Annotated in this window: 55 protein-coding genes, 4 tRNA genes and 3 rRNA genes (1 of these 62 running past the window's edge); 45 read left to right on the plus strand and 17 right to left on the minus strand. The window is 56.8% G+C overall.

Annotation, left to right across the window (positions count from 1 at the left end):
* Positions 1-121: 121 nt before the first annotated feature.
* The 7 genes from DWV16_RS04160 (at position 122) to rrf (DWV16_RS04190) (ending at position 4,140) form a co-directional block, all read left to right on the plus strand.
* Positions 122-197: transfer RNA gene (locus DWV16_RS04160), tRNA-Ala, on the plus strand.
* Positions 198-338: 141 nt separating this feature from the next.
* Positions 339-3,169: ribosomal RNA gene (locus DWV16_RS04165) — 23S ribosomal RNA — on the plus strand.
* Between the two features lie 213 nt (positions 3,170-3,382).
* Positions 3,383-3,458 (plus strand) — tRNA-Lys (locus tag DWV16_RS04170).
* 241 nt (positions 3,459-3,699) lie between these two features.
* Positions 3,700-3,774 (plus strand) — tRNA-Glu (locus tag DWV16_RS04175).
* 16 nt (positions 3,775-3,790) lie between these two features.
* Positions 3,791-3,907: ribosomal RNA gene (gene rrf / locus DWV16_RS04180) — 5S ribosomal RNA — on the plus strand.
* A gap of 37 nt (positions 3,908-3,944) precedes the next feature.
* A tRNA-Asn gene (locus DWV16_RS04185) sits at positions 3,945-4,020 on the plus strand.
* Positions 4,021-4,023: 3 nt separating this feature from the next.
* A 5S ribosomal RNA gene (gene rrf, locus DWV16_RS04190) occupies positions 4,024-4,140 on the plus strand.
* A 36-nt stretch (positions 4,141-4,176) separates the two neighbouring features.
* Here rrf (DWV16_RS04190) and lexA read toward each other — a convergent pair.
* The 6 genes from lexA to DWV16_RS04220 form a co-directional block, all read right to left on the minus strand.
* Positions 4,177-4,758, minus strand: a complete 582-nt coding sequence (gene lexA / locus DWV16_RS04195) for a transcriptional repressor LexA (protein WP_118477890.1) — start codon at positions 4,756-4,758, stop codon at positions 4,177-4,179.
* A 268-nt stretch (positions 4,759-5,026) separates the two neighbouring features.
* Complete coding sequence (locus tag DWV16_RS04200; RefSeq protein WP_066455565.1) at positions 5,027-5,785, minus strand: hypothetical protein; 759 nt, start codon at positions 5,783-5,785, stop codon at positions 5,027-5,029.
* A 50-nt stretch (positions 5,786-5,835) separates the two neighbouring features.
* Positions 5,836-6,597 carry a heparan-alpha-glucosaminide N-acetyltransferase domain-containing protein gene (locus DWV16_RS04205; protein WP_118477891.1) on the minus strand — a complete coding sequence of 254 codons (762 nt, stop codon included), beginning with the start codon at positions 6,595-6,597 and terminating at the stop codon, positions 5,836-5,838.
* A 292-nt stretch (positions 6,598-6,889) separates the two neighbouring features.
* Positions 6,890-7,399: a DUF4358 domain-containing protein gene (locus DWV16_RS04210; RefSeq protein WP_066455539.1), complete on the minus strand. Its 510-nt coding sequence runs from the start codon at positions 7,397-7,399 to the stop codon at positions 6,890-6,892.
* Between the two features lie 224 nt (positions 7,400-7,623).
* Positions 7,624-7,854, minus strand: a complete 231-nt coding sequence (locus DWV16_RS04215; protein WP_118477892.1) for a hypothetical protein — start codon at positions 7,852-7,854, stop codon at positions 7,624-7,626.
* Between the two features lie 298 nt (positions 7,855-8,152).
* Complete coding sequence (locus tag DWV16_RS04220) at positions 8,153-8,983, minus strand: sialate O-acetylesterase (RefSeq protein WP_118477893.1); 831 nt, start codon at positions 8,981-8,983, stop codon at positions 8,153-8,155.
* 259 nt (positions 8,984-9,242) lie between these two features.
* Between DWV16_RS04220 and DWV16_RS04225 the strand changes: the two genes are divergently transcribed.
* The 8 genes from DWV16_RS04225 (at position 9,243) to DWV16_RS04260 (ending at position 17,869) form a co-directional block, all read left to right on the plus strand.
* A complete protein-coding gene (locus DWV16_RS04225) occupies positions 9,243-9,911 on the plus strand; it encodes a nuclease-related domain-containing protein (protein WP_118477894.1) in 669 nt (222 codons plus the stop codon).
* A gap of 264 nt (positions 9,912-10,175) precedes the next feature.
* Complete coding sequence (gene serC, locus DWV16_RS04230; protein WP_066460237.1) at positions 10,176-11,261, plus strand: 3-phosphoserine/phosphohydroxythreonine transaminase; 1,086 nt, start codon at positions 10,176-10,178, stop codon at positions 11,259-11,261.
* Complete coding sequence (locus tag DWV16_RS04235; protein ID WP_066455515.1) at positions 11,261-12,427, plus strand: phosphoglycerate dehydrogenase; 1,167 nt, start codon at positions 11,261-11,263, stop codon at positions 12,425-12,427. Before serC ends, DWV16_RS04235 begins: the two co-directional genes overlap by 1 nt.
* 182 nt (positions 12,428-12,609) lie before the next feature.
* Positions 12,610-13,569 carry a MoxR family ATPase gene (locus tag DWV16_RS04240; RefSeq protein WP_066455511.1) on the plus strand — a complete coding sequence of 320 codons (960 nt, stop codon included), beginning with the start codon at positions 12,610-12,612 and terminating at the stop codon, positions 13,567-13,569.
* Positions 13,569-14,867, plus strand: coding sequence for a DUF58 domain-containing protein (locus tag DWV16_RS04245; protein WP_066455509.1), 1,299 nt, complete (start codon positions 13,569-13,571; stop codon positions 14,865-14,867). Before DWV16_RS04240 ends, DWV16_RS04245 begins: the two co-directional genes overlap by 1 nt.
* Positions 14,860-16,233, plus strand: coding sequence for a hypothetical protein (locus DWV16_RS04250; protein ID WP_066455507.1), 1,374 nt, complete (start codon positions 14,860-14,862; stop codon positions 16,231-16,233). Before DWV16_RS04245 ends, DWV16_RS04250 begins: the two co-directional genes overlap by 8 nt.
* 208 nt (positions 16,234-16,441) lie before the next feature.
* Positions 16,442-16,909, plus strand: coding sequence for an NfeD family protein (locus DWV16_RS04255; protein WP_066455504.1), 468 nt, complete (start codon positions 16,442-16,444; stop codon positions 16,907-16,909).
* Positions 16,910-16,927: 18 nt separating this feature from the next.
* On the plus strand, positions 16,928-17,869 hold the full coding sequence (locus tag DWV16_RS04260) for an SPFH domain-containing protein (protein WP_066455502.1): 942 nt from the start codon (positions 16,928-16,930) through the stop codon (positions 17,867-17,869).
* 57 nt (positions 17,870-17,926) lie between these two features.
* Here DWV16_RS04260 and DWV16_RS04265 read toward each other — a convergent pair whose 3' ends face one another.
* On the minus strand, positions 17,927-18,526 hold the full coding sequence (locus tag DWV16_RS04265; RefSeq protein ID WP_066455499.1) for a DUF1638 domain-containing protein: 600 nt from the start codon (positions 18,524-18,526) through the stop codon (positions 17,927-17,929).
* A 163-nt stretch (positions 18,527-18,689) separates the two neighbouring features.
* Here DWV16_RS04265 and hflX point away from each other — a divergent pair, with 163 nt between their 5' ends.
* The gene (gene hflX / locus DWV16_RS04270) at positions 18,690-19,931 is read left to right on the plus strand and encodes a GTPase HflX (RefSeq protein ID WP_118477895.1); all 1,242 of its coding nucleotides are present in this window, start codon (positions 18,690-18,692) and stop codon (positions 19,929-19,931) included.
* 38 nt (positions 19,932-19,969) lie between these two features.
* On the opposite strand, the gene DWV16_RS04275 is transcribed toward hflX, so the two are convergent.
* Both DWV16_RS04275 and DWV16_RS04280 read right to left on the minus strand, forming a co-directional pair.
* Positions 19,970-20,686 (minus strand): class I SAM-dependent methyltransferase, encoded by a 717-nt coding sequence (locus tag DWV16_RS04275; RefSeq protein ID WP_066455494.1) that lies wholly within the window; start codon positions 20,684-20,686, stop codon positions 19,970-19,972.
* 178 nt (positions 20,687-20,864) lie between these two features.
* Entirely contained in the window at positions 20,865-21,362 is a 498-nt protein-coding gene (locus DWV16_RS04280; RefSeq protein WP_066455492.1) for a flavin reductase family protein, read from the minus strand.
* Positions 21,363-21,567: 205 nt separating this feature from the next.
* Between DWV16_RS04280 and DWV16_RS04285 the strand changes: the two genes are divergently transcribed.
* From DWV16_RS04285 to ilvN, 10 genes are all read left to right on the plus strand, one after another.
* Positions 21,568-22,791, plus strand: a complete 1,224-nt coding sequence (locus DWV16_RS04285) for an argininosuccinate synthase (protein ID WP_066455490.1) — start codon at positions 21,568-21,570, stop codon at positions 22,789-22,791.
* A gap of 91 nt (positions 22,792-22,882) precedes the next feature.
* Positions 22,883-24,265 (plus strand): argininosuccinate lyase, encoded by a 1,383-nt coding sequence (argH, locus tag DWV16_RS04290; RefSeq protein ID WP_118477896.1) that lies wholly within the window; start codon positions 22,883-22,885, stop codon positions 24,263-24,265.
* Between the two features lie 105 nt (positions 24,266-24,370).
* Entirely contained in the window at positions 24,371-25,411 is a 1,041-nt protein-coding gene (gene argC / locus DWV16_RS04295; RefSeq protein ID WP_118477897.1) for an N-acetyl-gamma-glutamyl-phosphate reductase, read from the plus strand.
* A gap of 21 nt (positions 25,412-25,432) precedes the next feature.
* Positions 25,433-26,653 (plus strand): bifunctional glutamate N-acetyltransferase/amino-acid acetyltransferase ArgJ, encoded by a 1,221-nt coding sequence (gene argJ, locus DWV16_RS04300; protein ID WP_066455481.1) that lies wholly within the window; start codon positions 25,433-25,435, stop codon positions 26,651-26,653.
* 261 nt (positions 26,654-26,914) lie between these two features.
* On the plus strand, positions 26,915-27,775 hold the full coding sequence (gene argB, locus DWV16_RS04305) for an acetylglutamate kinase (RefSeq protein WP_118477978.1): 861 nt from the start codon (positions 26,915-26,917) through the stop codon (positions 27,773-27,775).
* A gap of 18 nt (positions 27,776-27,793) precedes the next feature.
* Positions 27,794-28,960 (plus strand): aspartate aminotransferase family protein, encoded by a 1,167-nt coding sequence (locus tag DWV16_RS04310; protein WP_066455468.1) that lies wholly within the window; start codon positions 27,794-27,796, stop codon positions 28,958-28,960.
* The gene (gene argF, locus DWV16_RS04315) at positions 28,957-29,862 is read left to right on the plus strand and encodes an ornithine carbamoyltransferase (protein ID WP_066455467.1); all 906 of its coding nucleotides are present in this window, start codon (positions 28,957-28,959) and stop codon (positions 29,860-29,862) included. Before DWV16_RS04310 ends, argF begins: the two co-directional genes overlap by 4 nt.
* Positions 29,863-30,600: 738 nt before the next feature.
* Positions 30,601-31,647, plus strand: a complete 1,047-nt coding sequence (locus tag DWV16_RS04320; protein ID WP_118477898.1) for an ABC transporter substrate-binding protein — start codon at positions 30,601-30,603, stop codon at positions 31,645-31,647.
* A gap of 32 nt (positions 31,648-31,679) precedes the next feature.
* Entirely contained in the window at positions 31,680-33,296 is a 1,617-nt protein-coding gene (gene ilvB / locus DWV16_RS04325) for a biosynthetic-type acetolactate synthase large subunit (RefSeq protein ID WP_118477980.1), read from the plus strand.
* Positions 33,296-33,796, plus strand: a complete 501-nt coding sequence (gene ilvN / locus DWV16_RS04330) for an acetolactate synthase small subunit (protein WP_066455462.1) — start codon at positions 33,296-33,298, stop codon at positions 33,794-33,796. The genes ilvB and ilvN overlap by 1 nt, the downstream gene beginning before the upstream one ends.
* A 52-nt stretch (positions 33,797-33,848) precedes the next feature.
* Here ilvN and rimI read toward each other — a convergent pair whose 3' ends face one another.
* Positions 33,849-34,283: a ribosomal protein S18-alanine N-acetyltransferase gene (gene rimI, locus DWV16_RS04335; RefSeq protein ID WP_242863590.1), complete on the minus strand. Its 435-nt coding sequence runs from the start codon at positions 34,281-34,283 to the stop codon at positions 33,849-33,851.
* 18 nt (positions 34,284-34,301) lie between these two features.
* Complete coding sequence (gene polA / locus DWV16_RS04340; RefSeq protein WP_118477899.1) at positions 34,302-36,887, minus strand: DNA polymerase I; 2,586 nt, start codon at positions 36,885-36,887, stop codon at positions 34,302-34,304.
* A 135-nt stretch (positions 36,888-37,022) separates the two neighbouring features.
* On the opposite strand from polA, the gene dusB reads away from it, so the two are divergent.
* The 6 genes from dusB to DWV16_RS19760 all read left to right on the plus strand — a co-directional run bounded on the left by dusB (position 37,023) and on the right by DWV16_RS19760 (position 42,694).
* Positions 37,023-38,033 (plus strand): tRNA dihydrouridine synthase DusB, encoded by a 1,011-nt coding sequence (gene dusB, locus DWV16_RS04345; RefSeq protein WP_066455458.1) that lies wholly within the window; start codon positions 37,023-37,025, stop codon positions 38,031-38,033.
* Positions 38,030-38,704 (plus strand): tRNA (guanosine(46)-N7)-methyltransferase TrmB, encoded by a 675-nt coding sequence (gene trmB, locus DWV16_RS04350; RefSeq protein WP_118477900.1) that lies wholly within the window; start codon positions 38,030-38,032, stop codon positions 38,702-38,704. The genes dusB and trmB overlap by 4 nt, the downstream gene beginning before the upstream one ends.
* On the plus strand, positions 38,701-39,498 hold the full coding sequence (locus DWV16_RS04355; RefSeq protein WP_118477901.1) for a hypothetical protein: 798 nt from the start codon (positions 38,701-38,703) through the stop codon (positions 39,496-39,498). The genes trmB and DWV16_RS04355 overlap by 4 nt, the downstream gene beginning before the upstream one ends.
* A gap of 22 nt (positions 39,499-39,520) precedes the next feature.
* A complete protein-coding gene (gene tsaD / locus DWV16_RS04360) occupies positions 39,521-40,570 on the plus strand; it encodes a tRNA (adenosine(37)-N6)-threonylcarbamoyltransferase complex transferase subunit TsaD (RefSeq protein ID WP_066455448.1) in 1,050 nt (349 codons plus the stop codon).
* Positions 40,571-40,787: 217 nt separating this feature from the next.
* A complete protein-coding gene (locus DWV16_RS04365) occupies positions 40,788-42,557 on the plus strand; it encodes a phosphoenolpyruvate carboxykinase (GTP) (RefSeq protein ID WP_118477902.1) in 1,770 nt (589 codons plus the stop codon).
* Positions 42,558-42,565: 8 nt separating this feature from the next.
* Positions 42,566-42,694 carry a hypothetical protein gene (locus DWV16_RS19760; protein ID WP_255420047.1) on the plus strand — a complete coding sequence of 43 codons (129 nt, stop codon included), beginning with the start codon at positions 42,566-42,568 and terminating at the stop codon, positions 42,692-42,694.
* 409 nt (positions 42,695-43,103) lie between these two features.
* Here the strand turns inward: DWV16_RS19760 and DWV16_RS04370 are convergent, their stop codons facing one another.
* Positions 43,104-43,289 carry a hypothetical protein gene (locus DWV16_RS04370; RefSeq protein ID WP_066455442.1) on the minus strand — a complete coding sequence of 62 codons (186 nt, stop codon included), beginning with the start codon at positions 43,287-43,289 and terminating at the stop codon, positions 43,104-43,106.
* Between the two features lie 96 nt (positions 43,290-43,385).
* Between DWV16_RS04370 and DWV16_RS04375 the strand changes: the two genes are divergently transcribed.
* Positions 43,386-43,574, plus strand: coding sequence for a ribbon-helix-helix protein, CopG family (locus DWV16_RS04375; protein WP_207734300.1), 189 nt, complete (start codon positions 43,386-43,388; stop codon positions 43,572-43,574).
* Between the two features lie 431 nt (positions 43,575-44,005).
* On the opposite strand, the gene DWV16_RS04380 is transcribed toward DWV16_RS04375, so the two are convergent.
* Genes DWV16_RS04380 through DWV16_RS04390 form a run of 3 tightly spaced genes read right to left on the minus strand, consistent with a single transcriptional unit; the run spans position 44,006 to position 46,298 of the window.
* On the minus strand, positions 44,006-44,527 hold the full coding sequence (locus DWV16_RS04380) for a shikimate kinase (RefSeq protein WP_118477903.1): 522 nt from the start codon (positions 44,525-44,527) through the stop codon (positions 44,006-44,008).
* Positions 44,524-45,369, minus strand: coding sequence for a shikimate dehydrogenase (aroE, locus tag DWV16_RS04385; RefSeq protein WP_118477982.1), 846 nt, complete (start codon positions 45,367-45,369; stop codon positions 44,524-44,526). The genes DWV16_RS04380 and aroE overlap by 4 nt, the downstream gene beginning before the upstream one ends.
* Before the next feature lie 11 nt (positions 45,370-45,380).
* Complete coding sequence (locus tag DWV16_RS04390; protein ID WP_118477904.1) at positions 45,381-46,298, minus strand: ACP S-malonyltransferase; 918 nt, start codon at positions 46,296-46,298, stop codon at positions 45,381-45,383.
* Between the two features lie 269 nt (positions 46,299-46,567).
* Between DWV16_RS04390 and DWV16_RS04395 the strand changes: the two genes are divergently transcribed.
* The 10 genes from DWV16_RS04395 (at position 46,568) to DWV16_RS04440 (ending at position 55,062) form a co-directional block, all read left to right on the plus strand.
* Positions 46,568-47,569 carry a beta-ketoacyl-ACP synthase III gene (locus DWV16_RS04395; RefSeq protein ID WP_066455434.1) on the plus strand — a complete coding sequence of 334 codons (1,002 nt, stop codon included), beginning with the start codon at positions 46,568-46,570 and terminating at the stop codon, positions 47,567-47,569.
* A gap of 22 nt (positions 47,570-47,591) precedes the next feature.
* Complete coding sequence (fabK, locus tag DWV16_RS04400; protein WP_199719765.1) at positions 47,592-48,545, plus strand: enoyl-[acyl-carrier-protein] reductase FabK; 954 nt, start codon at positions 47,592-47,594, stop codon at positions 48,543-48,545.
* Positions 48,538-49,278, plus strand: coding sequence for a 3-oxoacyl-[acyl-carrier-protein] reductase (gene fabG, locus DWV16_RS04405; protein WP_118477905.1), 741 nt, complete (start codon positions 48,538-48,540; stop codon positions 49,276-49,278). Before fabK ends, fabG begins: the two co-directional genes overlap by 8 nt.
* Positions 49,279-49,299: 21 nt before the next feature.
* Positions 49,300-50,535, plus strand: coding sequence for a beta-ketoacyl-ACP synthase II (gene fabF, locus DWV16_RS04410; RefSeq protein WP_118477906.1), 1,236 nt, complete (start codon positions 49,300-49,302; stop codon positions 50,533-50,535).
* A gap of 4 nt (positions 50,536-50,539) precedes the next feature.
* On the plus strand, positions 50,540-51,016 hold the full coding sequence (accB, locus tag DWV16_RS04415) for an acetyl-CoA carboxylase biotin carboxyl carrier protein (RefSeq protein ID WP_158572775.1): 477 nt from the start codon (positions 50,540-50,542) through the stop codon (positions 51,014-51,016).
* Between the two features lie 13 nt (positions 51,017-51,029).
* On the plus strand, positions 51,030-51,461 hold the full coding sequence (gene fabZ, locus DWV16_RS04420; protein WP_118477908.1) for a 3-hydroxyacyl-ACP dehydratase FabZ: 432 nt from the start codon (positions 51,030-51,032) through the stop codon (positions 51,459-51,461).
* 263 nt (positions 51,462-51,724) lie between these two features.
* The gene (locus DWV16_RS04425) at positions 51,725-53,077 is read left to right on the plus strand and encodes an acetyl-CoA carboxylase biotin carboxylase subunit (RefSeq protein WP_066455417.1); all 1,353 of its coding nucleotides are present in this window, start codon (positions 51,725-51,727) and stop codon (positions 53,075-53,077) included.
* Between the two features lie 21 nt (positions 53,078-53,098).
* Entirely contained in the window at positions 53,099-53,971 is an 873-nt protein-coding gene (gene accD, locus DWV16_RS04430; protein ID WP_066455416.1) for an acetyl-CoA carboxylase, carboxyltransferase subunit beta, read from the plus strand.
* A complete protein-coding gene (locus DWV16_RS04435; RefSeq protein WP_066455415.1) occupies positions 53,964-54,788 on the plus strand; it encodes an acetyl-CoA carboxylase carboxyltransferase subunit alpha in 825 nt (274 codons plus the stop codon). Before accD ends, DWV16_RS04435 begins: the two co-directional genes overlap by 8 nt.
* A 43-nt stretch (positions 54,789-54,831) precedes the next feature.
* Positions 54,832-55,062, plus strand: a complete 231-nt coding sequence (locus DWV16_RS04440; RefSeq protein WP_066455408.1) for an acyl carrier protein — start codon at positions 54,832-54,834, stop codon at positions 55,060-55,062.
* Positions 55,063-55,413: 351 nt separating this feature from the next.
* Here DWV16_RS04440 and DWV16_RS04445 read toward each other — a convergent pair whose 3' ends face one another.
* A complete protein-coding gene (locus DWV16_RS04445) occupies positions 55,414-55,680 on the minus strand; it encodes a DUF6809 family protein (protein WP_118477909.1) in 267 nt (88 codons plus the stop codon).
* Between the two features lie 63 nt (positions 55,681-55,743).
* Positions 55,744-55,980, minus strand: a complete 237-nt coding sequence (locus tag DWV16_RS04450; RefSeq protein ID WP_118477911.1) for a hypothetical protein — start codon at positions 55,978-55,980, stop codon at positions 55,744-55,746.
* Between the two features lie 112 nt (positions 55,981-56,092).
* Between DWV16_RS04450 and DWV16_RS04455 the strand changes: the two genes are divergently transcribed.
* The gene (locus tag DWV16_RS04455) at positions 56,093-56,311 is read left to right on the plus strand and encodes a helix-turn-helix domain-containing protein (RefSeq protein WP_118477913.1); all 219 of its coding nucleotides are present in this window, start codon (positions 56,093-56,095) and stop codon (positions 56,309-56,311) included.
* A 413-nt stretch (positions 56,312-56,724) separates the two neighbouring features.
* On the plus strand, positions 56,725-56,729 hold the start of the coding sequence (gene proS, locus DWV16_RS04460) for a proline--tRNA ligase (RefSeq protein ID WP_066455402.1). Its footprint extends 1,432 nt past the window's final position; 5 of the gene's 1,437 nt are visible here — the first part of the coding sequence; it begins with the start codon at positions 56,725-56,727; its stop codon lies off the right edge, out of view.

Below are 56,729 nucleotides of genomic sequence, written 5' to 3' on the forward strand. Positions count from 1 at the left end.
TCAGGCAAGGAAAGTTACAGTCGTTCGACTCGTTGTTCATTTTTGAAGGCGCTGCCTTCAAATGGTAGATAAGAGAAGCGAAAGCTGACCTGACTGCCAGCAGCGCACTTTCATAATAAGTGGGGGTGTAGCTCAGCTGGGAGAGCACCTGCCTTGCACGCAGGGGGTCAGGAGTTCGATCCTCCTCATCTCCACCACCGCACCTTGAAAATTGAACAATGAAAACAAATATCTGCAGAAGTTTTATGAAAAGATTTTTTACTTTAGGGTAAAGAAACTACAATAAAGCCGAGCGATTATAGAAATCGCAAAAACAGCGAGAACCAAGATTCAAGCATGGTCAAGCTACAAAGGGCACAGAGTGAATGCCTTGGCACCAGGAGCCGAAGAAAGACGTGATAAGCTGCGAAAAGCCACGGGGAGCCGCAAATAGGCTTTGATCCGTGGATGTCTGAATGGAGCAATCCGGCGGATGTAACGATCCGTCATGGTATGGTGAATCCATAGCCATATCAGGGGAACCGCCTGAACTGAAACATCTAAGTAGGGCGAGGAAGAGAAATCAACCGAGATACCGCAAGTAGTGGCGAGCGAACGCGGCAGAGGCCAAACCGGGGGCAGCAATGTCTCCGGGGTTGTGGACTGCATTTAGCATTGCTGAGCGTTAGGAGAACTGCATGGGAAGGCAGACCGGAGAAGGTGAGAGTCCTGTATCCGAAAACGCGAGGCAGCGAGCAGTATCCAGAGTACCGCAGGACACGTGAAACCCTGTGGGAAGCCGGGGGGACCACCCTCCAAGCCTAAATACTCCCTGGTGACCGATAGTGTATAGTACTGTGAAGGAAAGGTGAAAAGCACCCCGGGAGGGGAGTGAAATAGTACCTGAAACTTTGCGCCTACAAGCACATAGAGCGCGTCAACGCGTGATATGGTACCTTTTGTAGAATGGTCCGGCGAGCGTATGCATGTAGCAAGGTTAAGTCCTTAAGGGATGGAGCCGAAGGGAAACCGAGTCTGAATAGGGCGAAGAGTTTCATGCATAGGGCCCGAAACCGGGTGACCTATCCATGTCCAGGTTGAAGTGGGAGTAAAATCCCATGGAGGACCGAACCGACCTCCGTTGAAAAGGCGGCGGATGAGGTGTGGATAGCGGAGAAATTCCAATCGAACCCGGAGATAGCTGGTTCTCCCCGAAATAGCTTTAGGGCTAGCGTCACGTTAGATTACCGGAGGTAAAGCACTGAATAGGCTAGGGGCCGAGAGGTTACTGAACCTTATCAAACTCAGAATGCCGGAGAATTGATGCGTGGCAGTCAGACTACGTGAGATAAGTCTCGTGGTCGAAAGGGAAAAAGCCCAGACCCACAGCTAAGGTCCCGAATACACGTTAAGTGGAGAAGGATGTGGAGTTGCACAGACAACCAGGATGTTGGCTTAGAAGCAGCCACTCATTTAAAGAGTGCGTAATAGCTCACTGGTCGAGTGACTCTGCGCCGAAAATGTAACGGGGCTAAACGTGTAACCGAAGCTTGGGATGATGTAAATCATGGTAGGGGAGCGTCGTATAAGGGGTGAAGTCGTAGCGAAAGCGGCGGTGGACTTTATACGAGTGAGAATGCCGGAATGAGTAGCGAGAATTATGTGAGAATCATAATGGCCGAAAGTCTAAGGTTTTTGGAGGAAGGTTCGTCCGCTCCAAGTAAGCCGGGAGCTAAGGTGAGGCCGAAAGGCGTAGCCGATGCACATACGGTAGAAATTCCGTAGCTGTCGAAAGATTTAAGCAAGGGGACACTGTCAAAGGGCATAACCCAGGCGTTGGTAGACCTGGGCGAAAGGGACCGAAATTTAGTAGGGAAGTATGCTTAGCGGCAGGCGAGAAAAGCCTTGTGTATATCTGAGATACCCGTACCGCAAACCGACACAGGTAGACAGGAAGAGAATTCTAAGGCCAACGGGAGAAGGGTTGTTAAGGAACTCGGCAAGTTGACCCCGTAACTTAGGGAGAAGGGGTGCTCCTGAAAGGGAGCCGCAGAGAATAGGTCCAGGCGACTGTTTAGCAAAAACACAGCTCTATGCTAAATCGAAAGATGACGTATATGGGGTGACACCTGCCCGGTGCCGGAAGGTTAAGAGGAGGAGTGAGAGCTCTGAATTGAAGCCCCGGTAAACGGCGGCCGTAACTATAACGGTCCTAAGGTAGCGAAATTCCTTGTCAGGTAAGTTCTGACCCGCACGAATGGTGTAACGATCTGGACACTGTCTCAACAGCCCGCCCGGCGAAATTGTAGTACCGGTGAAGATGCCGGTTACCCGCGACAAGACGGAAAGACCCCATGGAGCTTTACTGTAGCTTAATATTGGATTTCGGTATTTCATGTACAGGATAGGTGGGAGACTGAGAAACCTGGACGCCAGTTCAGGTGGAGTCACCGTTGGGATACCACTCTTGAGGTACTGAAATTCTAACCTGCGGCCGTGAATCCGGTCGGGGGACATTGTTAGGTGGGCAGTTTGACTGGGGCGGTCGCCTCCTAAAGAGTAACGGAGGCGCTCAAAGGTTGGCTCAGCATGGACGGAAACCATGCTTTTGAGTGTAAACGCGTAAGCCAGCCTAACTGCGAGAGAGACATCTCGAGCAGTAACGAAAGTTGGAGTTAGTGATCCGGTGGTATGTGAGTGGAAATGCCATCGCTCAACGGATAAAAGCTACCCTGGGGATAACAGGCTGATCTCCCCCAAGAGTCCACATCGTCGGGGAGGTTTGGCACCTCGATGTCGGCTCATCGCATCCTGGGGCTGTATTCGGTCCCAAGGGTTTGGCTGTTCGCCAATTAAAGCGGTACGCGAGCTGGGTTCAGAACGTCGTGAGACAGTTCGGTCCCTATCTGTCGTGGGCGCAGGATATTTGAAAGGAGCTGTCCCTAGTACGAGAGGACCGGGATGGACGCACCTCTGGTGCACCAGTTGTCGTGCCAACGGCACAGCTGGGCAGCTAAGTGCGGATCGGATAAACGCTGAAGGCATCTAAGCGTGAAGCCGGCCTTAAGATAAGATATCCCACTGGATAACCAGGTAAGACCCCTTGAAGACTACAAGGTTGATAGGTCACATGTGGAAGCGTGGCGACACGTGCAGCAAGGTGATACTAATCGGTCGAGGGCTTGACCAAGCGGATTTTGGTCTCGCAGGGTATGAAGTTTTCATTGTTCGATTTTGAGGGTGCGGGGCGCACGAAGGATGTGCGCAGCACACCGAATTCCAAATCCATGGCCAAAGGCCATGGGTCGTCGCAGACGACACAAGCCAGGATCCAAAGGGTGGAACCCTTTGAGCGGCCGTCGGCGAAGCCGCTCCGGACAGAGTCCGGGAAGGCCGCCAATATGCGCCATTAGCTCAGTTGGTAGAGCAGCTGACTCTTAATCAGCGGGTCCCGGGTTCGAGTCCCTGATGGCGCACCAGAAAGTGAGAGGTGTGACCGGAGGGCAGAAAGCCCGGAAGGGGAAAGCACCGCATAGATAGAGGAAGCTTTTAGAAGGCATTCTGTGCCGCAGGCACACCTTATCCCGAATCCGCGGCTGAAGGCGGCGGGTCGTCGCAGACGACACCCAACGGGGGATCCAAAGGGGGGTATGTAACCCCTTTTGAACAGCCGTCGCCCGAAGGGCGCTCCGGTCCAGCAGGGCTGGGAAGGCTGTCCATGGCCCGTTGGTCAAGCGGTTAAGACACCGGCCTCTCACGCCGGTAACGCGGGTTCGATTCCCGCACGGGTCACCATTTTAATTGCATATTGGCTGGTGTTTATGACGCTGAGGTCCCACCTGTTCCCATTCCGAACACAGTAGTTAAGCTCAGCGGTGCCGAAGATACTTGGGTGGTGACGCCCTGGAAAAATAGGTCGATGCCAGCTCTGACCACAGCAGGGGCGACTCTGCTGTGGTTTATATTCCTCCTTAGCTCAGTCGGTAGAGCATGCGGCTGTTAACCGCAGGGTCGTCTGTTCGAGCCAGACAGGGGGAGCCAATTACTGGTGTTTATGACGCTGAGGTCCCACCTGTTCCCATTCCGAACACAGTAGTTAAGCTCAGCGGTGCCGAAGATACTTGGATGGTGACGTCCCGGGAAAATAGGTCGATGCCAGTATAAAAAGATCCCATCCGTAAGGATGGGATCTTTTTTTCAGTACTCCCGCTGCAGAGCCACTACGCGCCCCAGAATCGCAACATGGTCGGTCAGGATCGGCTGCATGGTGTCATTTTCCGGCTGCAGGCGATAACCGCCATTCTCCTTGTAAAACCGTTTGACGGTCGCTTCATCATCGATCAGCGCAATCACAATTTCTCCGTTATGTGCGGTGGTACACCGGCGGGCAATCACAAGATCGCCGTCCAGGATGCCCGCGTTGATCATGCTTTCCCCGCGCACCCGAAGCGCAAAGAGCTCTTTCGCATCGCCCGGCAGCGAAACAGGGATATAATCTTCAATTGCTTCGACGGCAAGAATCGGCTGCCCGGCGGTGACCACCCCAACGACCGGGACGCGCGCCACCTGGGCATTCGACAACCGGATTGACCGGTTGAGGTTGTGGTCACGCAGAATATAGCCCTTTTCCTCCAGGCTGTTCAGGTAGCGGTGGACGGTGGAAGTGGATTTAATCCCGAGGCGCGTGCAAATTTCCCGCACGCTTGGGACTACGCCGCAGTCGATCGACTGGCGTATCAGATCAAATATAGAGGCTTCTTTTTCGGTCAGTTCCCGCATGGGACGCCCTCCTTTATGTGGTGCTCCAAATGTCTCTGAGAATAGTATATCATTTTTCGAAGAGAATGACAAACAAACGTTCGCAAAAGCGTCGGAAGGAAAAGACAAATTTCTCCACTATCAATAGTTTATTCAGAGAAAATAGCACAATTTTTTAAAATTAGGACACAAGTCATTCACAACTTTTGGAAAAGAAGGGGTATAATAAAACTGTACTCAAGATAAGCCGCAAACATTTTGAGTATCTCTACCCTCCTCAAAACACACCTCAAACAGATTGGACCGGATGTGCCGCATCCGGTCCTTTTCCTTTTTCCAAATTTTCTTTCAGCAGCTCCAGTCCCGCCTTATCCAAATCTGGAGGCGGCGTAATTTTCAGCTCTGCATTGACATCGCTGTAGACGATCCGATAATAATGCTGGTAATGGGTTTCACCATTCTGGTCAAGCTCCGAAATTGTAATCCCGATCGATTCGAAGTCTCCGTCCAAGCTAATCTTTGCGGTTAGCGTATACCGCCGGTTAGAACCAGGCGCCTGTGTGGTCAGATAGCCAAAGAAGGAAAAGTCCTGATAAAACACCTCGTCACGCACGATGGGATAATCCTCCAGGATGAAAGTAGGAATACCCATGAAATCCTGACGCAGATGCTCGGTGAACCGGTTGTGCAGATCGATGAACCAATCGCCGTTGTAGGAATAATAATAGTTGTTGCCATCATAATAATCCGCTTGCGGATAGTGCCAGAATACAAACGGCTGCCGGGACCGATAGGTCAATTCCAACTTGCCGTTATCGTTATTATGAAAGGAGATTTCCTCCTGGGTGTAACTTACAAAGTCATAAAGGGAATCAAACCCAATTTCGGTGCGAATGATCTGTCCGCTTGCCAAGCGGCTTGAAAAATCTTCATAGAGCGCGAGACAGGACATTCCGGGCATCAAAACCGGTTCCGCGGCGGCAATCCGACCGCTGGCACTTGTGGAAAGCAAGAGGATGGATAAGCAGATCAGAAGGACTTTACGCACAGCCGGTCATCATCCTTTCAAAAACTGGATTTTACCGCGGAACCGCATGGCTAGGCCGCTGGGAACAGACGGAAATAAATCCATAAAAACGCATACACAATCGGCTGATGCAGCATATAGACCCAGATCGTGTGCCGTCCAACCCATGCCAACCAGGAAAATCGGGTCCGATAGCAAAATTCTGGAATCTGACCGTTTTTGGCGTAGACACCAAGGTAAGTAGCGCCAAAGAAAAGGAATAGATTTGGGATAAGCGGGAAATAGTCGGAGGAGAAAAATCCGTTCGACGGGAATCCCAGCGGAAAGAGAAAGCCAGTTTGATAGAGCATGTCCGGAAGCGGGGTCCAGAACGGCGGATACCCGAGCATCCCACGCGGAACATAAAGAGTCAGGATGAAGATGGCCACAAACAGCGGCGCGCCGAGGACGGTGGGGATTTTATCGAGCTGCTTTTCAAAGAGCGCGAACAGGATCATCGCGCTTCCGAGAAAATGCAGGATACCGAACATCACCCGCTGATCCGGCATCACAAAAAGAGTCGCGGCGGTCAGCAGGAGCCCAAGTCCCAGCACCTGCACACCACGGCGCAGGTTGTTGCGGGAAAAACGGGCGGACATCCCGGAGATAATAATGAACCCACAAGAGATAAAAGTTTGCAGCCACTGCATTGGCCTGGAGAAGAAGAACGGGAAATCCGCCCCAAAGATTACGGCCGCATCATAGGCGCCGTGATAATAGACCATCAGCAGGATCAGCAGGCCGCGCAGCTCGTCGAGCGCGCCGACACGGCGGCTCGGGCGTTTTTCATACATTGGCGTTTGACTCCTTTATCTTGCCTGGATATGGATCTGCCTGTCCGGAAACTTACGGGATTATGGCAGGAAAGAGGCGGCAGCGCCAAAGGCGCGGATCGTCCTGCGTAGAAGCTGGGAGAATAGGCCATCGGGCAGGGAGTCGGCTTTGCCGACGCATCTGCCTGGCCATAAACCCGGTATAATAGCCGCTCTGCGGCTATTATACCACAGGATGCCGTCCGGCAAAAGTAATTTTATGGAATTTTACATTGGTAAAAAAAGGACGGCCAACGGCCGTCCTTTTTTCCATTCAACTTTTGGGGATATATTTGTCAATGATCCCGCGTGCTTTTTCGGTGTCCTCGAGCATAAGCATGATCACATAATCCCCTTGTTCAAAGATCTGCGCGTCCTGCGCGATCTGATAGGAATTATAGATGTCGTAATTTTCAAACTCCTTGACACGGCTGAGCTTCACCTTTTCGAGCGCTTCGCGCACAGTGAGCACCTCGTCCTCGACAGGTTTCAGGATGAACACATCGGCCACGCCGAACCGGCCGCTTGAATACTTGACCACGTAATCCTCCAGCATGTCCGGATCAATCAGAAACTTGTCCTGCAGCACCCTGTCGTCAGCATCGGATATTCCGGCCATCGTGATCTCCGCGTAGATTTCACGGATCGCCTGTTCCGGGTCGGCGACCTCCACGACCGAAATGGAGGAGATGGGCAGCTCGGTCACGTCCGCTGCCGGTTTTCCGCAGCCGGACAGAGCGGATAGGAGCGTCAGCGCGCACAGCAGCGCCAAAAGCTTCTTCATGGCAGCACCTCTTTCCCTTGCAACATTAGGTACAGGTATCCCGTACCTAACTAAGTATAACGGATTTTGCCGGTTAGTCAAGCAGACGGGCGGAAGCTTCAAACAATGTTTACTTTTCGGGGTGCCTGCGGCCGCGCCGCCTCGTTACGGGAAAAGCGCGGATATTTGGCTGTCCGCGTTTGGCGAAAATAGGAAAATGAAGGCAGCTGCCCGACAAAAGAAAGTCAGTTTTCTTTTTTGAAATACTCAATTGCCATTAAAACAATGCCTAAAAGCAGGAATACAATTGAAATCATAAAGTAAGGCATTATGCCAAATTGAGATATCGTAGTTAAAAATCTTCCCGGTGGTGTTGGCCATTCAGAAGTTAAATTATTGGCTGCCAGCAAAGTGATGGCCAACGTCCAAATGCTCCCAATCAATGAAATAAAACCACCAATTAAAACCTTTTTCATAGTGCTTAGCTCCCAACAACTTCCGATTTATCATTTTCATCTTACCATATTCATAAATGATCCACAACAAGGACTGCCGGCGAAATTGACAGGGTTTTGCCGGCCTGCCAGTCTGCAACAGGGAGGGATGTGTCTCCCTGTTGTAGTTAAGTGTTGATATCAGATCTGGTAAACCAGCCTTCGTCAAAATTGCCAAAAATAATTCCTGCACTTTTTCGATGCAGGGACTCTTCGACTTGAAACACATGACATCAATAAAGCGAAGCAAAATCAACCCGACAAACTGGAATTTATACACCTACTTCAAAATTTTCATCACTTCTTCCAAAGAACGTTTTCCTAAGGTAAATTGCTCTAATGTTATGTATCTTTTTTCTACAATAGTGTGTTCTTTTTCACAGCATACCTTTACAATTTCCGCCTCACCGTCTAATGGCTTGTTCACGTTTGATTTTGTCTGATAAGCCTCAAAATATCTTACGCCAAATCTTCTTTGAGACTCTGCATTGATGTGAATACCATCTGGATTTGAATACAATTTTTCTCCAGTTACAAAATAACAATTACTATTATTTTCTGCATATCTGAGTAATTCTTGATTAACCAACTCATACTCTGTACAACTCCGCCCAAAGGCAGATTTCCCCAAATAATCACCCAAACCGCCAACAATAAACGGAACTTCTGAAACGCCCAGTTCTTTTCTGAATGAATTAACTAAGACATTAAGTTTTTGATAATAGTCTTTATATTTCCCATTATGGCTATCACTTTCTCCTTGATGCCATAAAATTGCAATTAATTCGCTGGTCTCCCTGGCAAACTTCACCTCACTAATTGCATGGCGAAATAAAGAGCCTTCAACATTCCATTCATCAATAGAACTACCACCTTCCGCGCAGGGAATGAGTCCAACTTGTTCATTTTTATTTGCATTACACCATGCTTGTGCAAATGACGCCGCCGGTCCAATGCCAGCAACCGATCTGTCAAAGTGGATCGGTTCTGCCATCATCTGCCATCTACCGTTTCTTAGCATAAGAATGTTTTCGTTATAAATTGGCGTAACCTCATGTAAAAATCCACGCCCGGCCATATTTGATTGGCCTATAAGTAAAACTGATTTCATTTTTAAGCTCCTTTAAAATCCGATTTGGCAAGCACGCCTTATCCGCCGAAGGCGACCTGCCATCTTTTTATATAGTATCATATCGACTTGTTCTCCTCAATGCTATCTGGTAAAATCGACGGAGTTCTTTCAATCGACACTTATCTTAAAAAGGGACGGATGCGTCAGGTCCTTGCAAAAAGAAGTCGAATTTGGTATCATGATAACAATATTCTTTTAAGGCCGGTGCGGCTTTATTTTCGGAAAGAGGTTCGATAGCATGACGACTATGGATAAGGTGATCGTCGGGATCAGCATAGCATGCCTGATTGGAGCAGTTCTGTACCAGTGCATGCTGGCGATGCGGGTTAAAGCCGGGCTCGCTGGTGAACATAAACGGGTTTCCAAAATCCTGCGCAGCTACGCCAAGCTGCGCGGCGCACAGGTCATTGATGACGCGGTTCTGGTAAACGATGGGCTTTCCGGCTGGGCGGACCACATCTTGATTGGTTATTTCGGGGTGCTGCTGGTCTATGACCTGACTTACCCCGGCATCTATTCCGGCAAGGCGGACGACGAGAGCTGGACGGTTGCCTTGGACGATTCGGTCGGCAGGATCAAAAATCCTTTCCCGATTGCGGGACAGTGTGCCGGAAGGGTCAATACCCTGCTCAAAAAGGAAGGGATCAAGGTAACTGTGGAACGCGCCGCGGTGCTCACCGGACGCGGGCGTAAGCGTACCCAGACCTATGTCATGAGTGAGGATGTAGTCCTGCTGCGCAATCTGCGCGGTTATCTGAACAAGACGAAGTTCGACGAGGACCGCGACGTGGACATTGAAAAGGTTGCCGCGGCGCTCAAGGCGGGGCTGAAGCAGCCGGAACCGGTACCGGAGAAACAGCTGGAGACAAAACCGGAGCAGGAAAAACAACCGGAACAGAAAGCGTGAATCCTGCGGGGCGGCCATCCGGCCGCCCCGTATCTGCCGCTCCCGAATATGAAAAAACGCGGGAGAAGGGCTGCTTTCCGTGGAACTGTTACAGGCGGTTCAACCAATTTGTGCGGCAGGGCTGCAATTTGGACTGTGCGATCATGCAAAATTTGATGGTTTTATCGAATTAAATCGTCAATTGCGTTGACTATCCCGCGGGATGGAAATATAATGAGAATAATGCGTCATTGACCGTTATTTTCAATTGGGAGGAAATGAATGATGGCAAGGGTTTATAACTTCTCGGCCGGCCCGTCGATGCTCGCGGAAAGCGTTCTGAAACGTGCCGCCGCCGAGATGCTTGATTACAACGGATGCGGACAGTCGGTCATGGAGATGAGCCACCGCTCCAAAGAATTTGAAACGATCATCGCTGAATGCGAAGCGCTCCTGCGGGAGGTCATGGGGATTCCCGACAATTACAAAGTGCTGTTTTTGCAGGGTGGCGCCTCCACCCAGTTCGCCATGGTTCCGCTCAACCTTATGAACGGTTCCGGAAAGGCGGATTATGTCGTCACTGGCCAGTTTTCGAACAAGGCGTATCAGGAAGCCTGCCGGTTCGGTCAGGTCAATCTGGTCGCGTCCTCAAAGGACAAGAATTTCAGCTATATCCCGAAACTTGATCCCGCGGCCTTTACCAAGGATGCGGACTATTTCCACATCTGCATGAATAACACCATCTACGGCAGCGTCTACCATGACCTGCCCGAAACCGGGGATGTGCCGTTGGTGGCGGATATGTCCTCCTGCATCCTGTCGCAGCCGGTGGATATCTCCAAGTTTGGCCTTATCTACGCGGGCGCACAGAAGAATATGGCCCCGGCCGGACTCACCGTCGTGATCATCCGGGAGGATCTCATCGGGCATGCGCGGGAAAGCTGCCCGACCATGCTCAACTACAAGTCCCATGCGGACAACGGCTCGATGTACAATACCCCGCCCTGTTACCCGATCTATATCTGCAAGCTGGTTCTGGAATGGATTCGTGACGAGATCGGCGGACTGGCGAAGATGGAGGAACGCAACCGGAAAAAGGCAAAACTCCTCTATGATTACCTTGACGCTTCCGGACTCTTCAAGGCGCCGGTTGAGAAAGCGGACCGTTCGCTGATGAACGCGACGTTTGTCACCGGGGACGTCGAGCTTGACAAGAAATTTGTGGCCGAAGCGGCAAAAGCCGGGTTTGTCAATCTCAAGGGCCACCGTTCGGTCGGTGGCATGCGCGCGTCCATCTATAACGCCATGCCCATCGAAGGCGTGGAGAAGCTGGTCGGGTTTATGAAAAAGTTTGAAGAGGAGAACGCCTGATGTATAATATTCAGATCCTCAACAAGATCAGCCCCAACGGGCTGGATGTCTTTGACAAGAACAAATACCGCATCAGCGATGACGTCGGCAATCCGGACGGGATACTGGTGCGTTCCGCTTCGATGCACGAGATGGAGCTTCCGGAATCGCTTGAGGCGGTCGCGCGCGCGGGCGCCGGCGTCAACAACATCCCGGTGGACAAATGCAGCGAGCGAGGCATCGTCGTATTCAACACCCCCGGCGCGAACGCGAACGCCGTCAAGGAAATGGTCATCTGCGGCCTGCTCATCTCGGCGCGCAAGATCTATCCGGGCATGGTCTGGGTGCAGACGCTGAAGGGCGAGGGAGAAAATGTCCCGAAGCTGGTGGAAAAGGGCAAATCGAAGTTTGTCGGGCCGGAGCTCTACCGCAAAAAGCTCGGCGTCATCGGTCTGGGCGCGATCGGCGTCATGGTTGCGAACTTCGCACGACATCTCGGGATGGAGGTCTACGGCTACGACCCGTATATGTCGGTCGATACGGCGTGGAATGTCTCCCGCGACATCAAGCACGCGACCAGCCTGCGCGAAATTTATGAAAACTGCGACTTCATCACCCTGCATGTTCCGGCGACCTCCGAAACAAAAGGGATGATCAATTCCGAATCGATCGCCATGATGAAACACGGCGTGCGCATCCTCAACTTTGCGCGCGGTGAGCTGGTGGTCAATGAGGATCTGCTTGAAGGCCTCGAGGAAAAGCAGATTCGCTGCTATGTCACAGATTTCCCGAGCGAGGAACTGCTTGGCCAGCCCGGTGTGCTCGTCATCCCGCACCTGGGCGCGTCCACGCCCGAGAGCGAGGACAACTGTGCCAAAATGGCCGCCCAGCAGATGGTCGATTACCTCGAAAACGGAAACATCCAGAATTCGGTGAACATGCCGAGCATCCATATGGATCGCAGCGGAGATATCCGGGTGGCGATCATCCACCGCAATATCCCGGCAATGCTCACCAAGATCACTACCATCCTTTCGGACGAAGGGCTCAACGTCGAAAACCTCACCAACAAATCCCGGAGGGACTTCGCCTATACGATGGTCGACATCAACGGCGTTATCACCGATGATATCGTTGCCAAGCTGCGCGCGATTGAAGGTGTGATCCGGGTGAATATTTTCCACTAAACAGCAAATCAGAACCCAACCGCGCGGCCGGCCGGCCGCGCGGTTTTTTTATTTCATGGGGCAATATCCGGATGGGGAATTCACAGAATAGCCATGATTCGTGCAAAAAAACATGCTATAATGTACCATATTCGCGACATCATTAAACGTTTAATTAATTTTGGGAAAAGGGATGAGGAACTATGGCGGGCGTATCGATTCCTGCGCTCACAGGGGAAATGGTTGCGGAAACCGAAAAAATTATTGTGGGGAAAACAGCGCAGATCAAACTGATGATCATGACCATTCTGGCGGAAGGGCATATCCTGCTGGACGATATGCCGGGCGTCGGCAAGACGACGCTCGTCAAGACCCTTTCCAAGGTGCTCGGCTGCGATTCGCGCCGGGTGCAGTTTACCCCCGACCTGCTGCCGTCAGACATCGTGGGCATGAACATCTACAACCAGAAAAAGGGCGAATTCCAGCTGATGAAGGGCCCGGTCATGACAAATATCCTGCTCGCGGACGAGATCAACCGCGCGATTCCGCGCACACAGTCCGCGCTGCTTGAGTCGATGGAGGAAAAACAGGTCACGATCGACGGCGAAACCTTTCCGCTTCCCGTTCCGTTCGTGGTGATGGCCACCCAGAACCCGGTCGAATCCGAGAGCACCTTCCGGCTCCCGGCGGCGCAGATGGACCGGTTCATGATACGGCTGTCGCTCGGCTATCCGCAGCACGCGGAGGAACGAGCCATGCTCGACAATCTGGGCGACGCTGTCCCGCTCGAAGCGGTGCGGACCGTGACCTGTGCGGAAGAGCTGGCCGCAATGCAGCGGCAGGCGCGGGAAATCGCCATCGCGGGCGATGTGGCCGACTATATTGTTGCAATCGCACAGGCGACCCGTGTACATCCGCTGGTGAAGCTCGGCGTGAGCCCGCGCGGGTCGCGCGCTCTCTATAAAGCCGCCAAGGTCAGAGCCGCGATGGAAGGCCGGAATTTTGTCACGCCGGATGATGTGCAGGAAATTGCCGTCCCGGTGCTGGCGCACCGTATGATGCTCTCAAATGAGGCGCGTCTCTCCCATACCGGCAACGCGCAGATTATCGAAAAGATTCTGGAGGAGGTGCCGGTCCCGCCGGCCCGGAAGGACCGTTTCTGATGGCTGAGGAGCTGAGAAAGGAAAAGAAGCAGCGGATTGCGGGGCTTTCCAGTGTGATGGTCAGCGCCGGGTTTCTTGCTGGGGTACTGGTGGCCATCTGTCTGGCGGTGCTGGGAGGGCAGATGCTGCTGGCGGCGTTTCTGCTTTTCGTGCTGGCGATCTGCCTGATGTCCCGATTTTGGGGACAGAAGGCGCTTAAAAACGTAATTGTCGAAATTGGGGCTGAATCGGCCAATATCTTTGCCGGGCAGGAAGTCGTGATCCGGTACCGGATCACGAACGGCAAGCTGCTGCCGCTTGTCTGGCTGGAGCTTTTGCAGCAGACCCCGCCGAACAACTGCCTTACCCCGGGCGACGACTTCGAGGTGTACGAGCTCACCGTGCAGGAAAAGGAGCTGGAGGACCGCGAGGTTGTCCGCACATTGCTCAAAAAGAAATTTGCTTTTATCATGTGGCACCAGACACTCGAATGGGACAGTTGCTGGACGGCGCGCCGCCGCGGTATTTATCCGCTTGACCATGTGCTTTTGCGCTCTGGGGACGGGTTTGGGCTCACCCAGATTGAAAAACCATATCCGGTGGAGCGCAGCCCGGTCTTTGTGGTCTATCCAAGGATTGTGCCGGTGCGCACCGACCTCTTTTTGCAGAACCTCTGGGATGCGAAATCGGGCGCGAAGGGATACTTTGAGGATCCGACCGTCATCCGCGGAGAACGCGCTTACCAGAGCACTGATCCGTGGAAACGGATCAACTGGCGGATGGCGGCGCGTAAGGAGGAGCTTGAGGTCAAGTTATATGAAACGATCATGCCGAAATCGGTGCATTTCATCCTGGACGGCGGATCCTTTTTAAACAGGAGCCCGGACAATGAGGAGCTGGAGCAGGCCATCAGCCTGTTGGCTTCGGCCGCGCTGCGGCTGGAGGAAGCGCAGGTGCGGTGCGGGCTTTCTCTGCCCGCGAGCAGGTCGATGGGCGCGGTAAACCTCTTTTCGGCGGATCAGAGCGCCGCGGTTTCCGACCTGCTGTTCAATCTGGCGGGCTACGATCCCGAAAGCCCGGCATCGGCCTTTGAGGAGGCGGAGCTTGCCCGTGCCAAGGAAGGCATCGGGCAGGTTTACTTCTTTACCTATGATGTGGCGGAAATCTCCTGCAAGGGGCTGCTGGACGAGCTGGGCATCTACAGTGTGACACTGGTTCCATACCGCGAATATCTGCCGTCCAGGGAGTCGGGAGCGGAATTTTTGGATTATAAAGTGGTCCCGCTGCATACGCTGGAAGGGGGCGGCGCGCATGGGTGAACGACGGGCATCGGTTGCGGATTTTACCGCGATCTTTACTGAGCTGAGCTTTATGGCCAGCCTTTTCTTCCAGTTTTCCTTTCTGCAGACCGACGTGGCAATGGAGATTGAGATCCTGCCATGGGCCTGCATGGCGTTTTTGACCTACCTGTTGAATCTGTGGGTCACAAGGCGGGGATGCACCATCCCGCAGCTGGCTGCGATGGGTGCGGCGATCTATGCGGTGCAGCTGGCCCTGGTGTTTCTGTTTTTTTCCTCACTGCAGGGCATTGGGCCGCATCTCTTTGCCGTTTTGTTTGTGGGGATCGCTGTTTTCCGCTGTGCCTATATCTGTGTGGTGCCGATTCCCAGGGACCGGTATCTCGGCTACACCGAATGCGCGATTATCGGTACGGCTCTGCTCATTTTTACCCAGATCGGCGTGGTGGCCTTCCCGCCGCTTTATAATGTCTGCCTCTTTGCGTCGGTGGTACTCAGTTTTCTTTCAACCGTGCGCGCCCGGGTCACCAGCGATAAAAGCGAAACTCTTTCGCTTTCAAAAGGCCAGGGGATTGTGGCGCTCTGCGCAATTGCAGCGGTGGCTGCCGCACTGCTTTTTGCAGCGGGCTCGATGTTCGCGCTGCCGGTGCGGCAAGGGCTGCAAACAGCCGTGGTCACCGGCGTTTCGGCCATAAAGGCGATTCTGGGCGCGGTTGGCGCGTTTATCCTGTGGCTCTTTTCGCTGCTGCCCGCACCGGACCAGCAAGCCTATGATATGGGCGAGCCGCTGCCCGGGATGGGGATGGCGGGCGAACCGGAGATGGATCTGCAGATGCTGCCCGGATGGGTGCTGGTGCTGCTTGTGGTGGCGGCGCTGGCCGCGGCCTGTATCTTGGCGGTTATCCTGCTGCGTAAGATGCGGCTTTTGCGGGTGCAGGCCGCGCCGCGTGGGAAAACGGCGGTCAAACGCCGCAAATCCCCGCTGTCCGGCGCGTTTGGGCGTTGGTTTGCGGCAAAATGGCTTGCGGTAAAATTTTTCTGGTGCAGCCTGTGGTACAAAAATACGCCGCAGGGCCTGATGGTGTTTCTGGAAAACTGGGGCCGTGCGCATAAAATCCCGCGCGGCCAGGGCGAAACCTGCCGGTGTTACTTGAAGCGGCTGACGGATGCGGCCGGTATGCAGGACGAAACATTGCGCGCGCGGCTTTCGGAGTTGTGCATCCAGCTCGACCGCTTTTATTTCGGCCCCGAAGACCGGGACAGCCTGCGCCATGCCATGCCGGGAAAGGAAATTTCCACGCTGCGCCGCGCATGCAGGAAATATTTGCTGGCAAATATCAAAATTAAGATTGAGCGAGAAAAAAAGAGTATGGAAGAGAATACGTGAGATTGGGAGACTACACTTTAGCGGGCGAAATTGAGCGCTCCCCGGATATGCCAACCGGACGCAGGCCGGCATTGTGAATTTTCATAGAAATATGGTACAATGTAATCACAGACGGCGAAGCAAACAGCTGAGAAAAGGCAAAACGGCGTCTGCGGCGAAGATGCGCATTGGATACCGATTTATGATTCTGGGAAAGTGAGGGCTTTTTATGGGTACATGGGCACAGCTCGCGCCGGTCTTTTGGCTGGTGTTGGGAATTATTCTAGCGGTCGTGGAGGGCGTGAGCGTCCAGCTGACCGCAATCTGGTTTGCCCTTGGCGCAGCCGCGGCGGCTGTGGCGGCATTGCTCGATGCGTCCATCGGCGTGCAGGCGGCGGTATTCCTCGTGGTATCCACGCTGCTGCTGCTCTGCACCCGCCCGTTTGCCAAAAAGGTTCTGCGGGTCAAAAAGCAGAGCACCAATGCCGACCGTGTGATCGGCCAGATCGGTGTCGTCCAGGAAACGATCGACAACGATCTCGGCGCGGGCAGGGTTGCGGTAATGGGGCTCGGCTGGGCCGCGCGCACCATGGACAACCGCGATATCCCAGCTGGGGAAAAGGTTCGGGTTTTGGCGATCGACGGCGTCAAGCTCATCGTGGAACCGTATACGAAACAAACCGAAACGGAACAATAATTTTGGGGAGGACTGAAAATGGAGTTTCTTATCTGGCCGATCGTACTGATTGTACTGATCCTGTTTGTCCTGATCGTTATCGTCTCAAATATCAAAATCGTCCCGCAGGCGAGCGTCTATGTTGTCGAGCGCCTCGGAAGCTACTTTGCAACCTGGGAAACCGGCCTTCATGTGAAGGTGCCGTTCTTCGACAGCATCGCCAAGAAGGTTTCGCTCAAGGAGCAGGTCGTGGACTTTGCCCCGCAGCCGGTAATCACCAAGGATAACGTCACCATGCAGATCGATACGGTTGTCTTTTACCAGGTGACCGACGCCAAGCTCTTCACCTATGGCGTTGAGCGGCCGCTCTCCGCGATCGAGAACCTGACCGCGACCACCCTGCGAAACATCATCGGTGAGATGGAGCTTGACAGCACCCTCACCTCCCGCGATGTCATCAACTCGAAAATCACCGCCACGCTGGATGAGGCGACCGACAAGTGGGGCATCAAGGTCAACCGCGTCGAACTCAAAAACATCCTGCCGCCGCGTGAGATCCAGGACGCGATGGAAAAACAGATGAAGGCCGAGCGGGAACGCCGCGAATCGATCCTGCGCGCCGAAGGTGAAAAACGCAGCCAGATCCTTGTGGCGGAAGGTGAGAAGGAATCCGCGATCCTGCGCGCCGAAGCGGAAAAACAGTCCGCGATCCTGCGTGCCGAAGGTGTCAAGGAACAGAAAATCCGTGAGGCGCAGGGCGAGGCGGAAGCCATCGCGCTGGTTCAGAAAGCGAACGCCGACGCGCTGCGCATCCTGAGCGAAGCGAACGCCAGTGACACGGTCGTGCAGATCAAATCGCTCGAGGCGTTCCAGAAAGCGGCGGACGGCCGAGCGACCAAGATCATCATCCCGAGCGAGATCCAGTCGCTGGCGGGCCTGGCCACCAGCCTCAAGGAGATCATGTCGGACAAAAAAGCATAAACCCTGCCGCGAAAAAGAGCCTTCCGGCCGATTGGCCGGAAGGCTCTTTTTAAATCGTTACGCCAGCAGATCCTGCCGGTAGGTTGGGGAAACGGTCTCGCCGGGACGCACAAGCAGAATGTCCTCGCCGAGCCAGTCGCCCGCAAGCAGGCGGGAGAGCAGCGAAAGATCGCCTTCAGCATGGAAAAAATCCCAGTCGTTGTGCTGGGCAATGATCCGGGCCGAAAGGCTGGTGTCATGCAGACCGAGCGTGGTGTCCGCCAGATAGCAAAGAGCCTGGCATTCGGCGGCGGGGCAGGACAGGAAGAGTTCCCGGTTGCTTTCGGGAAGGCTCCAGCAGAGCTTGCCGTCGTAGAAGCTGTACAGGCGGCGGTAAGCGGCCGCGCTGCCGAGCAGCAGGGATACGCTGTTATGTACACGCGGGAGCACCAGCGGGATTTCTCCGGCGCGCAGGCCCTCTTCCGGCACGACGCAGGCGCCGGGCAGCAGCACGGCCGCGTCGCAGCCTTTGGCGCCGGCGAGCTTGTCGCGCACCGCTGTGGGATTCTGACAGAGGTCCTCGGGCAGCAGGCAAATTTCCGACTGATGTGGGATTTGCGGGAGCATCCGCTCCAGATAGGGTGCTAACGGGGGACAGGTTATCAGCAAGAGCTTCATCGGTTGTTCACATCCAATTCATTGATCTATCATTGAGTTTAGACCATAAACGCGATATGATCAATGCAAAGAATCTGGAAAATATATTGGCGGGTTCAGCCGCGGATGAAAGCCTCCCAATTGAGGAAGAATAAGCCGTACAGGTATGGAGGAAACTGGTTCTATGATAGAGAATAAACAGGAAATATTACAGCGGGCAATTCTCATCGCGGCGGATACCGGAGAATATGATGTGGAAGTCTCGCTCGACGAGCTTTCAGAACTGGCCGCAACCGCGGGCGCTCAGACGGTGGCAAAGGTAGTACAGAAACGCCCGGCCTTTGACCCGGCGACAGTGATCGGAGCCGGACGGCTCGAAGAGGTCGCCGCCTGCTGCGAAGGGGGAAGCGCGGATCTCGTCATTTTCGACTGCGAACTTTCCCCAAGCCAGCAGCGGAATGTGGAAAAGACTTGCGGCGTTCCAGTCATCGACCGCACCACCCTGATCCTTGACATTTTTGCACAGCGCGCGGTCACCGCTGAAGGCAAGCTGCAGGTCGAACTGGCGCAGCTGCGTTACCGGCTGCCGCGGCTCACCGGCCTTGGCACATCGCTTTCGCGGCTCGGCGGCGGCATCGGTACCCGTGGGCCGGGCGAAAGTCAGCTCGAAACCGACCGGCGGCATATCCGGCGGCGGATCGCGTCCTTGCAGGAGCAGCTCGCGGAACTTGAGAAACGCCGGGGGCTGCTGCGCGCGCGCCGTAAAAAAGACGGAGTAACCACCGTCGCGATCGTGGGTTATACAAACGTGGGCAAGAGCACACTTTTGAACGCGCTCACCGACGCGGGTGTGCTCGCGGAGGATAAGCTCTTTGCAACCCTTGATCCAACCTCTCGGGCACTGAGCCTGCCGGACGGGCGTTCGGTCATGCTGGTCGATACGGTCGGGCTGGTGCGCAGGCTCCCGCACCAGCTTGTTGAGGCGTTTAAATCGACTCTGGAGGAGGCTGCGAACGCCGACCTGCTCTGGTGCGTCTGCGACGTTTCGTCGGATGAGGCGGACGAGCAGATCCAGGTGACCAAACAGCTGATGCAGGAACTTGGCGTACAGGATACGCCGGTGCTCACTGTGCTCAACAAATGCGACCGGATTGCGCGGGTTCCGCTGCCGGTGAACGATTTGACCGCGCTGATCTCCGCAAAGACCGGATTTGGGTTTGACGAGCTGCTGCGCAAGACCGCCAAGGCGCTCGCGCCGACCCACAAACGGCTCAAACTGCTGATCCCATACGATAAAACCGGACTTATCAATGAGATTTTGCGGGATGGGAAGGTCTTTTCGCAGGAATACGCGGAGGACGGGACCGTACTTGACGCGCTGGTTGATGTGAAGATCCTGCATAAGGTCGCGCAGTACGCCAGATAAAAGGGAAGCCCCGTCGAAAGCGGGGCTTCCCTTATTGTTTACGCTTTGGTGCAGACGAACGCGCCCATCCGGAATTCCGCTTCCGAAAGCCGTTCGCGCAGGATAAAGCCCGCCTGTGCGAGCGCGGCGCGGTATTCCGCCTCGGAGAATAGGGTGATTTTTTGAAGGTGGTGGAATTGCTGGACCGCCCCGTCCTGTTCGACCAGATGGAACATCTCAACCTCGACCGCTTGCGGCGCCTTCCGCTTCACCGTTTCCATCCGGCAGAAATGGATCCCATCCCGTTCGCCGCTCTGGGAAACGATCCCTTCCCGGAAGGTTTCCCGCGTGGCCCATGGCGTGAGCAGAAAAACCCCGCCCGGCGTGAGACAGTCATACACGCACCGCAGCCCGTCGCGAAGCTGGTCGTAACCCCGTGCAAAGCCGATGCTTCCGTAGAGGTTGACCGCCGCGCCGAACGGTTCGTCAAAGTGAAAATCGAAGATATCCGCGGGCAGAAATTCAGCGGACGGCACCTTGCGGGCGGCCGCGTGGAGCATCTCCTCGCTCAGGTCGATGCCGGTTACCGCGAAGGATTCCGCAAAGGTGCGGCTCTGCTCGCCGGTACCGCAGGCCAGATCCAAAAGGCGGCGGTTTGGACAGGTTTTGTATTTTTCGATCAGCGCGGCGGCTTTTTGTGCCTCCGCGCGGTATTCCGCCGGGTCCACATACATGATATCGTAGTAGTCGGCGATCGTTTCAAAATTCGCAGGCATGAAAGACCTCCTGAACGTAATTTTTTGTGATATCACATCCCCATTGTAACCCGTAAAATAAAAAAAGAATAGACTTTTTCTTTCGGCTCTGGTATAGTAGAAATTAACCCGTACCTGGGGACATAAAACCGGCGCGCAGCAAAAAGCTGCGCGCCGGTTTTATGCTTTTGGACGGGATTTACTTTTGGTAGGCGCCGAGGATTTCCGCAACATAGAGGATGTGGTAATCCTTGCCTGGATAGTTGGCCGCGTCGAGCGATTGGTCGATGAAACAGGCGGGATCGAACTGCTGGCGGTAAAGCTTGCGGCAGGTGAGGACCAGCTCCGCTTCGGAGATGACCGGCGCGCCATCCAGGGTGCCGGAAGTGAAGCCGCAGGCGGCGAGCTTATCTTCATTTCGGCCGGAATGCGCGCCGCAGTAGCCAAGCTGGCTGCGGAATTCCTCCGGGACAAAGCAGGCTGAGAAAAGGCTGGTATCGTCCAGCAGTTCGCGGGAGAACCGCTGCGGGCGCAGGAAAATATAGGCCACCGGCTTATTCCACAGCACGCCCACGCCGCCCCAGCTGGCGGTCATCGTGTTTGTTTTCTCACCGCGGCGGGTGGTGATGAGCGCCCACTGTTTGCCGATCAGCTGAAAAGGGTTCTGCGTCAGGTCGTATACGGAGATGCTTTGCATAAGAATCCACCTTTCGGATTGATTTACCGGATGTTTCACTTCCATTATAGCATTACAGGCGGGGAAAAGAACCCCCTTTTGTGCAATAGCAACCAATAAAAAAGTGAATAAGATGAATATTCATGCAAAAATTGGCTTGTAATTGTATAATTATGATGTATAATAGGGTGCATAATGAATGATTAACCACTGGAGGGTGTTTAAAATGGAGCAGATAAAGTATAAAAAAGTTGTTCTTGCATATTCCGGCGGGTTGGACACATCGGTTATTATCCCGTGGCTCAAAGAAAATTACGGCTGCGAAGTCATCGCGGTGGCCGCCAATGTCGGCCAGGGGGACGGGGAACTTGAGGGGCTGGAAGAAAAGGCCATCAAGACCGGCGCTTCCAAAATCTACATTGAGGACCTCACCAAGGAATTCGTCGACGACTTCATCATTCCCACAGTAAAGGCCGGCGCGGTTTATGAGGGGAAATATCTGCTGGGCACTTCCTTTGCCCGTCCGATCATCGCCAAACGTCTTGTCGAGATCGCAAAAAAAGAGGGCGCCGACGCGATTGCCCACGGCTGCACCGGCAAAGGCAACGACCAGGTCCGGTTTGAGCTGACCATCAAGGCTTTCGCGCCGAATATGGGCATCATTGCCCCTTGGCGCTTCTGGGAGCTCAATTCCCGCGAGAAGGAGATCGCCTACGCGGAGGAGCACAATATCCCGCTCAAAATCAACCGCGAGACCAACTATTCGAAGGATAAGAACCTCTGGCACCTTTCGCATGAGGGCCTCGACCTTGAGGATCCCGCAAACGAGCCGGATTATGAAAAAATCCTGGAGATGGGCGTTACACCCGAGCAGGCCCCTGACAAGGACACCTATGTCACCGTCAGCTTTGAAAAAGGCGTGCCCGTCGCGCTCGACGGCGTCAAGATGGATTCGGTCGCACTGCTCGAAAAGCTCAATAAGCTCGGCGGCGAAAACGGCATCGGCATCATCGACATGGTCGAAAACCGGCTGGTCGGCATGAAGAGCCGCGGCGTCTATGAGACCCCCGGCGGCACCATCCTCTACCAGGCGCATCAGACGCTTGAGGAGCTCTGCCTTGACAAGGAGACCCAGCATTATAAGATGCAGATGGCCATCAAGTTCAGCGAGTTGGTTTATAACGGCCAGTGGTACACCCCGCTGCGCGAAGCAATGAGCGCGTTTGTCGACAAGACCCAGGAAACGGTCACCGGCGACGTCAAGCTCAAGCTCTACAAGGGCAATATTATCGGCGCGGGCGCATCCTCTCCGTACTCGCTCTATTCCGAAGAGATCGCAACCTTCGGCGAGGACCATGTGTATGACCAGGCGGATTCCGCGGGCTTTATCAACCTGTTTGGTCTGCCGCTTAAGGTGAAGGCGCTGCTCGACGAAAAAAAGATCAAATAACAAAACAAACGACGGGGCTGTAACACAAAAGGCAGGTTTGCCCTTTGTGTTACAGCCGCTTGTTCTAAAAGAAAGGCTGAGGGATTTTTCTATGAAGATGTGGGCGGGGCGTTTTGCCAAGGAAGCCGACAGCCGGGTGAACGATTTCAATTCTTCCATCCGGTTTGATTCACGGATGTATGAACAGGACCTGATGGGTTCGATGGCGCACGCGCGGATGCTCGCGGCGAACGGGATCATTCCGGAGGGCGACGCGGAAGCGATCTGCGACGGGCTGGAAGGTATCCATGCGGATCTCAAAAGCGGGAAACTGCTCTTTGACCCGGACGCGGAGGATATCCACATGTTCATTGAACAGGAGCTGACCGCGCGCATCGGTGACGCGGGCAAGCGCCTACACACCGCCCGCAGCCGCAACGACCAGGTCGCGCTTGACCTGCGGATGTATCTGCGCGAGGAGACGAAAAGCGTTTCCGGCCTCCTTCTTGACCTTATCAGGGAGCTTGCCGGCAAGGCGGATGAACATCTTGAAACGGTCATGCCGGGCTACACCCATCTGCAGCGCGCGCAGCCCATTACATTGGCGCATCACCTGATGGCCTACGCGAATATGTTCTGCCGCGACGTAAAACGGCTTTCGGATGCGGCGGCTCGGATGAATTTCTGCCCGCTGGGCAGCGGGGCGCTCGCCGGGGCGACCTATCCGATCGACCGGCAGATGACCGCCAAAGCGCTCGGCTTCACGGCGCCCGCCGCCAACAGCCTGGACGGCGTTTCCGACCGGGATTTCTGCATTGAGCTTTGCAGCGCGTTTTCTACCATTATGATGCATCTTTCCCGCTTTTCGGAGGAGATCATCGCATGGTGCTCGTGGGAGTTCAAATTTATCGAGCTGGACGACGCGTTCGCAACCGGATCGAGCATCATGCCGCAGAAGAAAAATCCCGATGTGACCGAGCTTATCCGCGGCAAGACCGGGCGGGTTTACGGCGATCTGATGACCCTGCTCACCATGATGAAGGGGCTGCCGCTCGCCTACAACAAAGATATGCAGGAAGATAAGGAGGCCATCTTTGACGCGGTCGATACGGTGAAGCTGAGTCTTTCGACTTTCACACCGATGCTGCGGACGATGACCGTCCTGAAAGAAAATATGCGCGCGGCGGCTGCGAAAGGCTTCATCAACGCGACCGACTGCGCGGACTACCTCACCAAGAAAGGCGTCCCGTTCCGCGACGCTTATAAAACGACCGGTACGCTGGTGGCGCTGTGCATTGAAAAAGGGCTCACGCTCGAGACGCTGCCGCTCGCAGACTACCAGGCGGCGAACGGACTGTTCTCGGAAGACATTTATGAGGCGATCGACCTCATGGCCTGTGTGAACGGCCGCACGAGCGAAGGCGGCCCCGCGCCGCGGGCAGTGCGGAAGCAGATCGAGCTCGTGCGGGAATTCCTCGCCGCGGCGGCGAAATAAAAGCTTCGGCGAAACCTTCCCGAAGGTTTGCGGGGACGCGGGGGCATCCGGGCCTAAGCGCCGAGATGGTTTTTGTTTGTGAATTTGGTTTGGAGTGTGTGTTCTATGAAAAAAATAAGGGCGGGCGTCATTGGCGCCACCGGTTACGCCGGGCTGGAGATCGTCCGGCTGCTGCTGACCCATCCGGACGTCGAACTTGCGGCAACTTCTTCGGTCAGCTTCGAAGGCCAGAGAATCAGTGAAGTCTATCCGCAGCTCACCGGCATCCTTGACGACAAACTCTGCGGCGAGGCGGCCGTCGCTGAAAAATCCGATGTGGTTTTCGGCTCGCTGCCACATGGCCTTTCCGAGCCGATCGCCCGCCGGTGCGTGGACGCGGGAAAGCTCTTCATCGATATGGGCGCGGATTTTCGCCTGAAAAATGAAGCGGATTACCAAAACTGGTACAAGGGAGAATACGCCGACAAGCCGTTGCACGAGCAGGCGGTCTATTCGATCCCGGAATTGCACCGGGGTCTTCTGAAGGGGGCAAAGCTGATCGCAAATCCGGGCTGCTATGTCACATCGGTGTGCCTGGGGCTGGCGCCAGCCATGAAGGCTGGGGCGATCGATCCGGAAACGCTTGTGATCGATGCAAAATCGGGCGCGACCGGCGCGGGCCGGGGACTGGCGCTGAACACCCACTACACCGAATGCAACGAGGCGTTCGCTCCCTACAAGGTTGCCTGCCACCGGCACACGCCGGAGATCGAACAGGTGCTCGGAGAACTCTCCGGCGCGCCGGTCACCGTGACCTTTGTGCCGCACCTGCTGCCGGTAAACCGGGGCATCGTCTCGACCATGTATGCGAAACGCATGCCCGGCTTTGACGAGAAAAAGATCCGAAGCCTTTACGAGTCGTTTTATCAGTGCGAACCGTTTGTGCGTGTCCTGCCGGAAGGCTCGGTTGCCAACCTGAAAAATGTGAAATTTTCAAACCTCTGCCATATTTCGCTGCACAGCGATCCGCGCACCGGCCGCCTCATCGTGGTTTCGACGCTGGACAACATGGTCAAAGGCGCGGCCGGACAGGCGATCCAGAATATGAACCTCGCGCTTGGGCTCGAGGAAACCGCGGGGCTGGCGATTGTGCCGCCCGCATTTTAAAGACAGTGAGGAGCCGAGAATATGCCTTTTAAATTTGTGGACGGCGGCGTCTGTGCCGCCAAAGGGTTTGCCGCGGGCGGCGTGCATTGCGGCATCCGGAAAAATAAAGAGAAAAAAGACCTCGCCATGATCTACAGCAAGGCTCCCTGCGCTGCGGCGGCGGTCTACACCCAGAATAAGGTCAAAGGCGCGCCGATCGCGGTAACCAGGGCGCATATTGCCAATGGTTATGCAAAAGCCGTGCTCTGCAATTCGGGCAACGCGAACACCTGCAACGCGGATGGGGAATACATTGCAAACGCGATGTGTGAAAGCGCCGCCAAAGCGCTGGGCATTGCGGAGGATGATATCGTCATCGCCTCCACCGGCGTCATCGGCCAGCCGCTGCCGCTTGCCCCAATCACCGGCGCGATGGGGAAACTTGTGGGGGCGCTTTCGGAGAATGGAAGCGCCGACGCGGCCGAAGCCATCATGACCACCGACACCAAACGCAAGGAGATCGCGGTGCGGTTCGAAATCGGCGGGAAGATCGCTTCGGTGGGCGGAATCGCCAAGGGCAGCGGCATGATCCATCCGAATATGGCGACCATGCTCTGCTTTGTCACAAGCGATGTGGCAATCGCGCCGGCCATGCTGCAGAAGGCCTGCAAGGAAGTGGCGGACGAGACATTCAATATGATCAGCGTGGATGGGGACACCTCCACCAATGACATGCTCACCGTGCTGGCGAACGGCCAGGCGGGCAATGTACAGATCGACTGTGAAAACGGCGACTACTTCAAATTTGTCGAGGCGCTGACGATTGTCTGCCGAACCCTTTCCAAAGAGCTGGCCGGAGACGGTGAGGGCGCTTCAAAGCTGCTTGAATGCACTGTGTCCGGCGCGCCGGATAAGGCCACGGCCAGGACGGTGGCCAAAGCGGTCATCTGCTCGAGCCTTTTCAAGACGGCGATGTTCGGCGCGGATGCGAACTGGGGACGGATACTCTGCGCGATCGGCTATGCGGACGCGGCGTTCGACATCGGCAAGGTGGATGTCTGGTTCGCTTCTTCAAAAGGGAAGATCGCGGTCTGCAAAAATGGAACAGGCATCGATTTCAGCGAGGAGAAAGCCAAGGAGATCCTGCTGGAGAGTGAGATCCAGACGCTGATCGAGATGAACCAGGGCAGTGAAACGGCCACCGCGTGGGGCTGTGATTTGACCTACGAATATGTGCGGATCAATGGCGACTACAGGACTTAAAGCGCCTTCCAGGCGCCCGGGCCCCCTTTCTTGCTCGTGCAAGAAAGGGGGAAAAGAACACGCCAAGGGGGATCCCCTTGGAACCCCACCGCCGCTGATCGCTTCGCAAAGGCGGCGGCCGCGTCCTTAGACTTCGAGACCTGCGCCGCAGCCGCCCCCAAGGAAACGGTCAGCTCAGGACTGAATGCAGCGCTTTGCGCTCCCTGTGGACGGCTGGGGCCGGCAAGGGGATACAAACAGGAGAAAACAGAGGTGGGCAATATGAAGATCAGCAATACCGACAAGGCCGCCGTTTTAAACCAGGCGCTGCCTTATCTGCAAAAATACTATAACAAGGTGGTTGTTGTCAAATACGGCGGCAACGCGATGGTCAACCCGGAGCTGAAAGCCGCGGTCATGAGTGACATCGTGCTGCTTTCGCTGGTCGGTATCCGGGTGGTTCTGGTGCACGGCGGCGGACCCGAGATCAACGAGATGCTCTCAGCTGTCGGCAAGGAGAGCAAATTCATAAACGGCCTGCGCTACACCGACGAAGAGACGGTCAAGATCGTGCAGATGGTGTTGGCGGGCAAGACAAACAAAGACCTGGTAGCGCTTTTGCAGCAGCAGGGGGGCAAGGCGCTGGGGCTTTGCGGTATCGACGGAAAGCTCATCCAGGCGCAGAAGGTGAAAAGCGAAGTGGATCTGGGATTTGTGGGCGAGGCGACCGGTGTGAACACCAAATTGATCCACGACGCGCTCGATATGGGCTACATCCCGGTGATCTCGACGCTCGGCTGCGGGGAGGACGGCACCGTCTACAACATCAATGCCGACGCGGCGGCTTCCCGTATCGCGGCCGAGCTGCATGCGGAGAACCTCATCTCGCTCACTGATATCCGGGGACTTTTGCGCGACAAGGACGACGAGAATACACTGATCCCGGTGGTCAATGCGAGCGAGGTGCCGGAGCTCATCCGGCAGGGCGTCATCAAAGGCGGTATGATTCCGAAAGTCGACTGCTGCGTCGACGCGGTGCGCCGCGGAGTGAAGCGCGCCTTTATAATAGACGGCCGTATTCCGCATTCGATCTTAATTGAAATGATGACCGATGAAGGTATTGGCACCATGTTCCTGGGCTGACGAAGGGAGTGGAATAACATGAAAATCAAAGAGCTGGACCAGCAGTATATCGCGAACACCTATGCGCGGTTCGATCTCGAGGCGGCAAGCGGCAAGGGCGCGACCTGCAAGGATTTTGACGGCAAAAGCTATGTGGATTTTTCCTCTGGCATCGGGGTGAACAGCCTTGGCTTCTGCAACGAAAAATGGGTGGCGGCGGTCACCCGGCAGGCTTCCACCCTGCAGCACATCTGCAACCTTTATTATTCCGCGCCGCAGGCCGAGCTCGCCCAAAAGCTCTGCGGGCGCACGATCGCAAAGAAAGTGTTCTTCTGCAATTCCGGGGCGGAAGCGATTGAGGGCATGATCAAAGCGGCCCGCAAATACGGCGCCGATAAATACGGCAGGGAACGTTATAAAATCATTACGCTGGTGAATTCCTTCCACGGCCGTACGATCACCGCGCTTGCGGCGACCGGGCAGGAGGAATTTCATCAGAAATTCCTGCCGCTCACCGACGGGTTTGATTATGTCCTGGCAGGCGATCTGGACGACCTGAGAGACAAGCTGGACGGCACCGTTTGCGGCGTGATGATGGAGATGATCCAGGGCGAAGGCGGCGTGATTCCGCTGGACAAAGATTTTGTGGTGGGCGCGGCAAAACTCTGCGCGGAAAATGACGTGCTGTTTTTGGACGACGAAGTGCAGGCGGGGGTTGGCCGCAGCGGGAAATTCCTCTGCCATGAGCATTACGGGATCGAACCGGATGTGGTTTCCCTGGCAAAGGGACTTGGCGGCGGCCTGCCGATCGGCGCGGTGCTGCTCGGCGAAAAATGCGAGCAGGTCTTTGCCCCGGGTGACCACGGTTCCACCTTCGGCGGAAATCCGGTCGTCTGCGCGGGCGCGAACGCTGTGCTCGATCAGATCGACCAGAAGCTGCTCGATGAGGTGCTTGCCAAAGGTGAATACATCGCCAATCAGGTGCGCAGGATGCCGCATGTAGCGGGCGTTGTTGGAAAAGGGTTGATGCTTGGAATTGCATTTGACGGGTTGAGCAGCAAAAGCGTGTCCGCCGCATGCTTGGAAAAAGGGCTGATCGTCATGCCCGCGAAGGAAAAGGTGCGGATGCTCCCGCCGCTGACCATCACCTATGAGGAGATCGAAACCGGACTGAAAATTTTAAGTGAGGTGCTGAGCGAAATATGAAACATTTACTCCAGCTGCTCGATCTTTCGGGCGAAGAAATCATTGACATCCTGAATTTTGCCGACCAGCTCAAATATGAACTCAAACACGGCATCCGTCACCAGCATCTGAAGGGCAAGACGCTTGGCATGATCTTCCAAAAGTCCTCCACCCGCACCCGCGTCTCGTTTGAAGTGGGCATGGCGCAGCTGGGAGGCTCGGCGCTTTTCCTTTCGGCGCGCGATTTGCAGATCGGACGCGGCGAACCGGTCGAGGACACCGCCCGCGTGCTTTCCCGGTATCTCGACGGCATCATGATCCGTACCTTTGCCCAGCAGGAGGTTTCTGACCTTGCCAAATACGGCTCGATCCCGGTCATCAACGGACTCACCGACTTTGCGCATCCCTGCCAGGTGCTGGCCGATCTCATGACGGTGCGTGAACATAAGGGTCGGCTTTCTGGAGTGAAAATGTGCTACATCGGGGACGGCAACAACATGGCCAATTCCCTGATCGTCGGCGGGCTCAAGACCGGCATGCAGGTTTCAGTCGCGACCCCGGCAGCCTATCAGCCCGATCCGGTCGTCCTGGAATTCGCCAAAACCTATGGAGACAAATTCCAGCTGACTTCCGACTGCGCGCAGGCCGCCGCCGGCGCGGATGTGGTCTTTACCGATGTGTGGGCCTCGATGGGTATGGAAGGCGAAGCGGATGAGCGCCACAAAGCATTTGCTGGCTACCAGGTGAACGATCAGCTGCTTTCGGTCTGCGCACCCGACGTGATGGTGCAGCACTGCCTGCCCGCCCACCGCGGCGAGGAGATCACCGCCGAAGTGTTCGAGGCGCATGCCGATGAGATCTTCGATGAGGCCGAAAACCGTCTGCATGCCCAGAAGGCTGTCATGGTCAAAGTGATGGGCTGACTGGGTTTGCGTGTCCCGTCACGCGGGACGGGCACGTTGCGCCATGCACACTTTGTGCGTTTCGCCGCGCCACGGGAATCAAGCGGCATTGCCGCTTGAGAATCACTGGCACGTTTCGCCGTGCACACGAGTAACTTTCTTGTGCGCACAAGAAAGTTACCAAAGAATGCGCACAAGGGGACTAGCCGTCCCCTTGTGAAACCCTGGCAGACGCCTTGCCAGAACTTGCTTCGCGGGCACTCCCCACAAACGGTCAGCTCAGGACTGAACGCAATGTTACGCGCTCCCCGCGATGGAAACGTCAGACCCAAGCAGGTCTTTTGCGCTCTCCCCGATACCTACAGAGACTGCCGGCCGGCGGTCTCTGTTTTACTTTATTCGGCGCAGCCGGTTTTCGCAAGGTTGTGAAAACCCGTCCCGCGTTCCTTATCCCGAATCCGGCGCCAAAGGCGACGGGGCGTCGCAGACGACTCTTTACCGGGGGACGCGGGGGCGGAAAGCCCCCGTGAGCAGGCTGCCAAACGCGGGAGGCATCGTTTTGTCTAAGCAGATTGCGGGCTGTCTTTGCCGAAGGCAACCAAACAGCCCGCAGGGGGTCGCGGGGATCTCCCCGCGCGTCTTCTTTCGCCCCTTTCTTGGACGGGCAAGAAAGGGGCCCTGCGGAGCAAAAGTTGACACTATTCGGGCGATGGGATAAAATAACGGTAAGAATGTTTGCGGCCGAAAGGAATTAAAAATATGAAATGGAAAAGATTCCTGGCGATTGTTCTTGCGGGCGCCCTGCTTTTCTCGATGGGAGCCTGCAAAAAAAATGAAACGGATGACAGCAGTTCCGCGCCAAGCGAGCCGGAAGAGGTGGTGGATCCCAATTATCCGGTGTCGATTGGGGATATCCATGTGGACGCGCGGCCGGAAACGATTGTCTCGCTCTCTCCGGCGATGACCGAGCTCATCTGTGCGCTCGGCGCGGGCGATCGGCTCGAAGGGGTGAGCGACTATTGCGATTATCCGTCGAGCGTGGACGATCTGGAACGCTGCGGAACCGCCGCCACGCCGGACCTTACGGCGATTGAAGAGATTGGGCCGGATGTGGTGTTTGCCTCGTCAAATCTTTCGCAGGACGACACGGTGAAGCTTCAGCAGATGGATGCCCAGGTGATTGTATTGGGCCGCGCGGATTCCTTGGACGAGCTGGAGGAGGTCTATGTGACCGTAGCCACCGTGCTTGACGGGCTCGTTGACGGGGAGGAGAACGGGCAGGCGTTTTTCGACGGGCTGCGTGCCCGGTATGACGCGCTGAAATACGCGGCGGACGGGATTGCCGACCGCCTGCACGGTATTTATCTGCGGATGGTCCCGCTCACAATGGCGACCGGCGATACTTTTGAAGGGAAACTTTTGAACGACGCGCTTGGAGTGAATAACGACGCGGGACAGTACACCGGCTGGCTGTATCCGGAAGATCAGGCGGTCAATCTTTATCCCGACATTATTTTTCATGACCAGAGCATTGACCAGACCTATTTTGGTGAGACAAAGGTCTACAGCACGACCGCCGCCTACCAGAATAAGCGGCTGTATGCTTTCGACGCGCTCGCCTTCGAGCGGCAGAGTCCCCGCATGTTTGACGAGCTGGAGGAGATGTTCGCGCAGGCCTATCCGGACGTAAAAGTGCAGGAAGCAAAAAGCCGTCCGGATGACGAGGTGCCGGAAGACGCGGACAGCGAAGCGGATGATGACGACGAGATGCTCGATCTTGACGACGCGACACAGATTATAGAGTAGCAGACAGGAAGAAAGGTCTGGTGGGGATCTTTATGATGATGACAGGCGCGCAGGCGATGGTCAAATGCCTGGAGGCCGAAGGGGTGACAACCATCTTCGGATACCCGGGCGCGGCGATCTGCCCATTTTATGACAGCCTGGTGGATTCGTCCATCCGGCATATTCTCACGCGCAATGAACAGAATGCCGGCCACGCGGCCAGCGGCTATGCGCGCGTTACCGGCAGGCCCGCGGTCTGCGTTGCGACCTCCGGGCCGGGCGCGACCAACCTTTTCACGGCCATTGCGACCGCTTACATGGACAGTATTCCGCTCGTGGCGATCACCGGGCAGGTTTCGAGCGAGCTTCTGGGCCGGGATGTCTTTCAGGAGGTCGATACGACCGGCGCCGCCGAGCCGTTCACCAAATACAGCTATCTTGTGAAGGACGCGGCGGAGATCCCGCGCGTGTTTAAAGAGGCGTTTTATATCGCGTCCACCGGACGCAAGGGGCCGGTGCTCATTGATATGCCGGTGGATATCCAGCGGGAACTGCTCGATTTTTCCTACCCGCATATGGTCAATATCCGCGGTTACAAGCCGCAGTTCAAAGGCCATCCGATGCAGGTCAAGCGGGTTGCCGCCGCCATCAGGGCGGCCAAACGGCCGCTGCTCTGTCTGGGCGGCGGAGTCTTTGCGGCAAATGCGCAGAAGGCGGTCCGCAAGCTTTGCGAGCAGTGCCGCCTGCCCGCCGTCACAACCATGATGGGGATCGGCGCGCTGCCGAGCGGGCATCCGCTTTATTTCGGCATGCTTGGCCAGAGCGGGGACGGGCTTGCGAACCGCGCGGTGGAGGAGAGCGACCTGCTCATCATCATCGGCGCGCGGGTGGGCGACCGGGCGATCCAATCGCCGCGGGCGCTTGAAAGCATGACGACTGTGGTGCATATCGATATCGACGCGGCTGAAATTGGTAAAAACCTTGGCACAACCATCCCGCTTGTGGGCGATGCGGCTCTGGTGGTCGAGCAGCTTGTGGAGCAAAATCCCATGGGAGAATGGGATAAGTGGATCGGCTGGCTCGATGGCCAGCGGGAGCCGTTCCCGGCGCATCCGGCTGCGGGCGCGGGTTATATCAATCCCAATGCCTTCATCCGGCTGCTTTCCGAACGCTTGGAAAAGGACGTTCTCTATGTCTCGGATGTGGGCGAAAACCAGATCTGGTCGGCAAAAAACCACATTGTCCGGGAGGGGCGCTTTCTCACAACCGGCGGCATGGGTACGATGGGTTACGCGCTGCCTGCCGCCATCGGTGCGAAGCTGGCTGCCCCAGGCCGCCAGGTGGTCGCGGTCTGCGGCGACGGGGCGTTCCAGATGTCGATGATGGAGCTGGCCACCATGAACCAGCACGGCGTGCCGGTTAAACTGGTGGTCATGCGCAACGGGGCCCTCGGCCTGGTGCGGGAGATTCAGCAGAATCAGTACCGCGGCCGTGAAATCGCGGTTGACCTCACCGGCAGTCCGTCGATTGCAGGGATCGCGGCAGCCTACGGAATTCCGTCAATGCAGGTGTCCGATATGCAAGACGCGCCGGCGGCGCTCGACGCGTTTCTCGAAGGGCCGGAATCGTTCGTGCTCGAATGTGTGGTCGATCCGAAGGAGGGAACCTGATGAAACAGATCCTTTCAGTCCTGGTGGAAAACAAGGCGGGCGTCCTGTCCCGGACGGCCGGACTCTTCGCGCGGCGGGGCTTCAATATCGAAAGCCTCGCGGTGGGCGAAACAGAAGATCGGACCGTTTCGCGCATGACCATTGTGGTCAATGGCGACGAGCGCACGATGGAACAGGTGGAAAAGCAGCTCAACAAGCAGATCGACGTGATCAAGGTCAAAACCCTGGAGATTGACGCTTCCACCCGGCGGGAACTGGCGCTCATCAAAGTGAACGCAAACCAGCAGAACCGCGGCGAGATCATCGACATCTGCCAGATCATGAAGGCGAAGATCGTCGACCTGTCGCAGACCACCCTCACCATCGAATTCTGCGACCGGCCGGAACGGGTCGACCTGCTCTTAAACATGGTCTCGCAGTACGGCGTGGCCGAGATGGCGCGCACCGGCATGGTCGCGTTGCAGAAGGGCTCCGGCGCGATCGAGATCAAAAATAAATAACGCGGATTCCATCAAAAGAGGCCGCCGGCAACAGCCGGCGGCCTCTTGGCGTTCACAGGAAGCGGGTCATCAAAATCGCATCCTCAGTGGGATTTGCGTAGAAATTTTTGCGCCGCCCTACCTCTCCGAAACCGAGTCCCTCGTAGAGCTGGATCGCGGGCCGGTTACCCGCGCGCACCTCGAGCGTGAGGAACCCGAGCCGCTTTTCTTTTGCGAAGGTGAGGAGCGCCTGCATAAGCGTCTTTGCCACGCCCTGCCTGCGGAATGCTTCGTCCACCGCGATATTGGCGATATAGCCCTCGTCCATCACCCGATGCATCCCGACATAGCCGGCCAGCAGCCCCTCCTTTCTGGCGACGTAAAAAATCGCATTGGGATTTTGCAGTTCCGCTTCGAGCACCTGGGCGCTCCACGGCTGTGAAAAGCACTGCCGTTCGAGCGCGGCCACAAGCGGAACGTCTTTTTCTGTCATCGATGTGATCTGCAAGGTTGTCAGTCCTCCTGCCTATTTTGCATCCAGCCAGTTGTCCCCGACGTTTGCGTCGGCCACGAGCGGGACCTTCAGGGTGATCGCGTGTTCCATCTCCTCCTTGAGGATGATGGTGGCGAGCGGCACCTCCTGCTCGGGCGCCTCGACAAGCAGTTCGTCGTGCACCTGCAAAATGAGCTTTGCCTGCATCTTCTCGCGCCGCAGCCGCTCGAACACCCGCACCATGGCGATCTTGATGATGTCCGCCGCGGTGCCCTGGATCGGGGTGTTGCGCGCGACCCGTTCGCCGAACGCCTGGGTCACCTTGTTCGAAGCGGCAAGCTCCGGCAGGTAGCGTCGGCGCCCAAACAGCGTTTTGACATAGCCGTTCTCCCGCGCGAAAACGATGGTGTCCTCCATGTATTTGCGCACGCCCGCGTAGGTGGCGAGATAGTTTTTGATGTAGCTGTCCGCTTCCGCCACCGAAACGCCGATGTCCTGCGAGAGCGAAAACGCCCCGATTCCGTAGACGATCCCGAAATTGACCGCCTTGGCGCGGGAACGCAGTGCGGGTGTCACCATCAGTTCCGGCAGGCCGAAGACCTGCGCGGCGGTGGTGGTGTGGATGTCCTGACCGCTTTTAAAGGCGGCGATCATGTTTTTGTCGCCCGCCAGGTCGGCCAGCACCCGCAATTCGATCTGCGAATAGTCCGCGTCGATCAGCTTCCAGCCCGGTCGTGCCTTGAAGAAGCGGCGCATTTTGCTGCCCTCCGCGGTGCGAATCGGGATATTTTGGAGATTCGGTTCGGTTGAGGAGATGCGTCCGGTGCGGGTTTCGGTCTGCTGGAAGGTCGAGCGCACCCGTCCGTCCGGGCCGACCACCTTTAAAAGCCCGTCCACATAGGTGGATTTGAGCTTCGAGAGCTTGCGGTATTCGAGAATGAGCTCAATGATGGGATGCTTGCCGCGCAGCGAATCAAGCACATCCGCGTTGGTGGAATAGCCGGTCTTGGTTTTTTTCTTGGCGGGGAGGCCCAGGTCGACGAACAGCACATCGCCGAGCTGCTTGGGGGAATTGAGGTTGAAGGAGTGGCCCGCGTGACGGTAGATGCCGTCCTCCAGCTCCCCGATCCGCCCATCGAGGTCCGCGCCGTACTCCCTGAGCGCGTCCGTGTCCAGCGCAAAGCCCTCGCGTTCCATTGCGGCGAGTACCCGGGCAAGCGGCATCTCGATTTCATAGAGGAGCTTTTGTTGGCCGGTCGCTTCGATCTCCGCGGCGAGCTTGTCATGCAGCGCGGTGATGACCGCCCCGTCCGCCGCGATCGATGCATATTCGGAAGGGATCTCCGTCTCGAATACGCAGGGTACGACATTGTATTGCGCGGCAAGCGGCTGCGGCGCGTAGCTCGAGGTGGTTGGGCTGAGCAGATAGGCGGCGAGTTCCCCATCGAAATTTATATTTTGTATATTTTTATCAAAACTATACAAATAACGATAGAGCGGTTTGCTGCTCCAGATCCGCAGTCCGGCTGAAAAGCCCAGGATTTCGTTGAGCTTTGCGCCGTCCGCAAGAATCAGCCGCCCCGGAACGGCGGCAGCTACGGCTTTGGGTTGGTCATCATCCCATTCAATCAGCAAGTCAATCGCTTTTTTATCGGTAAACAGTGCGGACAGTTCACCTGGATCACAGGAAACCTGCAAAACAGCCTGCGGCGCGGATTCCTCCAGTGCCGGATCGGCTGCCGCGGCCGTAGGATCGATCCCCCATCGGTCAGCCAACTTAAACATTTCAAACCGCGCGAAGAGTGCGCCCGCTTTGGCTGCGTCCGGTTCGGCACGGCGGTAGCTTTCCGGGTCGGCGTCAATCGGTACATCGCAGTCGATTTTGGCCAAGGTACGGCTGGTGTAAGCCATCTCCTTGTCCGCTGCGAGCTTTGCACGCACGCCCGGCTTGATTTCGAGCTCGTCCAAGTGGTCATAGATGTAGTCAAGATCGTGATACTGCGCGATGAGCGAGAGCGCGGTCTTTTCCCCGATACCCGTCACGCCGGGAATATTGTCGGAAGCGTCGCCCATAAGCGCCTTGACGTCGATGAGTTCCCGCGGAGGCACACCGTATTTCTCCATCACGGCGGCCACGTCGTAAACGGTCGAGCTGGCCTGGCCCATCTTGGTGGTGGCCAGGCGCACGGTGGTGCGTTCCCCAACCAGCTGGAGGCTGTCCCGGTCCCCGGTGGCGATGACGCACTCGTCGCCGCGTCCGGCGCAGGACTTTGCAAAGGTGCCGAGGATATCATCCGCCTCGTAACCCTCTTTGGTGACAATTTTGTAGCCAAGCGCGGCCAGCAGTTCCTTGAGCGGTTCAAGCTGGGAGGCGAGCTCTTCGGGCATGCCTTTCCGTTGGGCTTTATAGCCCTCGAACATCTGATGGCGGAAGGTCGGCGCGCGCAGGTCGAAGGCGCAGGCGACCGCGTCCGGCTGGGTTTCTTCCAGCAGTTTCAGCAGGATATTCAAAAAACCATAGATTCCGTTGGTGAATTCTCCATTTTTGGTAGTCAGCGCCTTGATTCCGTAGAATGCGCGGTTCAGAATACTGTTCCCGTCGATGGCCAGCAATTTCATGGTAAATCTCCTCTGCGATATGTGAAAGATGATAAATCTTGACAATTATAAATTATTATACCACAAAAGATTGTCCATTCACCAAATTTCTGTTAAAATAATCATTTAGAATCATGAACAAATTGGAGGGGCCCCATGAAGATCGGCAATCTGGAAATCAAGCGTACCGCCGCGCTCGCACCGATGGCAGGCGTCGCGGACAGCGCCTTCCGGCGCATCTGCAAGCAGTTCGGCGCGGCGTACCTGGTAGGGGAGATGGCCTCTGCGAAGGGGATGCACTATTCCGACCGCAAGACCGCCGAGCTGCTCGGGGTGAGCGACGAAGAACGCCCGGTCGCGGTGCAGCTCTTTGGGGATGATCCGGAGCTGATCGCGGAAGCCGCGAAAAAGGCGCTCGATTACCGGCCGGATGTGATCGACCTCAACATGGGCTGTCCGGCGCCCAAGATCGCTGGAAACGGCGGCGGTTCAGCATTGATGAAGAATCCCACGCTTGCGGGGAAAATTACGGAAGCAGCTGTAAAGGCAGTTGACCTGCCGGTTACGGTGAAATTCCGCAAAGGCTGGGACGACGAACATGTCAATGCCGTGGAGTTCGGGCGAATCATGCAGGAGAGCGGCGCGGCGGCGTTGACGGTGCATGGCCGCACGCGGGAGCAGTTCTACGCGCCTCCGGTCGACCTCGACATTATCGCGGCAGTGAAGGCGGCCGTTTCGATCCCGGTGATCGGGAATGGGGATTGTGACAGTATACAATCTGTGATAAATATGTACGATTATACAAAATGTGACCTCGTGATGATCGGGCGGGGCGCGCTCGGAAACCCATGGATCTTCCGGCAGGTCGACCAGTTCCTGGCCGACGGGACGGTACTGCCACTGCCGCCCTTGGAGGAACGGATGGCGGTCATGCTGCGGCAGTTTTCGCTCGCCTGCGAACAGAAGGGCGAATATGGCGCAATGCGCGAAGCGCGCAAGCATGCCGCTTGGTACATGAAGGGGGTGCGCGGCGCGGCGTCGCTGCGGCGGCAGGCAGGGACGCTCTGTACACTGGCCGACGCGCGGGCGCTTGCGGAGGAAGCGCTGCGCCTCAATCCGGAGGAAGCCGTTTTGGACAAACCGTCAAATGAGGAGGAAGAAAGATGAGACCGCGTAAAAAACCGAATTTAGCCCCGCGGCTGGCCGCCTGCGAATCGATTGTTCTGAAGGACCCGGTTTCTCTGAAAGGGCATATCCGTGAAACATTTCCGAACCCGCAGGCGCCGCTGCATCTGGAAATTGGCTGCGGAAAGGGTGGCTTTGTCTTTGAAATGGCGCGGCGAAACCCGGATATAAACTTTGTTGCGGTGGAGCGGGAACCGAACGTCGCGGTGATCGCGACAGAACGGGTACTCTCGGCCGTGCCGCCGCTTCCAAATATCAGATTTATCCTGGATGATGCGGAAAAGCTCCCGCAGATATTTCTGCCTGGAGAACTCGAACGGATCTACATCAATTTCTGCGACCCCTGGCACAAGCATCGGCAGTTCAAACGGCGGCTCACCTACCGCGAGCGGCTGAAAATCTATCAGAATCTGCTCCTGCCAGGCGGGGAAATCTGGTTTAAGACCGACAACTACAACCTTTACCATTTCTCACTCTATGAATTCGCAGCGGCTTTCCCGGCATATTTCACGACGAACAATCTGCATCAGAGTGAATGCGCCGCAGGCAACGTCATGACCGAGTATGAGACGCATTTCTCCTCGCTCGGCCAGCCGATCTATGCGATCCGCGCGAAAAAAACAGCGGAACCGGGAAAGGCCCCCACGCCATGAAACAAACCCTGCGCGCGGTGCTGATGAGCGCCTGCCTGTTGCTGGCGGGCTGCGAGGGCCGCGAAACGCCCCCGATGGCGCAGGACGTTTCCGTGCCCGCATCCTCTGCCGAAGCGTCCGCCCCTGCCGGGGGCGCGCTCTCGCCATCCGGCTCGTCCGCGCCGGAAAGCCCCGCGCCGCCCGCCGCTTTTTCGGAGCCGGCGGAATCGGCTCCGTTGCTCTATGACGGCGTCCAGCCCGACCCGACCCTGCCGGAAAATCAGAAAGGGCCGTATATCATGTGGGATCATATCGAATACAAAAATTTCGGAGACCCGGCGGAATGGGAATGGCACACGGTCACGCTGATCAACTATGACGCGGAGAAACAAGGCCTTCCGCCCGAGCGCGTCGAAGCGAAGCTGCTGCTGCCGCCGCGCTGCGGGATCGACGAAGTCATCGTATACGACGGCGGCTTCGCGAACGGGACGATCAAAATCGGGGACATCGGGGGATACTATCCTGAGGGCGAGACACTGTTCAGCGCGTGGAATGTATTTTCAGCGGAAGGCAATCCGATAACCGGCGAAACCTGGGAGGCATTCGAATCAGCAGAAAATGAGATTGGCGCCTACTGCTGCGGCGACCGCTTTACACGGTATATCACGCCCGGCCTGGGCGGGAATGTCCTGGAATATATGATGGATTTGGGCGAAGGACATTTCACTTATCTGTATTTTTACGTCTCCGCTTCGGCAACAGCGGACGACCTCAAGCTTTATGATATGATCGCACAAAGCGTGAAACCCGCCTGATGGCGGCGAAAGGAAAATGGCTATGAAAATCCTTGCAATTGAAAGCTCCTGCGACGAGACTGCCGCCGCAGTGGTGGAGGACGGACGGAAGGTTCTTTCCTCGGTGATCAATTCTCAAGTCGCGGAGCACCGAAAATACGGCGGCGTGGTGCCGGAGATTGCCTCCCGCCGCCATACCGAAAACATCGTGCCTGTTGTGCAGGGCGCGCTAGACGAGGCTGGGCTGACGCTTGCCGGGATCGACGCGGTCGCTGTGACCGCCGCGCCAGGGCTGATCGGCGCACTGCTGGTTGGTGTAAACTACGCCAAGGGGCTTGCGCTCGCGGCGGGAAAACCGCTCATCCCGGTTCACCATATCCGTGGGCACATCGCCGCCAATTATCTCGCGCATCCGGATCTTGAGCCGCCGTTTCTCTGCCTCGTTGTTTCGGGCGGGCACAGCCACATCGTTGAAGTGAAGGACTACACCGACTTTCGGATCATTGGCCGCACCCGCGACGACGCGGCCGGGGAGGCGTTCGACAAATCTGCCCGCGCTATGGGGTTCCCATATCCGGGCGGAATCTATATCGACGAGGCGTCAAAGCGCGGCGATGACAGAAAGTATAAGCTTCCGAAGCCGCGCGTCGAGGATTCGCCTTATGATTTCAGTTTTTCCGGTCTCAAAACGGCGGTGCTGAACCTTTTGCATAATGCCGCCCAGAAAGGGGAAAATGTGGATACAGATTCGCTGGCGGCAAGTTTCCAGCGCACCATCTGCGAGATCCTGGTGGGCCATCTGGAACTGGCCGCGCGGGAATACGGCTATAAAACGATTGTGGCGGCGGGCGGCGTCTCCGCCAACAGCGGGCTGCGTTCCCGCTTGGAGGAGATGTGCCGGCGCCACGGGTACAGGCTCTGCGTCCCGCCGCTGTCCCTTTGCGGGGACAACGCCGCGATGATCGGCGCGCAGGCCTATTATGAGCAGCTTTGCAGCCCGCCGGCGGGGCTTGATTTAAACGCTTGCGCCTCGTGGAATATCGACCTGCCTTTCCAAAATCCGTATGATTCTAAGCATTCTGTCTCAAAATGATTGGTTTTGCAGGAAGAAAAATGATGAATTGCATGATTGTCTGAAAATTCACAAAATTCTAACGAATTCACGTTGCTTTTTTGCAGTTGATCCATTATAATGCTAAGTGTGAAAAGTTCGAGTTTCATGCGGGATGCAACCCCATGAACCGTTGACTTTCAGCCCCATATGTATCATTGTGTTATTAAAAATTCAATACAGCGAGAGGAGTAAAATCATGACGAACAACAAAAATGTCCTCAATTGGATTGAGGAGATGAAAGCGCTTGTCAAACCGGATAAGGTTGTCTGGATTGATGGAAGCGAGGCACAGCTCAACGAACTGCGCGAGCAGGCTTTCTCCACCGGAGAGCTCGAGCCGCTCAACCCTGAGAAGCTTCCGGGATGCGTCCTGCACCGCACTGCGGTCAACGATGTCGCCCGTGTGGAGGGCAGAACCTTTATCTGCTCCAGAACGAAGGAAGAAGCGGGCCCGACCAACAACTGGGAAGACCCGAAAGTCATGTACCCGAAACTGCGCGCCCTGTTTGACGGCGCCATGAAGGGCCGCACCATGTATGTCATCCCGTACTGCATGGGCCCGATCGGTTCCAAATTCTCCAAAGTCGGCGTCGAGCTGACCGACTCGATCTACGTTGTACTGAATATGGATATCATGACCCGCATGGGCCAGAAGGCGTTCGACCACCTGGGCGACACCTCCAACGATTTCGTCCGCGGCCTGCACTCCAAGGCCAAGATGGAAGAAGAGAACCGTTACATTGTCCAGTTCCCCGAGGACAACGCCATCTGGTCGGTCAACTCCGGTTACGGCGGCAACGTTCTGCTCGGCAAAAAATGCTTCGCGCTGCGCATCGCTTCCTACCAGGCGAAACAGGAAGGCTGGATGGCGGAGCACATGCTCATCCTCGGCCTGCAGAACCCGAAAGGCGAAATCAAATATATCTGCGCCGCGTTCCCGTCCGCCTGCGGCAAAACCAACCTGGCCATGCTCATCCCGCCGAAGGAGCTGCTTGACAAGGGTTACAAGGTTTGGACGGTCGGCGACGACATCGCCTGGCTGCGTATCGGCGAAGACGGCAGACTCTGGGCAATCAACCCGGAAAACGGCTTCTTTGGCGTTGCCCCTGGCACCAACATGAAGTCCAACCCGAACGCGCTGGAAACCACCCGCCGCAACACCATCTTCACCAACGTGGTCCACAACCTGGACGACAACACTGTTTGGTGGGAGGGTCTCGATAAGAACCCGCCGAAGAATGCGGTCAACTGGAAAGGCGAGAAATGGGATTGCACCGATGGCAGCAAAGGCGCGCATCCGAACTCCCGCTTCACCGCTCCGGCCATCAACTGCCCCTGCATCTCCTCCGAATTTGCAAATCCGAACGGCGTGCCCGTCTCCGCGATCATCTTCGGCGGCCGCCGCGCCAAAACCGCTCCGCTGGTTTATCAGTCCCGTGACTGGCAGCATGGCGTGTTCGTAGGTTCCACCATGGCTTCCGAGACCACCGCGGCCGCTTCGGGTGCTGTCGGCGTTGTCCGCCGCGACCCGATGGCGATGCTCCCGTTCTGCGGATACAACATGGGCGACTACTGGCAGCACTGGCTCGAAATGGGCAAGAAGCTCGGTGACAAAGCGCCTAAGATCTTTAACGTCAACTGGTTCCGCACCGATGACGAAGGCCACTTCATCTGGCCGGGATTCGGCGACAACCTGCGCGTCCTCAACTGGATCATCGACCGCGTCGAAGGCAAAGCCGAAGCTGTTGAAACCCCGATCGGTTACGAGCCGAAACCGGAAGATATCGACATCACCGGTCTTGACGGCATCACCACCGATACTGTCGCTGGCCTGCTGACTGTCGATAAGGACCTGTGGAAAGAGGAAGTCAAGGGCATCAAGGAGTTCTATGCCAAATTTGGCGACAAACTCCCCAAAGAGCTCGAGACCGAGCTCGAAAAGCTCGAAGCCAACCTCGAGAAATAAGGCTTATGATGAGGGAATACCGTCAGATCAACCCGTGGCGCGGCGTCACGGCGGTGGCACTGGTTGCAGCAGCCACCATCGTGGCTGTGCTGTACGGTATCATGGCTGTTTTGGTCCTCAACCGGGACCGCCACTGAACAAAAAAGTGAAAGCGCATGGAATCGTCAGGTTCCATGCGCTTTCTTTATTGTCTCCCTGCAAAAATGAGGAATTCGCTTGTTTTTTTGCGCCCTCCGCGCGCCCGGGGATTGCGCCCTCCGCGCGCCCGGGGGATTGCGCCTTCCAGGCGCTCCGGAGGAGTCGCCTCCGGCGGCCCCATTTCTTGCTCGTGCAAGAAATAGGGGAAAGAACACGCCAAGGGGGAACCCCTTGGAACCCCGCCGCCGCTGGTTGCTTCGCAAAGGCGGCGGCCGCGTCCTTGGACTTCGAGACCTGCGACGCCGTCACTCCCAACTGCCGGTCAGCTCAAGACTGATGGCAACGCTTCGCGCTCCCATGTTACAGGCTTGCTGCAAAATCCGCGCCGGATTCGTTCAATGGGTATTGTCAATCAATCGTTCTCAGAAATTCCCGCAGCTTCTCCATACGCTTTTCAAGCTGCACAAAATAACGCCGGGTGACAACGCTTGCTGCATCATCCTTGAGCTGGCATGCGGACAAATTCATCTTGCCCGCATAGGTGTAAACTTGCCGCGAAAGTTCCCGCAGCCGTAAATGTTCTTTTGAAGTCATGGCTTATCTCCAAATATGTTATAATTTATAACATAAATTATAACATATTAATCACCACGATTCAAGCATAAAATATGTTCAGAGGTGGTGATGGAAATGGCGATTGTCGTAAAGCCCAAACGTCCGAAAGGTGAGGATGGATATAAGACCTTTTCCATCCGGATCAAGGAAGAGACAGTTTCAAAGCTGGATGAAATTTGCGCTAAGACAGGACATAAGCGTAACGAGCTGATCGGGATTTTCCTGGAATATGCGGTTGATAATTGTGAAATAGAAGAAAAATAAGAGCGCCGGACAGAGGTCCGGCGCTTTTTAAATTGAAATCCGTTTGTCCTTATTGCGCGCAGCGCATCGCCGCAAGGTTGCGGCGATTTGTCCCGCGTGCTTTTTATCACGCGGCACAGTACGTATTGTCTAAGCAGATTGCGGGCTGTCTTTGCCGCAGGCAACGAAACAGCCCGCAGGGGGCCGCGGGGTATCCCCGCGTGTCTTTCTTTCGCCCCTTTCTTGGACAAGCAAGAAAGGGGCCCGCCGGAGGCAATCCGAGCCCGCGGAGGCAATCCGAGCCCGCGGAGGCAATCCGAGCCCGCGGAGGCAATCCGAGCCCGCGGAGGCAATCCGAGCCCGCCGGAGGCAATCCGAGCCCGCCGGAGGCAATCCGGGCGCGCGAAGGGCGCAAGAGAACCTCGGGCGCGCGAAGGGCGCAAAGGGGATTATCAGGGGCGCGGCCCCTGATTCTTTTCGCGCAGAAGCGCGATGTCAGCGGCAACCTCATCCGCGGATCGACCGGCGTCGATTGTGAGGCCATTTTGCGCGGCCTTGCGGTAGGCCTCCCGCCGCCGCGCGAAGAGCGCCTGAAACTGTTCGGGCGTATTCTGCCGCAGGATTGGGCGGTCGCTGTCCTTGATGCGGCTGTAGCAGACCTCGAACGGGGCGTCGAGAAAGACGACGAGGTCGCGCTGGTCGATGGCTTCGATATTGCGGTCGAAGGTCATGGCGCCGCCGCCGGTTGAAACCACGCAGTTGACCCGGCGGGCAAGGTTGTGGACTGCTTCATGTTCGAGGTCACGGAAATGGGCTTCCCCATAGATGGAGAAGATGTCGGGAATGGGCATTCCGGCCTCCCGGATAATTTCGTCATCGAGATCGATGTATTCGAGGCCAAGCCGTTTTGCGAGCAGCTTGCCGACGGTGGTTTTGCCACAGCCCATGAAGCCGCAAAGGATCAGATTGTTCAAGCTTCCCGCTCCTTTCTGAGGAGGATCTCGTGCATCTCGTCCACGATCCGGTCGACCGAGGCATTGTCAAAACTGCATCCATGCCAGTATTCGTGGGCGACAGCAGCCTGCCACACCAACATATGCATACCGCCCATGCAAAGGCAGCCTGCCGTCTTTGCGCGGCGGAGCAGCAGGGTTTCGGCGGGGTTGTAAATGCAGTCGAACACCGCGCCCACGCTGGTGAGGAAGCTTTCGGGCACCGGGCAGGCATCCACCTTGGGGAACATGCCGACCGGCGTGGCATTGATGAGAAGGCCGAACCGGCCTTCCGGGCTTGCGATGTCGCAGAGGGAGATCTTGCGGCCGAACTGTTCAGCGATCTCCTTCCGGAGCGCTTCGGCGCGGCTGCGGCCGCTCTCGCGCACCGCGACGGTCACGTCGCCGCCCTGACGGGCGCATTCGATTGCGAACATCCGGCCCACGCCGCCCGCGCCCAGCACACAGACGCGGGTGTCAAGCGAAACGCCGTGAGCGGACATGGTGCGCAGAAAGCCGTCGCAGTCGGTGTTATAGCCAATGTGCCGGCCATCCGGCAGACGGCGCACCGTATTGACCGCACCATAAAGCCGCGCCGATTGGTGCAGCTCATCGAGATGGGGGAGGATGGTCTGTTTATATGGAATGGTGATATTGAATCCGTCGAGCGCCATCAGCTGCGCCAGATGCGATTCGAATTGTTCCGGCGGAAAGGAATTGAGCGTGTACGCGGCTTCGCGCTCCTCGAGGGCGAAGAGTCGTTCGTGGATCGGCGGGGACATGCTGTGCCCGAGCGGATGCCCGATCAGCTGGAATTGTTCCATATGGTTCACCTTCAGAGGGACGCTTTCCATTTGTCAAGCGTCTTTTGATTTTCGAGGTTGTAGGCGGAGGCTTCCTTGAAGCCGCGCTTTACAAGCATGGTGAGCACCTTGCCCGGTCCGCATTCGACGAAGGAGCTGATCCCGGCGGCGAGCATGGCGGAGATTTCCTCGTGGAAGCGCACCGGCGAAACAAGGTGCCGGGCGAGGTATTCGACGAGGTCGGTATCCGGTGGGAGCAGCCCGCCGGTGACGTTTGAATAGAAGGGCTTTTCGAGCGGGGCCGTTTTGATCCCGGCGATCCGCTCCTTGAATTCCACAGCGGCGCAGTCCATCAGTTTGGAATGAAACGCGCTCGAAACAGCCAGCTTGACAGCTTTTGCGCCCATTCCGGCGAGCCTGTCGGCCGCTTGCTGCGCGGGGTTTGGCTCGCCCGCGATGACCGTCTGGGAGAGGGAATTGTAGTTGACGGGGAGCACGTAGCCGTCGGTCTCCTCGCAGACGCGGGAGATGGTTTGTTCGTCGCTGCCGATGATGGCGAACATGCTGCCGGGGTTCTCGTCCGCCGCGCGCTGCATGGCCGCCGCGCGCGCGCCGATCACCCGGAAGCCGTCCTCCAGGGAGAAAGCGCCGTTTGCGGTGAGCGCGGCGTATTCGCCGAGCGAATGCCCCGCGAAGGCGGCGGGTTCGCAGGATTCCTTCGCCACGGCGCAGGCTGCCATCGAGACCGCAAAGATCGCGGGCTGTGAGATTTTGGTCTGGGCGAGCTCGGATTCCGCGCCTTCAAAGGAAAGTTTGGCAAGATCGAAACCGAGGATATCCGCGCCGCATTCGTAAACCTGCCGGGCGGCGGGGAAATTCTCATAAAGTTCGCGGCCCATGCCGGGATACTGGGAACCCTGGCCGCTCATCAGGAATGCAGTTTTGCTCATGGGGAATACTCCTTCCGGCCCGGAAAAGCGGGCCTCATAAAGTTTCATATACGATGCCTTTACGGATTAAAAAGTGGGCAAACATACCAAAATCTCAACAGAAAAAATTTATTAACAAATTTTTTCTTGACAACTTGTGTGGATTGACGGTATGATAACACAAGAAATATAACACTTGTTACATTTTTCGACCCCAATTATAACACAACCCGGTTTATGGAATCAAGTATTGCGGGGCGAAAAATTCCCGGAACAGTCAGGAGAAGAGCATGAACGGAATCAAATTATGCGCAACGGGCAGCTATCTGCCCGGTCACATCGTGGACAACGAAGCTTATACGGCTTTTGTGGAAACCTCGGACGAATGGATCCGCACCCGGACCGGCATCGTCACTCGGCATGTCGCGGACAGCGACGCCACGTGGATGATGGGCGCGAAGGCGGCGCGGTCCGCCATCGAGAAGGCCGGGGTCGATCCTGAGGAGATCGGACTTATCATCGGCACCACCGTGAGCGCCGACTATGTCACGCCGTCGATGGCCTGCATCATCCAGCAGGCGGTCGGCGCAAAAAACGCCTTCTGTTTCGACCTCAACGCCGCCTGCGCGGGCTTTGTGTTCGCGCTTGATATGGCTCGACGCTACCTCTACAGCGGCGGGGTGGATACCGTTCTGGTTGTTTCGTCCGAGATGATGACCCGGATGATTGACTTTAACGACCGTTCAATCTGCGTCCTTTTCGGGGATGGCGCGGGCGCGGCGGTCGTGCGGCGGTCTCAGACGGGCGTTTTCGCCTCCGCGCTGCATTCGGACGGCTCCGGCTACGGGCTCATCTATTCCAAGAACGCCCCGCACCAAACCCCGTTCGGCGGGCAGTCGGTGCCCGAGGATGACATCAGCCGGACCGAAACCGGCCCGCATGCGCTCACCCAGAACGGCCGGGAGGTCTACAAGTTCGCGGTGAAAGCGATGCCCGACGCGGTGCGGGAGGCCTGTGAAAAGGCCGGGATCATGCCGGAGGATCTCAGCTATATCATCCCGCACCAGGCGAATGTGCGCATCGTGCAGACCGCGATGAAAAACCTGGGGCTTCCCATGGAAAAAGCGTTCATGAACATTGACCGGGTCGGCAACACCTCGAGCGCCTCGGTGGCGATCGCGCTCGATGAACTGCTCCGTTCGGACAGGGTGCGGCCGGGCGACAAGCTCTGTACCGTGGGATTTGGCGCGGGGCTGGTGTACGCGGCGGCGGTTTTCACATACGAAGCATAACAATGGGAGGAAACCAGAAATGATAAAGACAAAAATCACCGAACTTTTGGGGATTCAGTATCCGATTTTCCAGGGCGGCATGGCCTGGGTGGCCGACGCAAAACTTGCTGCCGCCGTTTCAAACGCGGGCGGGCTTGGCCTCATCGGCGCGGCGAGCGCGCCGGGCGAGGTGGTCGAAGCAATGATCAAGCAGGCCAAAAGCCTCACCGATAAGCCGTTCGGCGTAAATATCATGCTGATGAGCCCGTTTGCCGACGACGTGGCGAAAGTCTGTGTCGAGCAGAAGATTGCGGTCGTGACGACCGGCGCGGGCAATCCCGGGAAATATATGGACGCGTTTAAAGGCGCGGGCATCAAGGTGATCCCGGTCGTGCCGTCGGCAGCGCTGGCCAAACGCATGGAACGCGCGGGCGCGGACGCGGTGGTGGCCGAAGGGTGCGAATCGGGCGGACACATCGGGGAGCTCACGACGATGGCACTGCTGCCGCAGGTGGTGGACGCGGTTTCGATCCCGGTCATCGGCGCGGGCGGCATTGCGGACGCGCGCGGCTTCGCGGCGGCGCTGATGCTCGGCGCCCAGGCGGTGCAGTGCGGTACGATCTTTGTCTGCGCCGCGGAAAGCCCGGCGCATGACACCTACAAACAGCTGATTGTCGACGCGAAGGACACCGACACGATTGTCACCGGCCGCGCGGGGGGCGCGCCGCTTCGGTCGCTGAAGAATAAATTCTCCCGCAGGCTTGCAAAAATGGAGGCCGACGGGGTGGATCGTGAGGAATTTGAAAAGGTTGCGGTCGGTTCGCTTCGGAAGGCGGTGCAGGACGGCAACACCGAGGAAGGCACCTTTATGGCGGGACAGATCTCCGGGCTGGTGCATGAGGTTGCGCCTGCGAAGGTCATCGTGGAGAAGCTGATGGCCTCCACCGAGGCTTATTTGAAGGACCCGTTTGCGGGAAGGGGGATCACCATTGAATAAGGTAGCGATTGTCACCGGCGCAAAGCAGGGGATCGGCCGCGCGATTGCCGAACGGCTGGCGCAGGAAGGCTTTGACGTGGCGGTCAACTGCCGGGGAGAGGAATCGGTTCCGGCGGCGCAGGAAGTCGTGGCAGCCTGCCGCAGATGCGGTGTGGATGCCGACTGCTTCGCGGCGGACGTTTCGGATTTCGAAGCTTGCGCCGGGATGGTGAAGCGGATTTTGAGCCGTTTCGGGCGGATCGACCTGCTGGTCAACAACGCCGGCATCACCCGGGACGGGCTGATTGCCCGGATGGGTGAGGAGCAGTACGATGCGGTCATCGATTCAAACCAGAAGAGCGTATTCAATATGATGCGGCAGGTGGTGCCGGTCATGATGAAGCAGCGGGAAGGCCGGATCGTCAACATCTCATCGGTCGTGGGCGTCTATGGGAACGCCGGGCAGCTCAACTACGCGGCCAGCAAAGCGGCGATCATCGGCATGACCAAGAGCGCCTCGAAGGAGCTCGGCGGTCGGGGGATCACGGTGAACGCGGTCGCGCCCGGCTTTATCGAAACCAGCATGACCGAAAAGCTCCCGGAAAAGACCCGGGAAGCGATCGCGGGCATGATCAGTCTCAAACGGATGGGTTCTCCGGAGGACATTGCCGCAGCGGTGGCCTTCCTCGCGGGCGAAAACGCCTCGTACATCACCGGGCAGGTGCTCTGTGTCGATGGCGGCATCACGATGTAAGATGTTAAAGGAGTTTATTCTATGAGAAGAGTAGTCATCACCTCCCAGGCAGCGGTTACACCGGTCGGACTCAATGCCGGGGATTTCTGGGAGAGCCTCAAGGCGGGACGGCACGGCTTCGCGCCGATTTCTGCGTTCGATACCTCCCGCGTCCCGGTCAAGTACGCGGCGGAGATTAAGGACTGGGACCCGGTCGCGATGGGGCTGGGTAAAAAGGATGCCCGCCGGATGGATCGCTTCACGCAGTTCGCCATGGCGGCCGCCAAGGAATTGATGGAAGGCGCGGGCGATCTTTCGGGGGTGGACCCGTACAGGATCGGCGTGATCGTGGGCAGCGGGATCGGCGGTTTTGGAACCACCCTCTCCGAGCATGAAAAGTTCCTGGAAAAGGGCCCGGACCGGGTTTCGGTCTTTTTGATCCCGATGCTCATTTCCAATATGGCGGCCGGACAGATTGCCATCGAATACGGCTTCAAAGGAGATAACTTTGCGATTGTTACCGCCTGTGCCAGCGGCAACCACTGCATTGGCGAGGCATTCCGCAAGATCAAGTTCGGTTATCTCGATATGGCGGTGGCGGGTGGAAGCGAGGCCGCGATCAATGAATTCGCGGTAGCGGGCTTCAACAATATGACCGCGCTGACCCAGGGGACCGATCCGGACCGGCTTTCGATCCCGTTTGACAAGGAGCGCAGCGGCTTCGTCATGGGCGAGGGCGCGGGGCTTCTGATGCTCGAGGAATACGAGCATGCCAAGGCGCGCGGCGCAAAAATCCTCGGGGAGATCGTGGGTTATGGCGCGACCGACGACGCGCATCACATCACCGGTCCTTCCCCGGACGGCGAAGGAGCTGCCCACGCGATGATGAACGCGATGCAGGAGGCGGAAATTGCACCCGAACAGGTCGGCTACATCAACGCGCACGGCACTTCGACGCCGCTCAACGAGCGGTGTGAGACCAACGCGGTTAAGATGGCATTCGGCCAGCATGCCTATAAGCTTGCAATCAGCTCGACCAAATCGATGACCGGGCACATGCTCGGCGCGGCGGGCGGCGTGGAAGCGGTCGCCACGGTGAACGCGCTGGCGGAAGGGATCCTTCCGCCGACCCTGGGCTACAAAGTTTCGGATCCGGAGTGTGACCTCGATTACGTGGCCGAGGGTGCGCGCAGGGCCGACGTGGAGTATGCCATTTCCAATTCGCTCGGCTTTGGCGGGCACAACGCCTCCATACTTTTCAGAAAATTTGAGGGTTAAAAATATGTCGAAGGAATTTTCAGTCGAACAGATCCAGGCGCTGATGAAAAGTGTCTCGGAGAACCACATTGGGGAACTGCAGTTCGAGACCGAAGGCGTCAAGCTGAAGATCAAAAACTGGATGATGGCCCCGTCTGCGGGCGAGGGAAGCCAGCCCGCGGCGGTTTTGACGGCGCCCGCAGCAGCTCCGGTCGCGGTGGCGGTAGCGCAGGCAGGGGAGCCCTCCCTGGAGAAATCCGCTGAGGCGCCGAAGGTGATCACCTCCCCGCTGGTCGGCACCTTCTATGCGGCGAGCGGCCCCGATAAGGAACCGTATGTCAAGGTGGGCTCCGCCGTCAAGGCGGGGGAAATTGTCTTTATCGTCGAATCGATGAAGGTGATGAACGAAATCCCGGCCGACCAGTCCGGCACGGTCGTGGAAATCCTTGTCGCGGATGGCGCGCCGGTCGAATACGGCCAGCCGGTCCTGCGGCTCGAATGAGGAGGACGAAAGGATGCCGCTGCTGAATAAAGAACAGATCAAACAGATCATCCCGCACCGCGACCCCTTCCTGCTGATCGACGAGATCGAGGAGATGGAGACTGGCAAGCGGGTGGTCGCGAAGAAATTCATCGCGCCGGATTCGTTCTGGTTTGCGGGCCACTTCCCGGAACATCCGGTGACGCCGGGTGTACTCACCATCGAGATGCTCGCACAGGCCGGCGCGGTCTGTGTGCTGTCGATGCCGGAACACAGAGGGAAGATCGCATTTTTTGCGAAGATCGATAAGGCAAAATTCCGTCGTCCGGTGCTGCCTGGCGATACGGTGCGCCTGGAAGTCGAGATGCTCAAGCTCCGGTCGAGCTTTGGCGTGGGCAGGGCGGTTGCCACCGTCGGCGGCGAGATGGCCACAGAGGCGGAGATCACCTTCGCGCTTGGGAATTAGAAGGTTCTTTGGTTCTTTCTTTTGCAAAAAGAAAGAACCAAAGAAAAAATGCGCCTGAAGTGGATCTGCGGGCCGGGGCGAGGGGGAGCTGCCCTCTGCAACCCCATTTGCAATTTTTTAAAAAATGTCGCGCAGCGACAGCCCGGATGGGGTCACCATTTGCCCGAAGGGCAAGTGGCGAGCAAAACTTCCGACTTTTTTCATTTTGCGCTGGAAAGGGGACCGGAGAGACGGCCAAAGGACCGTTTCACGGAACGTTGCTTATGTTTACGAAAGTTCTGATAGCCAACCGCGGGGAGATTGCGGTGCGGATCATCCGCGCCTGCCGGGAAATGGGGCTGCGCACCGTGGCGGTATGTTCGGCCGCGGACAAAAGCGCGCTGCATGCTCAGATCGCGGATGAGTGCGTCTGCATTGGGCCCGCGCCCTCCAAGGACAGCTACCTCAATATGTCCGCGATCCTAGCCGCCTGCGAACAGACCGGCGCGGATGCGATCCATCCCGGTTTCGGCTTTCTCTCGGAGAACGCCTATTTCGCGCGGCTGTGCGCGACCTGCGGCATCAAGTTTGTGGGTCCGAGTCCCGAATCGATCGAGCTTCTGGGCAACAAGGCCCAGGCCAAAGCCACCATGCGGGACGCGGGCGTCCCGGTGGTGCCCGGATCGGACGGCGCGGTCGCGGACGCGGACGAAGCGATGCAGGTCGCGCGGCGGATCGGGTTCCCAGTTATGGTGAAGGCCTCCGCCGGGGGCGGTGGGCGCGGTATCCGCATCGCGCATACGGCGGACGCGCTCGAAAATGCCTTCCATACCGCCCGGCAGGAGGCGGTTGCCTGCTTTGGGGACGGCGCGATCTATCTGGAAAAATTCCTGGTAAATCCGCGCCACATCGAAATCCAGGTGCTGGCCGACGAGCGCGGAAATGTGATCCATCTGGGGGAGCGCGACTGCTCGGTGCAGCGCCGCAACCAGAAGGTGATCGAAGAATGCCCGTCCCCCGCGCCGGTGATGAACGAACAGCTCCGGCAGCGGATGGGCGAAGCGGCCTGCCGCGCCGTCAAGGCCGCGGGCTATTATAACGCGGGCACCATCGAGTTTTTGGTGGATGCGGACGGCGAATTTTATTTCATGGAGATGAACACCCGCGTGCAGGTCGAACACCCGATCACCGAGCTGGTGACCGGGGTGGATATTGTCAAATCCCAGTTGGCCATCGCGCAGGGGAAACCGCTGCCGGTCGCGCAGGATGAGGTCGGCATGCACGGATGCGCGATCGAATGCCGCATCAACGCGGAAAATCCGGCGCAGGGTTTTCGCCCGTCGCCGGGTACCATCCGGGCGCTCTATATGCCGGGCGGGCCGGGCGTGCGGATTGACAGCGCGGTCTACGCGGGCTATACGATTCCGCCGTATTACGATTCGATGATTGCGAAGCTGATCGTCTACGCGCCCACAAGGCCGGAAGCAATCATGAAGATGCGCTGGGCATTGGCGGAATTTTTGGTGGAAGGGGTAGACACGAATATCGACTTCCAGCTTTCGCTTTTGCACAATCCGGATTTTGAAAGCGGAAAGTATGACATCGGGTTTCTGGACCGCTTGATGCAGAAAGATTAAAAGAGGAGGCGAGGCGGGTAAATGTTAGAGGATCTGTTTGCGAAGGTAAAATCCCGCGCATCTTATGAAAAACCCGCCGCGGAAAAGGGGAAGATGAACATCCCGGAAAATCTGATGTTCAAATGCCCCCGCTGCGGCAAAGTGGAATTCATGGACGCGTTCGAGACGGCCAACAAGGTCTGCCCGAACTGCGGGTATCACGCGCGCCTGTCCGCGCCGGAACGGATTGAACTGACGGCGGACAATTTTACATTTGTTGAATATGATAAGCATATGAAAAGCCTCAATCCCATCGGTTTTGAGGGTTACACGGAAAAAACCTTTTATCTGCGGCGCAAAACCGGTCTGCGAGACGCGGTCATCACCGGCGAATGTTCGATCATCGGGCAGCCCTGCTGTCTTGGCGTGATGGACACCCGGTTTATGATGGGGTCGATGGGCTCGGTCGTGGGCGAAAAAGTCGCGCGGCTGTTTGAAACGGCAGCGGATAAGCGCCTGCCGGTCGTGCTGTTCACCGCTTCGGGCGGCGCGCGGATGCAGGAGGGCATTGTGGCGCTCATGCAGATGGCCAAGACCGCTGGCGCGGTTGGACGCCACAGCCGCAAAGGGCTGCTTTATATCACCGTCCTGACCGACCCCACCACCGGCGGCGTGACCGCGTCGTTTGCGTCGCTCGGGGACATCATCATCGCGGAGCCCAAGGTGCTGGTTGGTTTCGCGGGCCGCCGGGTCATTGAGGGGACGATCAAGCAGCACCTGCCGGACGATTTCCAATCGGCCGAATTCGCGCTGCAGCACGGTTTTGCGGATCTGATCGTCGAACGCGGCGCTATGCGAAAAACGCTCGCGCAGCTGCTCAGGCTGCACAATATGGGAGGTGGGGAAAATGCCTGAAACCACGGCATATGAACGCCTGCAGATTGTGCGGGAGAAAAACCGCCCCACGGTGCGGGATTATATCCCGCTGATTTTTGACAATTTTATTGAGCTGCACGGCGACCGTCTCTACGGTGACGACGGTGCGATCCTCGGCGGGATCGGTACGATCGGCGGCATCCCGGTGACCGTGATCGCCGAGGTCAAAGGCCGCGACCTGAAGGAAAACCAGGCCGCGAACTTCGCCATGCCACATCCGGAGGGATACCGCAAAGCGCTGCGGCTCGCCAAACAGGCGGAAAAATTCCACCGGCCGGTAATTTGCTTCATCGACACGCCGGGCGCCTTCTGCGGCGTGGGCGCGGAGGAACGCGGACAGGGTGAGGCGATTGCCCGCAACCTGATGGAGTTTATGGAGCTTGCGACTCCGGTCGTTTCAATCGTACTGGGCGAAGGCGGCAGCGGTGGTGCGCTGGCGCTGGGAGTCTGTGACGAGCTGGCCATGCTGCAAAATGCGGTCTATTCGGTCATATCGCCGCGTGGGTTTGCCTCGATCCTGTGGAAGGACGCGAACCGCGAGAAGGAAGCGGCGAATATCATGCGCATTACGGCGGAGGACCTTATGGGATTTGGAATCGCGGAAGCGATCATCCCGGAACCGCCGGGCGGCGCTCATAATGATCATAAAATGGCGGCGGAAAGCATATCCCGGTACATTTTGGAAACAATCCAAAAATATATGGAAATACCTATTGCCAAACTCTTGGAAAACAGGTATTATAAGTTCCGTAAGATTGGAGAGTTCACAGAACAGAAAGGCGCGAACCCTCTTTAATCGGTAAATAAATCATTTATATAATAAGTAGGAGGAAACAATCATGGTATTTGAAAAGGTAAGGGAAATCCTCGTGGATCAGCTCGACGTTGAAGAGGATGCGGTCACAATGGAGGCCAACATTTCCAACGATCTCGGCGCGGATTCGCTGGATATCGTTGACCTGGTCATGAGCCTTGAGGAAGAGTTTGATTGCGAGATCCCGGACGAGGAGATCGAAAACATCAAAACCGTCGGCGACATCGTCAAATACATCGAAGACCATCAAGAATAAGCCTCCGGCGGCCCTGTTTCTTGTTCGTGCAAGAAACAGGGGAAAGAACACGCCCGGGGAGATCCCCGGGCCCCCAATGCGCGCCGTGAAAGCTGCCTTCGGCAGAAACGGCGCGAAATCTGCCGAGATGAAACGAATTGAGCCGCGCGCGCTTCGCAATGACGCGCGGGACAGATCGCCGCAACCATTGCGGCGATTCGCTGGCGCTTAATGAGGACAAATGGATTGATAAAGGGCGGAAGCACTTTGGTGCTTCCGCCCTTGTTTTGCCCCAAAGCGCGGGGGAATGCAAAAAGCAAGGGCGGACGTAAGCCGGTTCATCTTGACCCTTGCTTTTTGCAGGCGGCCGCGCTACCCCGCGAGAAACGCCTCGGCGGCAAGGCACAGCCCAAGGGAAAACCCCTGGCGGAAACGCGCGGCTTCGCTCACCCCGAGGATTTCCGCGTGCGCGTTCAGCAGGCGAATCAAAAGGGTTCGCTCCTTGCCGCCGAGCAGCAGGTTCAGCCGCTCCTCGCAGTCGTCCCAGACCGCGGCCGCGGCACGATACTGCTTGTTGTCCTCCGGACTCGTCAGATTTGGCGACAGCTCGCCGAAAAATAGATCGTCAATGGTTGCCATTCAATCACCTCTTTTAAGATTTGTATTGCAAGTATAACAGAATATTGTGGAAAAGAGATCATTTCACACTACATCTGGCGTAGGACTTTTTTTATTGCAGCCCTTCGGCGGCAATCGCGCTATCGCGCGTTGCTGGACAAGGCGAATCAAAAGGACGTGCTCCTTGCCGCCGAGCAGCAGGGTCAGCCGCTCCTCGCAATCGTCCCAGACCGCGGACGCGGCACGATACTGCTTGCTGCCTTCCGGACCCGTCAGATTTAGCGACAGTTCGCCGAAAAATAGATCGTTTATGGTTGTCATTTGATCACCTCAAAACCACTTATTGTTGGTATGCTTTGATGATACCATTTATAAGTGGTAATATCAACCCTGTTTTTCTGTATAATGGGTTCAGGACAAAGAAGGTGATAAAATGGCTGCTTATAATGAACGGCTGGTACAGCTGCGGGAAAGCCGAGGGCTTTCGCAGGCGGTTGTTGCAGGGCATCTTGGCTGTGCAACCTACACTTATCAGCGCTACGAATATGGGCAATTCCAGTTGCCGGGGGACAAGCTGATTTTATTGTCCCAGTTTTACGGCGTCAGCACGGATTATATTTTGGGTCTGACCGACAATCCATCCCCTAAATGATGCCGCGCGGAGCGCGGCATTTTTAAATCCGCTTGTCCGCTTTGCGCACAGCGCATCGCCGCAAGGTTGCGGCGATCTGTCCCGCGTGCTTTTCATCACGCGGCACGCTTCGTGGCATCTAAGCAGATTGCGCGCGATCTTTGCCGCGAAGCGGCGACGAAATCGCGCGCATGGGGCCGCGGGGTGTCCCCGCGCGTGTTCTTTGGGTACTTTCTTGCACGAGCAAGAAAGTACCCCTGCGGAGCAAATCCGTGCGCACGGAAGGCGCAACTCCCAGTCGCACGGAGGGCGCAAAGGAAGGGGCTTGCAATTCGCGGTGGAAACGGGTATGATAGAAAACGTGTAAAAGCCGGTGGGCGGCATGCCCAGAAAACAGGCCTGTGGCGCAGCCGGATAAAAAGGAGTAATAACCGATGGC

The organism is Anaerotruncus sp. AF02-27 (genome assembly GCF_003465835.1).
GTDB lineage: Bacteria > Bacillota > Clostridia > Oscillospirales > Ruminococcaceae > Anaerotruncus > Anaerotruncus rubiinfantis.

Coding starts and splice junctions, on each gene's coding strand:
- lexA (WP_118477890.1), bottom strand. CDS start 4,758: ATGCGGGAACTGACCGAAAAAGAAGCCTCTATATTTGATCTGATACGC.
- DWV16_RS04205 (WP_118477891.1), bottom strand. CDS start 6,597: ATGTATGAAAAACGCCCGAGCCGCCGTGTCGGCGCGCTCGACGAGCTG.
- DWV16_RS04210 (WP_066455539.1), bottom strand. CDS start 7,399: ATGAAGAAGCTTTTGGCGCTGCTGTGCGCGCTGACGCTCCTATCCGCT.
- DWV16_RS04215 (WP_118477892.1), bottom strand. CDS start 7,854: ATGAAAAAGGTTTTAATTGGTGGTTTTATTTCATTGATTGGGAGCATT.
- DWV16_RS04220 (WP_118477893.1), bottom strand. CDS start 8,983: ATGAAATCAGTTTTACTTATAGGCCAATCAAATATGGCCGGGCGTGGA.
- DWV16_RS04225 (WP_118477894.1), top strand. CDS start 9,243: ATGACGACTATGGATAAGGTGATCGTCGGGATCAGCATAGCATGCCTG.
- serC (WP_066460237.1), top strand. CDS start 10,176: ATGGCAAGGGTTTATAACTTCTCGGCCGGCCCGTCGATGCTCGCGGAA.
- DWV16_RS04235 (WP_066455515.1), top strand. CDS start 11,261: ATGTATAATATTCAGATCCTCAACAAGATCAGCCCCAACGGGCTGGAT.
- DWV16_RS04240 (WP_066455511.1), top strand. CDS start 12,610: ATGGCGGGCGTATCGATTCCTGCGCTCACAGGGGAAATGGTTGCGGAA.
- DWV16_RS04245 (WP_066455509.1), top strand. CDS start 13,569: ATGGCTGAGGAGCTGAGAAAGGAAAAGAAGCAGCGGATTGCGGGGCTT.
- DWV16_RS04250 (WP_066455507.1), top strand. CDS start 14,860: ATGGGTGAACGACGGGCATCGGTTGCGGATTTTACCGCGATCTTTACT.
- DWV16_RS04255 (WP_066455504.1), top strand. CDS start 16,442: ATGGGTACATGGGCACAGCTCGCGCCGGTCTTTTGGCTGGTGTTGGGA.
- DWV16_RS04260 (WP_066455502.1), top strand. CDS start 16,928: ATGGAGTTTCTTATCTGGCCGATCGTACTGATTGTACTGATCCTGTTT.
- DWV16_RS04265 (WP_066455499.1), bottom strand. CDS start 18,526: ATGAAGCTCTTGCTGATAACCTGTCCCCCGTTAGCACCCTATCTGGAG.
- hflX (WP_118477895.1), top strand. CDS start 18,690: ATGATAGAGAATAAACAGGAAATATTACAGCGGGCAATTCTCATCGCG.
- DWV16_RS04275 (WP_066455494.1), bottom strand. CDS start 20,686: ATGCCTGCGAATTTTGAAACGATCGCCGACTACTACGATATCATGTAT.
- DWV16_RS04280 (WP_066455492.1), bottom strand. CDS start 21,362: ATGCAAAGCATCTCCGTATACGACCTGACGCAGAACCCTTTTCAGCTG.
- DWV16_RS04285 (WP_066455490.1), top strand. CDS start 21,568: ATGGAGCAGATAAAGTATAAAAAAGTTGTTCTTGCATATTCCGGCGGG.
- argH (WP_118477896.1), top strand. CDS start 22,883: ATGAAGATGTGGGCGGGGCGTTTTGCCAAGGAAGCCGACAGCCGGGTG.
- argC (WP_118477897.1), top strand. CDS start 24,371: ATGAAAAAAATAAGGGCGGGCGTCATTGGCGCCACCGGTTACGCCGGG.
- argJ (WP_066455481.1), top strand. CDS start 25,433: ATGCCTTTTAAATTTGTGGACGGCGGCGTCTGTGCCGCCAAAGGGTTT.
- argB (WP_118477978.1), top strand. CDS start 26,915: ATGAAGATCAGCAATACCGACAAGGCCGCCGTTTTAAACCAGGCGCTG.
- DWV16_RS04310 (WP_066455468.1), top strand. CDS start 27,794: ATGAAAATCAAAGAGCTGGACCAGCAGTATATCGCGAACACCTATGCG.
- argF (WP_066455467.1), top strand. CDS start 28,957: ATGAAACATTTACTCCAGCTGCTCGATCTTTCGGGCGAAGAAATCATT.
- DWV16_RS04320 (WP_118477898.1), top strand. CDS start 30,601: ATGAAATGGAAAAGATTCCTGGCGATTGTTCTTGCGGGCGCCCTGCTT.
- ilvB (WP_118477980.1), top strand. CDS start 31,680: ATGATGATGACAGGCGCGCAGGCGATGGTCAAATGCCTGGAGGCCGAA.
- ilvN (WP_066455462.1), top strand. CDS start 33,296: ATGAAACAGATCCTTTCAGTCCTGGTGGAAAACAAGGCGGGCGTCCTG.
- polA (WP_118477899.1), bottom strand. CDS start 36,887: ATGAAATTGCTGGCCATCGACGGGAACAGTATTCTGAACCGCGCATTC.
- dusB (WP_066455458.1), top strand. CDS start 37,023: ATGAAGATCGGCAATCTGGAAATCAAGCGTACCGCCGCGCTCGCACCG.
- trmB (WP_118477900.1), top strand. CDS start 38,030: ATGAGACCGCGTAAAAAACCGAATTTAGCCCCGCGGCTGGCCGCCTGC.
- DWV16_RS04355 (WP_118477901.1), top strand. CDS start 38,701: ATGAAACAAACCCTGCGCGCGGTGCTGATGAGCGCCTGCCTGTTGCTG.
- tsaD (WP_066455448.1), top strand. CDS start 39,521: ATGAAAATCCTTGCAATTGAAAGCTCCTGCGACGAGACTGCCGCCGCA.
- DWV16_RS04365 (WP_118477902.1), top strand. CDS start 40,788: ATGACGAACAACAAAAATGTCCTCAATTGGATTGAGGAGATGAAAGCG.
- DWV16_RS19760 (WP_255420047.1), top strand. CDS start 42,566: ATGAGGGAATACCGTCAGATCAACCCGTGGCGCGGCGTCACGGCGGTG.
- DWV16_RS04370 (WP_066455442.1), bottom strand. CDS start 43,289: ATGACTTCAAAAGAACATTTACGGCTGCGGGAACTTTCGCGGCAAGTT.
- DWV16_RS04375 (WP_207734300.1), top strand. CDS start 43,386: ATGGCGATTGTCGTAAAGCCCAAACGTCCGAAAGGTGAGGATGGATAT.
- aroE (WP_118477982.1), bottom strand. CDS start 45,369: ATGGAACAATTCCAGCTGATCGGGCATCCGCTCGGGCACAGCATGTCC.
- DWV16_RS04390 (WP_118477904.1), bottom strand. CDS start 46,298: ATGAGCAAAACTGCATTCCTGATGAGCGGCCAGGGTTCCCAGTATCCC.
- DWV16_RS04395 (WP_066455434.1), top strand. CDS start 46,568: ATGAACGGAATCAAATTATGCGCAACGGGCAGCTATCTGCCCGGTCAC.
- fabF (WP_118477906.1), top strand. CDS start 49,300: ATGAGAAGAGTAGTCATCACCTCCCAGGCAGCGGTTACACCGGTCGGA.
- accB (WP_158572775.1), top strand. CDS start 50,540: ATGTCGAAGGAATTTTCAGTCGAACAGATCCAGGCGCTGATGAAAAGT.
- fabZ (WP_118477908.1), top strand. CDS start 51,030: ATGCCGCTGCTGAATAAAGAACAGATCAAACAGATCATCCCGCACCGC.
- DWV16_RS04425 (WP_066455417.1), top strand. CDS start 51,725: ATGTTTACGAAAGTTCTGATAGCCAACCGCGGGGAGATTGCGGTGCGG.
- accD (WP_066455416.1), top strand. CDS start 53,099: ATGTTAGAGGATCTGTTTGCGAAGGTAAAATCCCGCGCATCTTATGAA.
- DWV16_RS04435 (WP_066455415.1), top strand. CDS start 53,964: ATGCCTGAAACCACGGCATATGAACGCCTGCAGATTGTGCGGGAGAAA.
- DWV16_RS04440 (WP_066455408.1), top strand. CDS start 54,832: ATGGTATTTGAAAAGGTAAGGGAAATCCTCGTGGATCAGCTCGACGTT.
- DWV16_RS04445 (WP_118477909.1), bottom strand. CDS start 55,680: ATGGCAACCATTGACGATCTATTTTTCGGCGAGCTGTCGCCAAATCTG.
- DWV16_RS04450 (WP_118477911.1), bottom strand. CDS start 55,980: ATGACAACCATAAACGATCTATTTTTCGGCGAACTGTCGCTAAATCTG.
- DWV16_RS04455 (WP_118477913.1), top strand. CDS start 56,093: ATGGCTGCTTATAATGAACGGCTGGTACAGCTGCGGGAAAGCCGAGGG.